The organism is Amycolatopsis sp. FBCC-B4732 (genome assembly GCF_023008405.1).
GTDB classification, from domain to species: Bacteria; Actinomycetota; Actinomycetes; order Mycobacteriales; family Pseudonocardiaceae; genus Amycolatopsis; species Amycolatopsis pretoriensis_A.
On the sequence record NZ_CP095376.1, the window covers coordinates 1,494,121 to 1,548,101 of the forward strand.

Sequence of the window (53,981 nt, forward strand, 5' to 3'; positions counted from 1 at the left end):
CGCGAAGGAGTGCGAGCCGATCACCGAGCGCGGGCCGGGGTTCGTGACGGCGTCGGTCGTCGACCCGTTCGGCAACCTCCTCGGCGTCATGACCAACGCGCACTACCTGGCGGTGCTGGCCCGCTGACGAGGTGTGCGGCGGCACCACGGGATCTTCCCGGCTTGTAGCCGCCGCACACATGGTCCGCGACGCGGGTCACGCTTACCGTTCCCGTCCATGACCAGCGATCTGGACGGGCGCACCGCCCTCGTGACCGGCGGGGCCGGGGGCATCGGCCTCGCCTGCGTCCGCGCTCTCGCGGCGGCCGGGGCCAAGGTGCACGTCGTCGACGTGGACGCCGAACGCGCCGAAGCCGCCGCCACCGAAGTCGGGGGCTGGGCGCACGCCGCCGACCTGACCGACCCCGCCGCCATCGGCGCGCTGCCCGCCGAGGTCGACATCCTCGTCAACAACGCCGGCATCCAGCACGTCGCGCCGATCGAGGACTTCCCGCCGGACGTCTTCACCCGCATCCAGGCACTCATGGTCACCGCGCCCTTCCTGCTCATCCGGCACGCGCTGCCGTCGATGTACGCCAGGGGCTGGGGCCGGATCGTCAACATGTCGAGCGTCCACGGGCTGCGTGCCTCCCCGTACAAAGCCGCGTACGTCGCCGCCAAGCACGGGCTCGAAGGGCTCTCCAAGGTCGCCGCCCTCGAAGGGGCCGAGCACGGGGTCACCAGCAACTGCGTCAACCCCGGGTACGTCCGCACCCCGCTGGTCGACGGCCAGATCGACGCGCAGGCCGCCGAACACGACATCCCGCGCGAGGACGTCGTCGCCGAGGTCCTCCTCCGCCGCGCCGCGATCAAGAAGCTCATCGAACCCGGCGACGTCGCTTCCCTGGTGGTGTGGCTGTGCTCCCCGCGCGCCGGCCACATCACCGGGGCGTCCATCCCGCTCGACGGCGGCTGGACCGCCGCCTAGATCCCGCCCGACCACAAGGAAGTGGAGCCCGCAGTGAGCCAACCCCACCGGTCGGCGATCGCCAAGATCGTCGGCGCGAGCCTGATCGGCACCACCATCGAGTGGTACGACTTCTTCCTCTACACGTCGGCCGCCGCGCTGGTGTTCAACAAGCTGTTCTTCCCGACGGCGGATCCGCTCACCGGCACGCTGCTGGCGTTCCTGACCTACGCGGTCGGGTTCCTCGCCCGCCCGATCGGGGGCCTGGTGTTCGGCCACTTCGGCGACCGGCTCGGGCGGAAGAAACTGCTCATCGTCAGCCTGTCGCTGATGGGGGGTTCGACCGCGCTCATGGGCGTGCTGCCGACGTACGCCTCGGCGGGCGTCGCGGCGCCGGTGCTGCTGACGCTGCTGCGCCTCGTCCAGGGCTTCGCGCTCGGCGGGGAATGGGGTGGCGCGGTCCTGATCGTCTCCGAGCACGGCGACGACCGCCGCCGCGGGTTCTGGGCGAGCTGGCCGCAGTGCGGGGCGCCGGGCGGCAACCTGCTGGCCACCGCCGTCCTGGCGATCCTGTCCGCGACGCAGACCGACGCGGCGTTCCTGTCCTGGGGCTGGCGGATCCCGTTCCTGCTCTCGGCGGTGCTGCTGCTGATCGGGCTGTGGATCCGGCTGGCCGTCTCCGAGTCGCCGGTGTTCCTCGCCGCGCAGCAGCGGGCCGAGGAGCGCGGCGAGAAGCACGTCCCCGTCGTCGACGTCTTCCGCCACAACTGGCGCGAGGTGCTGGTGACCATCGGCGCGCGGATGGCCGAGAACGTGTCGTACTACGTGATCACCGCGTTCATCCTGGTGTACGTCACGACCGGGCTGCACCTGCCGAAGGGCATGGGCCTGACCGCGGTCCTGATCGGCTCGGCCGTGCACTTCGTGACCATCCCGCTCTGGGGCGGGCTGTCCGACCGCGTCGGCCGCCGTCCGGTCTACCTGTTCGGCGCCATCGGGATGGCCGTGTGGAGCTTCGCGTTCTTCGCGTTGCTGGACACGAAGTCGTCGGTCGTGATCGTGCTGGCCACGACCGTCGGGCTGGTGCTGCACGGCGCGATGTACGGCCCGCAGGCGGCGTTCTTCGCCGAGCAGTTCCCGACCCGCGTCCGCTACACCGGGCTGTCGGTCGGCGGTCAGCTGTCCTCGATCGCCGCCGGCGCCGTCGCGCCGCTGATCGCCGTTGCGCTCTTCTCGGCCTGGGGCAGCACGGTGCCGGTGTCGCTGTACGTCACGGGGATGTGCCTGCTCACCGTCATCGCGCTGCTGGCCGCCCGCGAGACCCGCGGGCAGTCGCTGCACGACGAGGGTGTCCAGGCGGAACAGGCGGCCGTTTCGCCCTAGCATGACCGCCGTGACCGCACCTTCCGACGCGTTGCGCCGGCTGCTCGACCTCCTCGCCTCCGGGGCGAGCACCGAGCAGCTGGCGCACGTCGTCGTGGCCGCCCGCGCCGAAGGCACCCTCGGCGCGGGCGACCTGGCCGCCTTGGCCAGCGCGGGCGAGCTGGCCTTGCGGATCCGCGAGACGCTCGCCGAGCACCGGCGCCGTGAAGCCCAGCTCACCGCGCTGTTCGAGACCGCCAGCGAGCTCGCCGCCCTGTCCGATCCGGACACCGTGCTGCGCTCGATCGTCCGCCGCGCGCGGGCGCTGCTCGGCGTCGACGTCTCCTACCTTTCGCTGAACCGCGAGGCCGAGAACAAGACCTACGTCCGGGTCAGTGACGGGTCGGTGTCGGCGGAGTTCCAGCAGATCGTGCTGGGCATGGGGGAGGGCCTCGGCGGGCTGGTCGCGCAGACCGCGCGGCCGTACGCGACTTCGGACTACTTCACCGACGAGCGGTTCAAGCACACCCGCCACATCGACTCCGGCGTCAAGGACGAAGGCCTGACCGCGATCCTAGGCGTCCCGCTGGCGATCGGTCCCAAGGTGCTCGGCGTGCTCTTCGCCTCCGACCGCGCCACCCGGGAGTTCACCGCGGACGAAGTGGCCCTGCTGTCCTCGCTGGCCGACCACGCCGCCATCGCGCTCGACAGCGCGAACCTCCTCGACCAGACGCGCCGCGCGGTCGCCGAGCTCAACGAAGCCAACGCGACGATCCGCGCGCAGAACGAGGCGATGGGACGCGCCGAGGACGCCCACGACCGGCTCACCGACCTCGTGCTGCGCGGCGGCGACCTGCCGGACGTCGCCGCCGCCGTCGCCGGGGTGCTGCACGGCGACCTCACGGTGTACGACGCCGACGGCACGCTCCTGGCGAGCTCGGCCGCCCCGGCCGCGCTGGACCCGGACGCGCTCGCCGCGGCCCGGACCGCCGGGCGGGCGGTGTCCACAAAGGACTGCTGGGTGTGCGCGGTGCAGGCCGGTCCCGAGCTGCTCGGCAGCCTCGTGCTGGCCGGCCGCGCCGGGCTCACCGACCCCGACCGGCGGCTGTTCGAACGCGCCGGCGTCGTGACGGCGCTGCTGCTGATGCTCCGGCGGTCGGTGGTGCGGGCCGAGGACGAGGTCCGCGGCGAGCTGCTCACCGACCTGCTGACCGCGCCCGACCGCAACCCCCGCGCGCTGCTGGCCCGCGGGCGCCGGCTGGGCATCGACCTGTCGGCCCCGCACGCGGTGCTGGTCGCGCACGCCGACGGCGGTTCGCGGCGGCGGGTGGCGAGCGCCGCCGCCCGGCACGCGACGCTGGTCGGCGTGCACGCGGAGGAGGTCGTGCTGCTCGGCGAAGGCGACCCGGACGAACTGGCCCGCCGGGTGGCCGCCGACCTCGGCGCGGTGACCGGCCGCCCGGTCACGGTGGGCGCGGCCGGTCCGGCGAGCGGGCCGCCGTCGATCGCGGACGCCCACGCCGAAGCCGCCCGCTGCGTGCGTGCCCTGCTCGCGCTCGGCCGCACCGGTGAAGGCGCGGCGATGGCCGGGCTCGGCTTCCTCGGCCAGCTGCTGGGCGACCGTGCGGACCTCGACGCGTTCGTCCGGCAGACGCTCGGCCCGGTCCTCGACTACGACGAGCGCCGCGGCACCGAGCTGGTCGCGACGCTGCGGGCGTACTTCGCGAACGGGGCCCAGCTCGCGCGCACGAAGGACGTCCTGCACGTCCACGTGAACACCGTCGTGCAGCGGCTGGAGCGGGTGGCTTCGCTGCTGGGCGAAGACTGGCAGGCGCCGGACCGCGCGCTGGAAATCCAGCTGGCCCTGCGCCTGCACCGCCTCGGCTCGCGGTGATTTCTTCCAGCGTGCTGCGGACCAAAGCCCGTTGCGCCGGGCGGCCCTAGCGGGACGCGCCGCCGGCGGGCACCGTGGAAGCCGACGGATACCGAGACGATGGGGGTTCTCGTGAAGGAATTCGAAAGCGCGCTCGCGGCGGGGTTCGACGTGGTCCCGGCCGAGGTGCCCGGGCTGGCGATCGACCGGCTCGACGGCGGCCAGTCCACCGGGTCCCCGGCGCGGCTGTGCTACACCTGGGTGGCGGACCCGGTTCGCCCGTCGGTCAGCCCCTGTAGGTGACCGAACCCGCCCCGCCGGTCGTCGGGTTCAAGCGGCACCTCGGTACCGCGGTGGTGCCCGGCGACGCGGTGTACGTGCTCTCCGAAGAAGGCGCGACAGCCTTGCGCGGGCCGCACGTGGAGTCCCTGGTCCCGTTGCTCGACGGCACCAGGGACTTCGCGGCCCTGCGCCGGGAACTGCCGCCCGACGTCCCGGCCGACGAAGCCGCCGGGGTGCTGACGCGGCTCGCCGAAGCCGGGCTGATCGGCCTGCGATCCGCGGTCTCCGACCCCGAATCGGCCTACTGGGACGCGGTGGACGGCGAACCCGCGTCCGGCCGGGTCGCGGTGCTCGGCGCGGACCCCGCGACGGTGGACGTCCTGCGCGCGGCCGGGCTCACCGTGGCCGAGGACGCCGGCCTTTCCCTCGTGCTGTGCCACGACTACCTCGCCGGCCACCTGTCCGATGTGGACGCCGAGCACCGCCGCACCGGGCGGCCGTGGCTGCTCGCCAAACCACTCGGGGCGCGGGTGTGGCTCGGCCCGTTCTTCACCCCCGGTGACGGTCCGTGCTGGCACTGCCTGGCCGCGCGGCTGTGGGGCAACCGGCCCGCCGAGGCCCACGTCCGTGCCGCGCTCGGCTTGCCCGGCCCGCTGCCGCGCCCGGAAGTCGCCCTCGCGCCGCTGACCGCCGTCGCGCTCAACCTGGTGGCCCTCGAAGCGCGCAAGTGGCTGGCCGGGCAGCGGTACCCGGGCCAGCGGGCGCTGTGGACGTTCGACAGCCGCGACCTGACCGGCGAGCGGCACGAGGTGCGCGCCCGCCCGCAGTGCGCGTCCTGCGGGAACCCGGAGCTGGTCCGCGACCGGACACGGCGGCCCGTGGTCCTCGAATCCCGCCCCAAGACCCAGTTCGGTGGCGGCGGGCACCGCGCGTTGCCGCCGGAGCAGGTGCTCGGCGAACACCGGCACCTGGTCAGCCCGCTGACCGGCGTCGTCAAGGAGCTGCGCCGCGACACGCGCGGCCCGGCGCTGTTCGCGTCGTTCCGCTCCGGGCCGAACACCGCGCTGGGCCGGCGTGGTGCCGAGCGGCTGCGCACGGCGCTGCGCAGCGAGAACGGCGGCAAGGGCGTCACCCCGCTCCAGGCCGAGGTCGGCGCGCTGTGCGAGGCCCTCGAACGGCACAGCGGGCACTACGACGGCGACGAGGAACGGGTGCGCGCCAGTTTCCGTTCGCTGGGCGACAAGGCCGTGCACCCCGACACGTGCCAGTTGTTCCACGAACGGCAGTTCGCCGACCGGGCGCGGATCAACGCGCGGCACGGGCCGTTCCAGTTCGTCGGCGAGCCGTTCGACGACGACGAAGTGCTGGACTGGACGCCGGTGTGGTCGCTGACCCGCGGCGAGCACCGGCTGTTCCCGACCGCTCTGCTGTACTTCGACGCGCCCGGGCCGCCGTCCGTGCTCGCCGACTCCAACGGCAACGCCGCGGGCGGCACGCTGGAAGACGCGGTGCTGCAAGGAATGCTGGAGGTCGTGGAACGCGACGCCGTCGCGCTGTGGTGGTATAACCGCACCCGGCACCCGGCGGTCGACCTGGCCGCGTCCGGCGACCCCTGGATCGCTGAACTGCGCGAGGTGTACGCCGGGCTGGGGCGCGAAGTCTGGGTCCTCGACGTCACTTCCGACCTCGGGATCCCCGTGCTGGCCGCCGTCTCCCGGCAGGTCGGCGGACCCCGCGAGGCGATCATGCTCGGGTTCGGCGCGCACCTCGACCCGGCCGTCGCCCTGCGGCGCGCGCTGACCGAGCTGAACCAGCTGGTGCCCGCGGTCCTCGACGGGTGGGACGGCGGTGACGACCCGGACGCGGTGCGGTGGCTGCGGGACGCGACGGTGGCCACCGAGCCGTACCTGCTGCCCGATCCGGCGTGCCACCCGCTCGCGCCCGACCTCTCCTCACCCGACCTGCTGGCCGACGTGCACCTGGTGCGGGCGCGGCTGGAAGCGGCCGGGCTCGAGGTGTTCGTGCTCGACCAGACGCGGCCCGACATCGGCCTGCCCGTGGTCAAGGTGATCGTGCCGGGCCTGCGGGGCTTCTGGGCGCGGTTCGCGCCCGGCCGGCTCTACGACGTGCCCGTGCGGCTCGGCCGGCTGACCGAGCCGCACGGCTACGACGACCTCAACCCGATGCGGATCTTCCTCTAGCACTGGCCGTCGGCGAGCACCCAGTAACCCGGCGACGTCTCGCGCAGCGCGTGCGTCGTGAAGGTGTTCCACAGCCCCATGGCCTGGTTCGAGCCGTTGGCGTAGGTCTGGCCACCGCTCTGGTGCGCGCGCCCGGCCTGCGTGTGGGCGTAGTTGCTGGCGCTCACGCACGTCCCCGACGGCGGGGCGCTGGTCGTCGTCGTGGTGGTCGGCGGCGCGACCGTCGTGGTGGTGCCGGTTCCCTTGTCCAGGCCCCAGAACACGCCGGTGTAGTAGCTGGAGCAGATCCCGGCGAGGAAGTACGCGCCGGTGCTGCCGCACTGCGTCGTGCCGCTGCCCGGGTCGACGGCGGTGCCGTGGCCCATGCCGGCGATCGAGTACAGCTGCACCTTGTCGCCATAGTTCGTCACCGTCGTGCTGCCGGGCAGGGACTGGGTGTTGGACGGCGTCTGCGAAACGCCGTGCACCGCGGTCCACTGGTCGCGCAGTTCGGTGCCGTTGACCGGGTAGACGGTGTAGTCGCCGGTGCCCTGCCAGATCGCGACACGCGGCCACGGCCCGCCGTAGCCGGGGTTCTGCGCGGTGACCTTCGCGGCCCACTGCGCCGGGCTCAGGTTCTGGTTGTTCTGCTGGCAGCCCGACGCCTGCGTGATGCTCGTGGCGCACTGCGCGGGGAGGCCGGCCATGACACCGCCGCCGGCGAAGACGTCCGGGTACGCGGCGAGCAGGTCCGCGGTCATCCCGCCGCCCGCCGAAAGCCCGGTGACGAACACGCGCTTGGTGTCCGAGCCGTGGTCGGCGACCGCCTTGTCCACCATGGACTTCACCGACGCCGCTTCGCCCTTGCCGCGGGTGTCGTCGGCGGGGTCGAACCAGGTGAAGCACTTCAGCGAGTTGTTCGCGGTCGACGTCTGCGGGAACACCACCTCGAACCGCCACCGGTCGGCCAGCGCGGGCCAGCCGGAGTGGGCGTAGTAGTCCGCGGCGCTCTGCGTGCAGCCGTGCAGGGCGACGACGACCGGGCGGCCGGCTTCGAGCCCGGCGGGGGTGTAGGTGTACATCGCCAGTGCGCCCGGGTTGGCGCCGAAGTCCGGCACCTGGACCAGGGACGACGGCGGCGGGTCGGCGGCGGCCACCCCGACGGTGGTGAGCACGGCGGCGGTGATCGCGGCGAGTCCGGCGAAGGCGAGCTTGCGCAAGGTGAACTCCTTCTCGTCGTTGAGAGGGTTTCCCGCGACGCTAAGTCGGACCGGCGGCGGGGACCATGTGGCCGTCCACCACATCGGCGCCGGAATTCATGGTGCCCGGCGGGGTGGCTCTCCGGCGGTGCGGACGCTTGAGTTCTGTCTCATCGACGAGACCGGAGGTGGACCGTGCGCGGTTGGCTGACCTGGGTACTGGCGGGTGCGCTCGCGGCGGCGCTGCCCGCGACGGCGTCGGCTTCGGCCGGGCGCTGCCGGGCGGAGGTGCCCGGCGCGGAGAAGTCCGTCGCGGTGTGCCTGGACGACCTGACGACGACCGGCACGCTGAAGTCCGGCCACACGGTCGAAGCCGATTGGGCCGGCTTGACGTCGGCGGGACTCCCGTCGCCGAGCGGCGTCCCGGGCGTCCAGGTCGACGGGTACTTCCCGGACTCCTCGACGTCGAACGCGAACAACGGCTGGAACCACGACTCCCAGTTCGTGCTGCGGATGCCCGACCGCTGGAACGGCGGCCTCGTCGTGGCCGGTTCGCCCGGCGTCCGCCGCCAGTACGCGAACGACCGCGCGATCGGCGACCAGGCACTGGCCGAGGGCTACGCCTTCGCCGCCACCGACAAGGGCAACACCGGCGCGGCGTTCTACACCGACGGCGTCCGCCCGGGCGACGCGCTGGCGGAGTGGAACACGCGCGTCACGCAGCTGACGCTCGCCGCCCGCGGCGCGCTGACCCGCCACTACGGCCGCCCGCCGGCGAGGACGCTGGCGGCCGGGCTGTCCAACGGCGGATACCTCGTCCGGTGGCAGCTGGAGAACCGGCCGTGGCTCTACGCCGGGGGCGTCGACTGGGAGGGGACGCTGTGGCGTGCCGATGGACCGAACCTGTTCACGTTCCTGCCCCCGGCCCTGCGGGCGTACCCGGCTTACGCGGCGGGGTCGCCGGCCGCCCACCAGTCCATTTTGGACGCGGGCTTCGCGCCGGGCTCGGAGTTCCTGTGGGACTACCACTACCGCGTCTACTGGGACCTGACCCAGCGGATCTACCGCGAGGAGGCCGACCCGTCGTTCGACGGCGCGGTTCTGGCCGGAACCCCTTTCTGCGCTTCGGGAACGCCGGCGTGTGACGCGGATTATGCGTACTCGTCCCGGCCTGCTTCGGTGGTGCGGGCGGTGGAGCGGATTTCGCTGACGGGGCGGATCGGGAAGCCGTTGCTGACGCTGCACGGGACGTGGGACACGCTGCTGCCGATCACGCGCGATTCCGACGTCTACGACCGGATGATCAGTGCGTCCGGGCGCGGGCCGCTGCACCGGTACTACCGCATCGAGGGCGGCAACCACGTCGACGGCCTGGTCGACCAGTACCCGGACCGGTTGCGGCCGTTGGGCCCGTGCTTCCGGACGGCGTTCGACGCGCTCGCGGGCTGGCTGCGCGGGGTGCGCCCGCCGGCGTCGGCGACGATCGCCCGCCCCGCCGGAGCGACCCCGGCCGAGCTGGCGACCTCGTGCGACCTGGGTCGGGGGCGGGTCACTCCGGGGTGACGCCGCCGCCTTTCGCGATCGAGCCGGCGGGCCAGACCGCTCCGCGAACCGGACGTTGACGAAGTACCCGGTCCGGCCGAATTCGCTGTCGCCGAACTCCGCCGCCGCGCTCTTCCAGCCGGTGTCGAACGCGTCGCGGTGGTCGGCTCGCGTGCCGCCCCGCAGGATCGCGGCCCCCACGAGAACGGGCGTGGGCGAGCGCCGTCGGTGCCGGGAACCGTGCGTCATCCCACCACGCCAGGAGCGCCCGGGTCAGTCGCCCTTGAGCAGGTGGTTCGCCAATGCCGGGCTGAACGTCCCGGCCGGCACGCCCGTCCCGTAGCCGCAGCTGCCGTCCGAGTCGCCCGGGACCTTGATCCACAGCTGCAGCTCCGGGCCGCCGCCTGGCTGGGACGTCGCGCCCAGCTTGCGCTTGGGCGGGTTGCCCCACTCCGGATCCGTGCCGTGGCCGGCGCCGTTGCGGCTCGTGTCGACCACGAACGGGGCCGCGTACCCGAGGGCCGAGCCGACCGCTTTGCCGTAGGTGGTCGATTCGGCCGTGGTGGAGAAGTTCGACACGTTGAGCACGAAGCCGTGGATCGACTGGACGCCCACCTGCTTCAACCGGGACGCCGCGGTAGGCCTGAGGGCCGCCCGCGCCGCCGGTCGACTCGCCGCCGCAGTCGCGGCCCGGGATGTTGTAGGCGACCAGGACCGGGAGCTTGTCGGCGTAGGTGTACTTGTCGACAGCGGTGCGGATGTCGCCGCTCCAGGTGCCGAACCAGCGGGCGCCGGGCTTCGTCGCGATCGACGTCCGGATCGGGCCCGCGAGGGTGTCGGACGGGTGGTCGCGGACCCAGACCGCCGGGTTCGAGTCGGGGTCGACGTGGAAGCCGTTCGTCTTCTCGAGCGGGTTGCCGTCCGCGGCGAGGGCCGGGGGCGCGGGGGCGAGGCCGGTCAGCGCGAGCGCGGCGGCCACGAGCCAGGTCGAAATGCGCATTCCGCGAGTTTGCCGACCGGGTGTACACGGGCCGTACGAAACAAAAGTGAACCGGCTGCGCCGCGCGTCCGTACTACCTGGTGAGGGGCCTGTTTCCGGCTACCCCGAAACCGGTCCTGAGCTGCGGGGGTCTGGGGTCCGCGAAATTCGTTCACGTCGAATAGCCAGGTGTCGGCCATGCTTCGGAAGAACCGTCCGTCCGGAAGTGAACGCCATGCTGCTACCCGTCGCCGAGGCCGCCTGATGGCCGCGGACCTGCCCGGCCTCGCCATCGTCGCCGGCCTGCTGCTCCCGGCGCTGGCCGCCGCGGCCTGGGCGATCGCCCTCGAGCGGCGCACGCGCCGCGGCCCCGACGAGCCGGACGAGGAGCCGGACTGGACGGTGGCCGGCATCCAGGCGCGCCTGCGCTTCGAGCAGTCGGCGCGCCGGGTCGCGGAGGCGGGCACGATCGCGCTGCCGACCCTGCCGATCCCGCGGCAGACGGGCCCCGAGTCCTCGCTGGACGGGCTGCCGTGGCGGACGCCCCGCACCCTCCCGCCCCCGCGCCCGATGGGCCGCGTGCCGGCGCCGCAGCTGGCGTTCGCGGCCCCCGACACCGACCTGATGCGCCGCATCCTGGACGGCCTCCGCAAGATGGACTGACTTCAGGGGCCGGCCGTCAACGCCGCCGGCGACTCCGCCTCCGGGATGAGCAGCCGGGGCGCACCCGTGCCGTCCGCCGGCACCGACCAGACGTCCGCGTGGCCCGGCGCCCGGGGTACGCCGTAGCCGATCGTGTGGTCGTCGAGCCAGGCCGGCTGGTCGTCGACGCTGCGGGTCTCCGCCAGCGGTGTCACCGTCGACGCCGCCAGGTCCAGCACCGACAGCCGCCAGCCGCGGGCCGGGTCGCCGTCCACCGCGGACTTGAACGCCACCCGCGTGCCGTCCGGGGACAGCGACGGGCACTCGACGTTCTCCCGCAGCGTGCGGATCGTGTGCGCGGCGAAGTCGCCCGCGACGAGGTACCGGTGCCCGGCCGAGGACATGGTCGCGTAGAAGTGGCGGTCGTCGGCGGTGAACGTGACGCCCCAGAAGTTGAGGTCGGCCGCCTGGTAGGGCTTGCCGTCGACGGTCACCGCGTAGTCCTCGAGCGTGCCGGCCAGGTCGCCGGTCGCGGTGTCCAGGATGCCGGCGCGGGTGGAGAACATGCCGCCGTTGTAGGAGTCGCCGGTGACGAACACCGTCCACGCGAGCATCCGGCCGCTGCCCGACACCCGCGCCCGGTTCGGCAGCCCGACCAGCGGGATCTCCCGCTTCGACGCCAGCCCCGCGTCGAGCACCACCAGCTGGTAGGTGGTCAGGTCGCCGTCCGGGCGCAGGCAGAGCCCGGTGCCGCCGGCGGCGTACACCCGGCTGCACGACAGCGGCGACACGGTCCGCGGCCCGCCCGGGTCGGTGGTCGGCACGGTGGCGACGTGGCCGCGGTCGGCGTCGGCCGTGCTGCGGAACAGCAGTCGCGGGCCGGGGGAGAGGCTGACCGCGCCGGTCGCGGTGCCGGCGTGGCCGCGCGCGCTCGCGAACCCGACGTACGCGATCGCCGCCCCGGCCAGCACGAGCACGCCGGCGACGGCGATCAGGATCCGGACCTTCATGCGGTGGCCTTCCGTGGCGAGAGGACGGCGAACGTCACGCCGATCGCGACCACGGCCCCGCCCGCGGCGACGCCGATCGCGCGCTCGGGACCCCAGAACTGCCAGGCCAGTCCGAAGAGGACGGACGAGGTGAAGTACGCGAGCGCCTGGACGGTCTGCACGAGGGAGATCCCCGTGGTGCGCAACGATTCCGGCAGCAGCGGACCGGCCAGCGCCATCAGCACGCCGTCGGTCGCCGCGTAGAAGGCGCCGTACAACGCCAGCGCCGCGGCGATGAGCGGCCACCCGGACACCGGCCCGGCCAGCAGCAGGTAGACGACGGCCAGCGCGCCGTAGCCGCCGAGCACCACGGGCAGCCGCCCGATCCGGTCGGCCAGCGCGCCCAGCGGCGCGGCGAGCAGCAGGTAGCTGAGGTTCGTGCCGACCGCGAGCAGCGGGAACCAGCCGGTGGCGATGTCCTCCTCGTGCTGCAGCAGCAGGTAGACGAACCCGTCGCCGACCGTGGCCAGCCCGAGCACGCACGCCGCCACCAGCAGCCGTCGCACGCCGCTGCCGCGCAGCAACGCCGCCGCCGCGCGCGGGGTGACCGGGTTCGCGGCCGCTTTCGGCGTCCGGTGGTCGCGGACGAACAGCACCAGCAGCAGCACGCCGATCGCGGCGACGCAGAAGCTGACGACGAACACGGCGTCGAAGGCTTCGGGTTCGGCGGCGCCGACCGCGGCGAGCACGGCGAGCGCGACGAGCGGGCCGGCGAACGCGCCCACGCTGTCCATCGCGCGGTGCACGCCGAAGGCCCGGCCGAGCAGGGGTTCGGGCGCGGACAACGTGATCAGCGCGTCGCGCGGGGCCGTCCGCAGCCCCTTGCCGGTGCGGTCGAGCGTGATGACCGCGCCGATCGCGGCCGCCGACGCCCCGGCCGCGAGCAGCCCGAGCTTCGCCACCGCGGACAGCGCGTACCCCGCGCCGGCCACCACCTTTCGCCGCCGGACCCGGTCGGCGACGTAGCCGCCGGCGATCCGCAGCACCGCCGTCGCGCCGGTGTAGAGGCCGTCGAACAGCCCGTACGCGGCGGGGCTCAGGTGCAGGCCGAGCACCAGGTAGACCGGCAGGACCGCGGTGACCATCTCCGAGGAGACGTCGGTGACCAGGCTGACCGCGCCGAGCGCGAAGACGTTCGCGCCGACCGCCGAGAGCTTGCCCTTCGCGGCGTGCTCTCGGCGGCCGATGGTGGAGAGGTACACGCGGGTTACTGCCAGACGTCGAGGATCGGCGACTTGCTCGCGGCGCCGCCGATGCCCGGCAGGCCGTAGGACGCCTCGATCGTGCGCAGCACGGTGTAGTGGTTGATCGATTCGCTGTAGCTGCCGACCTTGACGTGGGCGCCGGTGAAGCTGGTGAAGATCTGGTTGACCGACGTGCCGCTGTCCTCGTCGAAGGTGGTGATCAGCAGGCTGTTGTGGGTCTTGGCCCACTGCGCGTAGGCGTCGAGGTGGTTCTTCAGCCAGGTGTCGCCGGTACCGACGCTGCAATCGTGCATGTCGTTGCACATGTCGGGCGTGACGAACGAAACGGTCGGCAGCTGGGTGAAGTCGGCGGGGAAGCTCGAGTACCGGACGTTGCTCGCGGCGGGGACGTTGGAGAAGTCCACCCAGCTGTTGTGCTTGCGCCGGTAGGTGCCGCTCGAACAACCGGTGTAGCCGTCGGACGGCATGGCTTCGGAGTAGCCCTTGAACGACTTGCCCGCACCGATCAGCTGCTGGCCGAGGTTGGCCTTGGCGCCGAGGTTCGCGGGGCAGCTGTCGTCGGTGACGCCCTGCGTCGCGCCGGAGAAGAGGGCGACGTAGTTGGGCTGGCTCGGGTGGGTGATCGCGAACGAGTTGGTGAACTTCGCGCTCTGCGAGGCGAGGGAATTGAAGTAGGGCGCGCTGGAGCTGCCGTTGATCGAGGAGTACTTCTTGTTCTCGAACATCACCAGGACGATGTGGTCGAACGCGGGCACGGCCGCCGCGGTCGGCTGCACGGCGGGCTCCGCCGTCCGGGTGACGACCGCGGTCGTGACCGCGCCCGCGGTGACCAGAGCGGCGGCGGCGAACACGGCGGCGATCCGCTTGCGGATCATGGGTCCTCCAGCGTGTGGTGGGAGAGGGCGCCTCATGATGCCCACCGCGGAGGGCCGCTGCGTGCCGTGTCGTGGTCCGGTTCGTGAACACCTGGAAACCCTCCGGCGGACAACGGAAAGAGTGGGTTAATGCCTTTCCGGTGTCAACCTCCTTTGGTAGGTGTCCACAATGGCCGGTCAGGGAGTTGACAGGTCGTTCCCAGCTCGCTCAAAGGAACGCGGCCGAGACTCGTTCCCATGGACCCCTCGACCACCGCCAGGACCGCTCACCGGGAACGGGGCCGCCGCAAGGCCGCCCTGGTCACGGCGACGGCCGCCCTGCTGGGCGCGGCCGCCGCCGGCGCGATCGGCTTCGGCCTGTCGACGGCGAACGCGGACACCTCGCAGACGACCACCACGACCGATTCCGGAGACCAGGACCAGCTGCAGGCCCCGGACAACGGCCTGAGCTCCGGTTCGGGCTCCGCGCACACGGGATCGGGGGCGTCGTGACGACCGCGGCGACGGCGTTCCGCGCCCTCGGCACGACGGCGGAGCTGCTGGTCACCGACCCGGCCCGGCTGGGTGCGGCGACCGAGCTCCTGCACGGGGAACTGGCGGCGATCGACCTCGCGTGCAGCCGGTTCCGGCCGGACTCGGAGATCTCGCGGTTGCACGAGGCCGCGGGCCGGCAGGTGCGGGTGAGCCCGCTGCTGGCGGAGGCTCTGGGTGTCGCGCTGCGGGCGGCCCGGGTGAGTGACGGGCTGGTCGACCTCACGGTGGGGGACGCGGTGCGCGAGCTGGGCTACGACCGCGACTTCGCCAAGGTGGCGGGGCGCGTCGATGCCGCCGAGGCCGGGCGGGCACCGGGCGCAGCTGACTTGACCGCTTCCGAGCGTGCCGTCGGCGGCTCCGACCTCGCGGCGGCACCCGCCGCGGCCGCCGATTCCGCTTCGCCCAAGCCCGCTCCCGGCTGGCACCGCGTGCTCTTCGATCCCGTCCGACGACTCGTCGTCCTGCCCCGCGGTGTCCGCCTCGACCTCGGCGCCACCGCGAAAGCCCTCGCCGCCGACCGGGCCGCGCGGCGGATCCACTCCGTCGTCGGCTGCGGGACCCTCGTCAACCTCGGTGGCGACCTGCGCGCCGCCGGGCGGCCGCCGGCCGGGGGGTGGCAGGTCGCGCTGGCCGACGACCACGCCGGTGCCGTCGCCTCCCCGGACGCCACCGTCGCGCTGCACCGGGACTTCGCCTTGGCCAGCTCGGGGATCACCCGGCGGCGCTGGCGGCGTGGTGGCCGGACGGTGCACCACATCGTCGACCCGCGCACCGGCGACGTCCCGGAACCCCGCTGGCGCACCGCGAGCGTCGCTGCGAAGTCCACTGTGGACGCCAACACGGCGGCCACCGCGGCGATCGTGCTCGGCGCCGCCGCACCGGAGTGGCTGGCCCGGCGGCGGCTGCCTGCGCGGCTCGTCGGCGTCGGCGGCGACGTCGTCACCACGCCCGGGTGGCCGTCGTGAGCACCGCCGTCTGGTACTTCAGCCGCGCGACCGGGCTCGTGTCGCTGGTGCTCTTCACCGGCGTCGTCGTGCTCGGCGCGCTCGGCGCCGGCCGGTTCGCGACGCCCGCGTGGCCGCGGTTCACCGTCGCCGCCGTGCACCGGAACCTCGCGCTGACCAGTCTCACCTTCCTCGCCGTGCACATCGCGTCGGCGATCCTCGACGGCTACGTCCCGCTGAGCTGGCTCGACGTCGTGCTCCCGTTCGGCGCGGGCTACCAGCCGTTCTGGGTGGGCCTCGGCGCCGTCGCGATCGACCTGCTGCTCGCGATCGTCGTCACCAGCCTGGTCCGGACCCGCCTGCCCGCGCGGGTGTGGCGCGCCGTGCACTGGTCGGCCTACCTGTGCTGGCCGGTCGCGCTGGTGCACGGCATCGGCATGGCCGAGGACGACGCCGTGCGCGGCTGGATCGTCGCGCTCGACGTGCTGTGCGCGCTGGCCGTGCTCGGCGCCGTCGCCTACCGCGCCGGCGTGAAGCACGCCGACACCGAAACCCGCAAGCTCTCGCCGCTGGGAGGCACCCGATGAGCATCCTGCCCCCGCACCGGCTCGACCTGGCCGGTCACCGGCGCCGCAACGGCGTCGTCCCCTGGGTCGCCTACCACGGCGACGACGGCCGCGACCGGCTGGTGGAAGCCGTCGAAGCGGCCGGCCTGCGCGGCCGGGGCGGCGGCGGCTTCCCGACGGCGGTGAAGCTGCGCGCGGCCCGGTCGCGACGCTCGATCGTCGTCGCGAACGGCTGCGAAGGCGACCCGCTCAGCCGGAAGGACGCCGCGCTGCTGGCCTTGTCACCGCACCTGGTGGTGGACGGCCTGCAGCTTGCCGCGCACGCGATCGGCGCCACCGAGACCGTGCTGTGCGTGGACACGGGCAGCCCGGTGCTGCCGAGCGTGACCGCGGCGCTGGCCGAGCGCGACGACCGCGTGCCGGTGCGGATCGCGGAGATCCCACGGCGGTACGTCGCTAGCGAGGAGAGCGCGCTGGTCCACTTCCTGACGTCCGGCGACGCGCGGCCGCTGGGCAAGGAGCCGCGGCCCGCCGAACGCGGGGTGCGGGGCCGCCCGACGCTGGTGGACAACGTCGAAACGCTGGCGCAGCTCGCTTCGGCGGTGCTGCTCGGCCCGCACCACTACCGCGCCGCGCGCACGGACCTGGTGACGGTGACCGGCGCGGTCCGCACCCCCGGCGTCGTCGAGCTCCCGGCGGGCCCGTCCCTGACGGCGGTGCTGGCCGCGGCGGGCGGCGAAACCGAGCCGCTGCAGGCGGTCCTCGTCGGCGGTTACGGCGGCACCTGGACGACCGACCTGCGCCTCGGGCTGTCGGGAATCCCCGCGGTGTACGCACTTCCGGCGAGCGCGTGCGGGCTGGAGTACACGGCGAAGGTGCTGGCGTTCCTCGCGGCGGAGTCGGCCCGGCAGTGCGGCCCGTGCATGTTCGGCCTGCCGTCGATCGCGGCGGACTTCGCGGAACTGGTGCGCGGCGGCCCTGCGGTGCACCGGCTGGCCCACCGCCTCCCGCTGCTGACCGGCCGCGGCGCGTGCGCCCACCCGGACGGCGCGGCCCGGCTGGCGGCGAGCGCGCTGCGCACGTTCGGCGCGGACGTCACCACCCACCAGGCCGGTGGCCGGTGCCGGGTGCTGGAGGGAGTGGCGTGAAGCTCTCGGTGGACCCGATCGCCTGCCGCGGCCACGGGCTGTGCGCGGACCTGCTGCCGGAGCTCGTCCGGCTGGACGAGTGGGGTTACCCGGTAGTGGCGGCGGGGCCGGTGCCGCCGGAGCTGGCGGCGGAGACCCGCCGCGCGGCAAACGCTTGCCCGGCACTGGCGTTGCGGTTGCGGAAGGCGTGATCCGCCGGTTCCGCGCCGGGCGTCGAGGACTTCGACGCTCGATCAGCCGAACGGGAACCGGTGACTCAGGCGGACGTCAGCGGCGCCGTCGCCAGCAGGTGGCTCGCCGCCACGCTCGCCCCATCCGCACGGACCTCGCCCGCGAACCGGCGTGCCCGGGCCGCCACCTCCGGGCGCAGCGCGACCTCCAGCGCCGCCGTCAACGCGGCCCCGGCCGGCACGCCCGGCTCCGTCGCTGCGCCGATGCCCAGCGTGCCGACGCGGGCGGCGAAGTAGTGCTGGTCGTACATCTGCGGCGCCACCACCTGGGGCGCGCCCGCGCTGGCCGCCGCCGTCGTCGTGCCCGCGCCGCCGTGGTGGACGACCGCCGCCACCCGGCGGAACAGCGCCTGCTGGTTCACCTCGCCGACGCCGAAGCAGTCCGGGGCGCCGGGCGCGGCGAGGTCCGCCCAGCCGCGGGCGATGACCGCCCGGCGGCCGTGGGCGCGGGCCGACGCCAGCATCGACTCGGCGAGCTCGCCCGGAGCGCGCATGCTGCCAAACCCGAAGTACACCGGTGGCTCGCCCGCGTCGAGGAACTCCTCGAGCCCGGGTGGCAGCGGGCGCTCGTCCGGCCAGATCCATGCGCCCGTTCGGACGATCCTGGTGTCACCCGGTTCGGGCCACGGCGCCAGCGCCGCGTCGGCCGCCAGCCACGGCCGGTCGGAGAACACGTGCGTCGGCAGGTCGGCGACGGGCGGCTGGCCGGCCGCCGCGCGGTGCTCGTCGACCCGGGCACCGAAGAATGTGTTCCAGCGGTCCGCGTCTTCGGCCCAAAGGGCGCGGTTTTCCGCCTTTCCGGGCGACCGCCACGGCATCGGCGGCGGCGCGTGCAGATCCGACGGCAGGGTGATCGGGCAGAAACTCGCGTAGACGTAGGCGGCGCCGCGGCGCTCGGCGATCGAGCGGGCGGCGAACTGCAGGGCCCCGGCCGCGACCAGGACGTCACAGCCCTCGGCCGCGGCCCCGATCGTCTCGAACTGGGTCGTCACGGTGTCCTCGGCCGCCTTGCGGATCTGCTCCGGTGTCGGCGGAACCCGGTGCGCCGAAGCGGTTCCGCGCAGCGGCGGGCCGATCGGCACGACGTCGAACCCGAGCTCGTCGAGCCCGTCCCGGAAGTCGGGCGGCACGCACAGCCGGACGTCCTGCCCGAGCGCGCTCAGTTCCGAGGCCAGCGCCACCACCGGCTGCACTTCGCCCCGCGAGCCGATCGTGGACAGCAGCACGCGCATGGAAAATCCCCTCATCGGAAAATGGTGAGCCCGGATTGTGGACCCGCACCCGGGGCTTGCCGCAAGCCCCGGTGTCCGCTATATATTTGAATGGGGAGAGGGAATCCCGTGTCCTCTTCGACGTCTGATCGTGCTGCTTCCGGTGTGCTCTCCTGGCCCGCTCAGCCTGCGCCCACCCGGGGTCCTGCCGTAACCTTTGATGACCGAACCCGGACCCGGTGAGGAAAAACCCGGTCGGCAGGAGGTCAGGATGACACTTCGCAGCGTGCTCCTCGAAGACGAGGTCATCCTGTCCGTCGACGGGGTCTTCGACGGCGGCTTGGCCCCCACCTACCACCAGGCGATCGAAGACGCCTTCGCCGAGGCGGTCCGCCGCATCGTCGTGGACCTCACGATGGCCACGGCGGTCGACGGCGGCGGCATCGCGGTGCTGGCCGCGACGGCGGCGGGCTGCACGGCCCGCGAGACGCAGCTGATCATCGCGATGCCGCGGGGCGTCGAGGCCGTCATCACGGATCCGGCCCAGGTCAGGCTGCTCCTGCGCAGCTTCGAACCCTGGCAGGACGCCGGCTAGCGGACCCGCACGGTGAACCGGAAGCGGTGCAGCTCGCTCTCCGGCGCCCACGGCCGCGCGTGCCGCGCCACCAGCGTCGTCTCACCCGGCTCGTCCGCGTGCAGGACGAACCGGTGTTCGCCGGTGCCGCCGGCCCGGTCCGCCACCGGGTGGAGGGTCTCTTCGACCACTCGCAGCGGCGGTTCCGGGCCGTCGAGCACCCACTGGTAGCCGGTGCCCGCGTTCTCGGGCAGGCGCAGCTCCAGCCGTTCGCCGGGCGCGACGTCCGCCGCCGCGCCGTCGGCTTCGAGCGTGATCACCCGCACGGGCTCACCACAGGTAGATCTCGTGGATGAAGCCGTCGGCGGCCTCGGGATAGGTGACCGAGCCGCTCAGTTTCGCCGACGTGGCGAGCATCAACAGCGCTTCGTGCACGCCGTCGCTGTTCGTCGCGAGGCGCTTCCAGCCGACGCCGTCGACGAACGCGTAGCCGTTGCGGGCGGCGTTGTTCGTCCAGAGGGCGAGCACCTTCTTGTTCGACTGCCACGCCGCGGCCGTGGTGACCGGGGCGGCGGCCCGCGCGGCGCCCGGCGGGCTCAGCACCGGTTCGGCGCTCGGCTCGGCGGCGACGGTGGCCGTCGTCGCCGCGGTCAGCTGGTCGGGGGTGAGCGGCTGGGGCGCGTTGTCCGGGCTGGCGGCCGGGGCCACCGCCACGGGAGCGCTGGACGGACTGGTCGATGTGGCCATCGCGGGCTCCTAGAAGACGTAGGTCTCGATGATCGTGCCGTTGTTGCTGAACGCGTTGACCGGACGGCCACCCTGCTTCGCGGCGATCAGCTCGATCAGCATCGCCTTGTTGACCACTTCGCTGTCCGCGGCCAGGTGCAGCCAGCCCATGTTCTGCAGGTACGCCCAGGTGTTGCGCTCCTGGTCGTTGCTCCAGAGGCCGAGCACCGACGTCGAGCCGGTCCACGAGCGCAGGTTCACCGCGCCGACCTGGTGGACCTGCCAGGTCTCGATGCCGCACTCGCCGTAGGCGATTCGGAAGAAGCCGCCGTCGCCCCAGCTGGTGCTCCAGCTGTTCTTCGCGATCCAGCAGCCCTGGCTGTCGTCGTAGCCGACGAGCGTCACGCAGTGACCGCCGGCGAGCGAGCCGGTGACGTGCCGGTAGACGCCGGTCTTGTAGGAGAAGAAGTCCTGGTACACCAGGAAACACGCGACGAGCGCGCCGCGCGCGGCCAGCTGTTCTTTCATCGCCGCGGGGTTGCCGGTCAACGCCGCGTACGACGGCGTGGTCGCGAGCCGGTTCGGCCAGTCGGCGTTCAGCTTGGCGGCGGAGCGGTTGCGCGGGCTGTACGGGAAGTAGTCCTCGTACGTGATGCCGACGTCGTGGCAGAACTTCAGCGCCCGGTCGGGCATCCAGCCGGTGTCGCAGGTCGCGCCGTCGTTCGCGCCGTGGGTGTAGAACAGGTGCGCTTCGGACAGGTCGAGCTGCAGGCCGGGCTGCCCGCGCGTGAACGCGGCGACGGTTTCGATCGTGGCGGCCGTGCCGAAGGAAACGCAGGAACCGCAGTCGCCCTGGTCCTTCACCGGCGTGACGTAGTTGGCGCCACCGGTGTTGCGGCTGTCGAACTGCGCGGCGGCGCCGGCTCCGGAAACGGCGGTGGCGCGGGCGGCTTCACCCTGGGCGAGGGATTTCGCCGTCGATTCGAGGTCGTGCCGCTCGGCTTCCGGGGGCAGCGGGACACCCAGCCGGTGGCGGCGCTGGTCCTCTTCGAGGATGGTCATGGAGTTCTCGCCCATGACCCACGGATGGCCCTGCGCGGCGAGTTCCGTGCGGACCCGGTCGAGTTCGACCGGTGACGCGGGGGTTGCGGGATCGGCCATGATGACTCCCCAATCTTCGACGCCTCACGCGGCGGTGGCCGTGCCCGATCGGTTCTACTCCCGCCGCGGTCGTGGTCACCAGAGCGGTCATCCTTTTGCCGAGGAGCAGTTTTGTGGCGACCGGAAAATTGTGGCTGTCAAGAAATCTCGACGCGGTCGGCGATTTCGGAAACGTCTTCCCGGCCGGACAGTTCTTCGGCGAAGATGGTGTCGATCTTCCGGCTCGCGGTCCGCAGTTTCGCGAAGCCCGCCCCGAGCAGCACGAGCACGACGAGCACCGCCGGCGGCCAGATCGCCCCGGCGGTGATCAGTGCCGAAGCGGCGAAAACCGCCCGGCCGGTGACCCGGTGCCACGCGGGACGGGGCTTGGCGTGCCGTCCGCGCGGGCTGTGGGCAACGGGCCGCGCGAGGGCAGCGTGGACACTCATCCAGACCTCCGGAATTTCATCGAACCGGCCGGGACGGGGATTCCCGGCGGAGGCGCCCGCTCGTTCGGCGCCACCGGATGTGTCGAGGTGGGAGGCGTTCCGGTTACCGGTCGTTATTGTTTCGAGTCCGAATTCGGGAAAGGGGGTTCGCGATTGTTTCGGCGGCTATTCCACACCAGGGCCGTTAGGCCCGGATCGGCGCGCCGGAGGTCCCGCGCTCAGGTGTCGTCGTGCCCGCCGGCGCCCTTCCCCTTGCCGCGGGTTTCCCCCTTGCCGATCTTGCCCGGCTTGGTGGTGGGCGGCGCGGAGCGGGTGGGAGTCGGGTGGGTGACGGCGGCGGGTTCGAGCGAGGGAGGGGTGGCCGACGGCCGCGGTTGCTGCTGCGGATCGGGAGTACCCCGGTCGGCGAGCGGCCCGGACGTGGCGGAGGAGGCGGAGGGGGCGGTGGCCACCGGCGCGGGCGGTTGCGCGGGGGTGGTGGTCCCGGTGTTCCGCTGGGTGAGGAGGCCACCGAGGACGGCGGCGACGGCCACGGTGGCGAGGGCCCCGGCGACGGCCATCCGACGGCGTCGCGCGGGCCGCGGGTCGGCGGTGGGGGAGGTGAGGAGAGCGGTGTCGGGGTGCGCGACGGCAGGGGAGCCGCGCTCGGCGGCGGACGCGGCAGCAGCGGAGCCGGGCTTGGCGGCGGCAGGTGCGTTGCTCGGGTGGCGGTTGCCGATGTGGTGGTCGGGCTCGGCGGCGGCAGGTGCGTCGTTTGGGTGGCGGTTGCCGATGTGGTGGTCGGGCTCGGCGGCGGCAGGTGCGTCGTTCGGGTGGCGGCCGCCGATGCGGTGGCCGGGCTCGGCGGCAGGTGTTGCACCGCTCCGGTGGTGGCCGGCTTGGGCGGCGGTGCCGGCGGCGTCTTGGCCGGGCTCGGCGGCTGGGGCCGCGCCGGCGCCTGGGGCACGGTGGTGCGGCTCGGCAGCGGGGACCGCGTCACTCGGGTGCTGACCGCTCCGGGCCGCCTCGGCGGCTGGGGCTGCGCCGGCGGCCGGGGCCCAGTGGTGCGGCTCGGCGGCGGGGAGCTCGCCGCTCGGGTGGTGGCTGGATCGGGGGGCTTCGGCGGTGGTGCCCTCGGTGCGGTGGCGAGGCTCGGCCGAGGCCGTTCCCTGGTCGCCTCGGGCGGTGCCGGGAATCGATGCCGCCGCGAGGTCGGTGGCCGCCCCTGCCGCGAGCTTCGCCGGCGTCACCACCTTCAGCCGGCGGCGCCACAACGGCCGCCGGATGAACTGGGTCACCGGCGCCGGTGAGCGCAGCAGCTCGCGCACCTCCTCCGCCGTCGGCCGGTCGCGTGGCTCGCGGCGGGTCATCCGGCGCAACGTGTGTGCCAGCGACGCCGGTACGTCCGCCGGGATCCGCGGTGGCCGGCTGAGGCGGGCCATCGCCGCCTCCACCATCGTGCCCGCGTACTCGCGTTCGCCCGTCAGGCACTCCAGCAGGATCAGGCCCAGCGCGTACACGTCCGCCGGTGGCCCGGCCGGCTCGCCGCTGACCTGCTCTGGAGCCAGGTATGCCGCCGTGCCCGGGACCACGCCCGTGCCCGTGATGTGCGTCGTGTCCAGGGCGTGCGCGATGCCGAAGTCGCCGATCAGCGGGCCGGCCGCGGAGAGGAACACGTTGGCCGGCTTCAGGTCGCGGTGGACGACGCGGCGGGCGTGGACGTGGGCCAGCGCTTCCACCAGCCCGTCCGCCAGCTCCACGACTTCGGCCGCCGGCATCGGGCCGCTGAGCAGGCGTTCCGCCAGGTTTTCGCCCTCGACCAGCTGCATCACCAGGAACGTGCGGCCGTTGTCGTTGCCGCTGTCGAGCAGCGCCACCACGCCCGGGTGGCTGATGCTGGCCTGGATGGTCGTCTCGCGCAGCCGGCGCCGCTGGTCCACCGGCATCGCGTCGCGGTCGTAGATCTTGACGGCGACCTCGCGCTCCAGCCGGAGGTCGTAAGCGCGGTAGACGCGGGCCGTGCCGCCGCTGCCGATCAGCCTGCCGACCTCGTAGCGGCCGGCCAGCAGGGTGGGCGGCCGCTCGTCGTCCGGCTCCCGGCGCGGCCCGGTCGTGAACTCACTCAGTACGTAGCGAGCACACGTGACGTCGTCCGAGGCGCCCGCCGTAGGGCTCCCCGCTCTCCCGGCTTCGTCGGCCACGGGCGCCAGATACCCGGAACGCGTGCGCGGCAAACGTCGGAAGATCACCGGAAACGGGCGTTCACCGGCCCGCGAACGCGTCCACCCCGGTGAGCTGCGCGGACAGCGTCCACAAGCGAGCGGCCTGTTCGCGGTCCACAGCGTACGTACGGACGCCCGCGGCGCCGGCCTCCCCGGTGTCCTCCGGGAGCAGCTCGGCGACGTCGCAGTCCTCGAGGTACAGCCCGCCGAGCCCGGCCAGCTGCGGTGACGTCGCGGCCCACACCGTCGTCGCGGCGCCCTGCTCCGGCGTCTTGAACGCCATCAGGGTGTTCCCGGCCTCGTCGATCCAGCCCCGCTCGACCATCTCCGCCCGCGGCAGGTGCCGCTGCAGCGGCGTCATGATGCCGCCCGGGTGCAGCGCGAACGCGTGGACGCCCTTCGCGGCGCCCAGCTCGTCGAGCCGGACGGCGAACAGCACGTTGGCCGTCTTGGCCTGCCCGTAGGCCGCCCACTTGTCGTAGCCGCGCTCGAACTGGACGTCGTCCCAGCGGATCGGCGAGTTGTGGTGGCCGCGCGAGGAAAGCGAGATCACGCGCGCGCCGTCGGCGATCGCCGGCCACAGCCGGTTGACCAGCGCGAAGTGGCCGAGGTGGTTGGTCGCGAACTGGGCCTCCCAGCCCGGGCCGACGCGGGTTTCGGGGCAGGCCATGACGCCCGCGTTGCCGATGAAGAGGTCGATCCGCCGCCCGGTGCCGAGGAACCGCTCGGCGAAGCCACGGACGCTGTCGAGGTCGCCCAGGTCCAGTTCGTCGACCTCCGCCAGGCCGTCCAGCGCCGCTTCGGCGGTCGCGCTGCGGCGGGCCGGGACGACGACGTGCGCGCCGGCGCCGGTCAGCGCGCGGGTGGTTTCGAGGCCGATCCCGGAGTAACCGCCGGTGACGACGGCGAGCTTCCCGGTGAGGTCGATGCCCGCGACGGCTTCGGCCGCGGTGGTGCCGGCGCCGAAGCCCGAGCCGATCTTGTGCTGTGCGGTGCTCATGCACCCGACGGTAAAACCTGGAGTGCGCTCCAGCGCAAATCGCGGCCGGGGCCGAAACAGGGGACAATCGGGGACGAGAGGCGCAGCCGACCTAGGAAGGCTCTGATGGCCGACTACTACGGGAACCAGCCCCAGGACGTCCGTCCGGGGATCGACGCGCGCCGGCTGTGGGCGGGCGGCGTGGCGACGGCGGTGGTCGCGGCCCTGCTCGCCGTCGTCGGGCTGCTGATCGCGCGTGGCATCTTCGAGGTCGAAGTGCTCGCCCCAAAAGGCGAGGGCGTCTGGGGCAACGCGAGCACCACGACGTACGCGCTGGTCGCCGCCGCGGTGGCCCTGCTCGCCACCGGGCTGATGCACCTGCTGAGCGTGGCGACGCCGGCGCCGTCCCAGTTCTTCGGCTGGATCATGGTGCTGGTCACACTCATCGCCGTGGTGCTGCCGCTGACCCTCACGGTGGCGCCGAGCGCGAAGATCGCGACGGCCGTGATCAACCTGGTGCTCGGCCTGGCCATCGCGATGGTGGTCAACAGCATGGCGGCCAGCGCCCGGACCCTGCACCGGCGCCGCCGCGAGCAGAAGACGGCCCCGCCGCCGCCGACGCAGCAGCAGTGGACCCAGCAGGACCCGCCGACCCGGTACTACGACCGGTGATGGACATCCAGGAGACGAACCGCCGCGTGATCCGGCAGTTCCGCGCGGGCGGCGAGGTCGAGGGCATGCACCGCGAGCGCCTGGTGCTCCTGACGACGACGGGCCGCCGCACGGGCGAGCCCCGCACGGTCCCGATGATGGTCCACCACGACGGCGCGCGGTTGCTGGTGGTGGCGTCCAACATCGGCGCGCCGAAGCACCCGGACTGGTACCTGAACCTGGCGGACGACCCGCGGGTGAAGGTGGAGGTGGACGGCCGGGAGTTCGACGGAGAGGCCCTGCCGCTGCTGGGCGCGGACTACGTACGGGCGTGGACGGAGCTGGAGCAGCACTACCCGTTCCTGGCCGAGCACCGGGAAAAGGCCCGGCAGGCGCGCCGGGTCATCCCCATCGTGGAGCTGTCCGAAGAGGACTGAACCTGGTCGATCCGGTGGTCCGCGTTCGGTTCCCGGGCGTATCACCTTCGAGCGAAGGAGCGACTAGGCCGGTGTGACCGAGGATGTCTCGCGTGGGCTGGCTGACCTGAACGACCTCGAACGCGCGCTCGTGGACGCGGCGCGTACCGGTACGACGTTGACGTGCGGCGCTGCCGATTCCGGTGAGCCGGGCGAGACCGGTGATCCGAGCCGCTCGATTCGCGCGCAGTTGCTGCGAGAGTTGGTGCTCGGCCGGCACGGCCCAGTGGATCCTCGGGGCATCCGCCTCACGGGCGCCCGGATCACCGGGGTGGTCGACCTCGACAACGTGGCTGCCTGCGCGGGGATGAAGCTGGCCGGGTGCTTGTTCGAGGAACGAGTCACCGCCTGGAACGCGCGGCTGCCGTGGCTGGACTTGACGTCCTCGTGGCTTCCGGGGTTCCGCGGGAATTTGATCGATGTCGAAGCCGGGCTTTGGCTGACCGGCACCGTCATCGTCGGTTCCGGGAGCGGCGGCGCTGTCGGCCTTCACCGTGCTCGTATCAGGGGATCGCTCGATCTCAGCGACGCCCAGATCGTCAACGACAGCGGGGCTGCTGTCCGGGCCATCGGACTCGAAGTGACCGGTAGCGTGTTCATGTCCGCCGCCGAGTTGACCGGGACCGGAAGCCGAGGCGCCGTACAGCTGTTCGGAGCTCACATCGGTGGCATCCTCACAATGAGCTCGGCGAAGATCACCAACCGCAGCGGTAAGGCTCTGGTGGCCAGTCAACTCAGGGTCGAGGGGAACCTGAACTGTGAAGGGGTCAAGGCCTCCGGCGAAGACTTCGGTGGTGCGATTTCCCTGCTCGGTGCCCACGTGGGTGGCGACGCGTTCTTCCGGAACACCGAAATCACCAATCGATCAGGGCTGGCTCTGGATTTCGAGCACGCGCACGTGGTGGGGAAGGTCTTCCTCCTCCGCTCCACCTTGTGCTCGGAACCCGACGGTGCTGGGCGCTGTGAAGATCCGACGTTGGTCGATCTGAACGGATTCGAGTACGGCGCACTGGAGTCATCGCCTGGACAACCCGTCTCGTGGCAGGACTGGCTGCACATCATCCGCCACCACACGAAGTACTACCGGCCTGCGCCGTACCAGGCGCTGGCGAGCGTCGAACGCGGCGCGGGGCACGACGGCAACGTCCGACGGATCCTCATCGCCCAGCAGAAAGACCTCCACCAGCGTGCGCCGGATTCTTTGGGGAACCGGTCGACCCGGTGGTTCCACTGGCTTTGGGGAGCTCTGGCGGGCTACGGCTACCTCGCGCGGCGAACCGCGGTGGCGCTGTTCCTCGCGCTGATCACGGCAGGCGGCCTCGGTGCTTGGGCCGGACAGGTCGCCGAGGGCGGACATCACGTCGGAGAACGCGTGAGTTCTTTCAGCTCACCGGTCGGACTGCCGTGCACCACGGTGGAGCTCATCGGGCTCGGTCTAGATCGTGGGCTCCCGCTTGCTCCGACAGGTGTTCGCGCCCGTTGCGACCTCAACCCCGACACGAACGGGGCGGCCGCCTTCACTGTCGCGATCTGGCTTCTGCAAGCCGCGATCTGGGGGCTGGCGACCCTAGCTCTCGCCGGGTACACGGGATTGATCAGGAAACCCACGTGAGCTCCGTAATCAATCCCGTGGAGTGCGTGCCCTACTTGCTCGCCACCCGGCGGTACCGGGCCGTGGCCAGCGGGGCGAAGACCGCGATGATCGCCACGCAGCACACGATCGAATACAACGCCGCGTGCTCGGCCGGCCAGCCCGTCGGTGCCGGGCCGAAGCGGTTGCCGAACAGGTCCCTCGTCGCGTTGATCACCGCCGTGAACGGGTTCCAGTCCGCGATCGCCTTCAGGAAGCCGGGGAGCGTTTGCGTCGGGACGAACGCCGAAGAGATGAAGCTCAGCGGGAACATCCAGATCAGGCCGGCGCTCTGCGCGACCTCGACGCTGCGGGCGGCGAGGCCGATCAGCGCGCCGACCCACGACAGGGCCCAGGCGAACATCAGCATCACCAGGTAGCCGAGCAGCGCGTCCCAGAAGCTGCCGCGGATGCGCCAGCCGACGATCAGCCCGCACAGCGACATCACGACCAGCGCCACCACGCTGACCACGAGGTCCGACGTCGTGCGGCCGAGGATCACCGCGATCCGGGACATCGGCAGCGAGCGGAACCGGTCGATGATGCCCTTCTGCAGGTCGTTGGCGAAGCCGATGACGGTGAACGCCGAGTTGAACGCCACCGTCTGGGCGAAGATCCCCGCGATGAGGAACTCGCGGTACGCCGCGCCGCCCGCCTCGCCGCCGATCGCGTTGCCGAAGACGTAGGCGAACAGCAGGACGAACATGATCGGCTGCAGGGTCGCGGCCATCAGCCAGTCCGGGTTGCGGCGGACGTTCACCAGGTTGCGCCAGGTGATGATGCCGCCGTCGGAGATGCCCTTCGCGAGCGCGTTCACTTCGCGGCCTCCTCGGTGGGCTCGGCGCCGTGGCCGGTCAGGGACAGGAAGACGTCGTCGAGCGTCGGCCGGTGCAGGGCGACGTCCTGGACGGCGATGCCCTGCGCGTCGAGCCGCCGCAGGGCCTCGATGAGGGCCTTGGGCCCGGTGTCGACGAAGATCTCCGCGCGCCGCGTGTGGTCGTCGCCCGTCGGGTCGCCGGTGCCCACCTCGCGCAGCACCTCGAGGGTGGCGGGCAGGTCGGCCGGGGAGGCGACGACCAGTTCGAGCCGTTCGCCGCCGATCTGGGCCTTGAGCTCGTCGGCCGTGCCGCGCGCGATCACCCGGCCGTGGTCGATCACCACGATCGAGTCGGCCAGCTGGTCGGCTTCTTCGAGGTACTGGGTGGTCAGCAGCACGGTCGTGCCGTCGGCGACCAGTTCCTTGATGACGCCCCAGGTGTCGAGGCGCCCGCCCGGGTCGAGGCCGGTGGTCGGCTCGTCGAGGACGACGACGGTCGGCTCCGCGACCAGCGCGCCGGCCAGGTCGAGCCGCCGCCGCATGCCGCCGGAGTAGCCCTTCGCCGGCCGGTCGGCGGCCTCTTCCAGCGCGAACCGCGCGAGCAGCTCACGGGCGCGCGACCGGGCTGCCGCCTTCCGCCTGCCGTAGAGCCGCCCGACCATATAGAGGTTCTCGAAACCGGTGAGGTTCTCGTCGACGGCCGCGTACTGCCCGGACAGCCCGATCCGCCGCCGGACTTCGTCGGGCTGGGCCAGGACGTCGTACCCGGCCACGTGCGCCTCGCCGGAGTCCGGTCGCAGCAACGTGGTCAGGATGCGGACGGTGGTGGTCTTCCCGGCCCCGTTCGGGCCGAGCAGGCCGAGCACGCGCCCGGCCGGGATGTCGAGGTCGACGCCGTCGAGCGCGCGCGTCGAACCGTAGGTCTTCACTAGCCCGCGTACCTGGACGGCGATGTCCGGTTCCGGCTGTGGCATGTCGGCTCCCCTTCCGGTGACACCGACAAGCTAAGCCACGCTGTCCGCTTTGTCCTCCGGGTTTCTCCCGGAGAAGAATCAATTCGCGGAAAGCGCCACGGCGAACTCCGGCGGCGTCCGCAACGATTGGAACACCACGCAGTAGCGCTCGGTCAGTTTCTTCAGCGTGGCGAGCTCGTCTTCCGATGCGTCGGTGTCCAGGTCGAAGGACAGCCGGATCGCGCGGAAGCCCACCGGCGCGTCCTTCGCGACCGCCAGCGTGCCGCGGAAGTCGAGGTCGCCCTCGGCGCGCACGCGCCCGCCGCGGACCTCGAGGCCTAGCGACGTCGCCACCGCGCGCAGCGTCACCCCCGCGCACGCGACGAGCGCTTCGAGCAGCATGTCGCCCGAACAGGCGAGGGTGCCGTCGCCGCCGGTTGCCGGGTGCAGGCCCGCCTCGACGACCGCGCGGCCGGTTTCGACCTTGCAGGAGATGCCGAGGCCGTCCAGTTCGGCGTCGGCGTGCAGGGTGACGACCGCGCTCTCCGGGCTTTCGCGGTACTTGTCCTTCAGCGGGGCCTGGGTCGCACGCAGTTCTTCGGTGTCCATGGGGCGATTCTGCCGGAAAACGGAGAAGCGGGGAGACCGGTCGCCCGGTCTCCCCGCTTCAGCGGTTCTCAGTGCTTCAGCTCAGGGTCACGGCCACGTCGTCGATGACGAACGAGGTCTGCAGCGAGCTGTCTTCGGTGCCGGTGAACTTCAGCGCGAGGGTGCCGCCGGCGGCCGACGAAACGTCGACCGTCTTGAGCACGTACCCGGACGCCTTGTTCAGGTTGGAGTAGCTGCCCAGCGTCGTGCTGCCGTTGGCGACGGTCAGCTTGTCGTAGGCGGTGGTGGTGGTCGTCTCCGCGGAGTCGATGTGCAGGTAGAACGTCAGGCTGGCGTGGCAGCCGGCCGGGATGCTCACCGACTGCGCGAGCGTGTCGGTGTGCGTCGTGCCGTACCCGTTGAGCCACGCGTTGTAGGTGCCGCCGTGCGTGGGCTCGCTGGAGCCGTTCTGCCCGATCACGCCGCTGGTCTGCGTCCAGTTCGCCGCGCCCGACTCGAACCCGCCGTTGGCCAGCTTCTGGCCGGAGCAGCCGCCGGTGGTGCCGACGGTCCACGTGAACGACGCCGTGCCGGTCTTGTTGGCCGCGTCCTTCGCCGTCACGGTGACGTTCGAGGTGCCCGCGGTGGTCGCGGTGCCCGAGATCGTGCCGGTGGAGGCGTTGATCGACAGGCCGGCCGGGAGACCGGTGGCCGACCAGGTGTACGGCGCGGTGCCACCGCTGGCCGACAGCGGCAGGTTCACCGAACCGCCGGTCGTGGTGGACTGGTTGCCCGGGTTGGAAACCGTGACGGTGCCGGTCGCCGAGCAGGTCGGGTCGGCCGACTGCGCCGGGACGGAGATGGCGTCCCACGCCGCCTTGACGGTGTTGAACTCGGTGCAGCTGCCCGGGAAGAGGTTCTTCGCCGCGGTCAGCGTCCAGGTGCGGTACTTCAGGTACGAGCTGCTGGTGGTCTTGAGCAGCATCGCGTTGTAGAAGATCTTCACCGCGGTCTGCACGCCGAGGCCGGTGATCGTGGAGCTGTTGCACGTCGAGCTGGTCGGCTGCCCGTTGGTCGGGTTGGTGCCTTCGGCCAGCAGGTAGAACCAGTGGTTGCCGGGGCCGGCGGCCGCGTGCACCTCACCGTTGGGGACGGAGCTGTCGTAGCAGTTCTTGTCGCCCAGCGCCGACGGGTTGTACATGTTGCGGATCGGGCCGGAGCCGACCAGGTTGACCTGCTCGCCGACGAGGAAGTCCGGCTGGTCGTAGGGGGCCGGCTCGTTCGCGAACCACTCGGTCGAAGCGCCGAAGACGTCCGCGACGAACTCCTGGGTGCCCGCACCCGAGATGCCGCCGGGGGTGTGGTCGTCGATGCCGTGGCCGTGCTCGTGCGCGACGACGTCGATCGAGCCGATCCAGCCGCCGGCGGTGTTCTTGCCGATCTGGACCTGGCTGCCGTCGTAGTAGGCGTTCTGGTCGTTCAGGCCGACGCGGATCGGCCAGCCGCCGCCGCTGCCGTCGAAGCTGTTGCGGCCCAGCCACTGCGAGAGCATCTTGTTCTCGGTCTGCGCGGCGAACAGCGCGTCGACGCAGCCGGTTTCGCGGTTGCTGGCGGTGCCGTTGCCCCAGAGGTCGTCCGGTCCGCTGAACGTGGTGTTGTTGGCCGCGTCCTGGCAGGACGTGTTGGTGATCGTCGGGTCCTTCAGCGAGTACGTGCTGCCCGAGTGGGTGGTGTCGAGGTGCACCGGGTTCGGGCCGTTCCAGGCGCTGGTGCCGTCACCGTTGAGGACGTGCTCCTGGGTCTTGAGCACCTTGCCCGTGGCGGCGTCGACGATGACGTCGAGGCGGCTCGGGCCGTCGGCGTCGCGGCCGACGACGGTGCTCTTCCACGCCAGCGTCGGCGTGCCGAGCGCGTAGACGACCTGCTGGGCCGGGCTCACGCTGTCCACGGCGGACAGCTGCTGCCGGGCGGTCACCTCGGCCGCGGCCTTGGAGACCTTGGCGGTGGTGGTGGCGAGGTTGATGGTCTGGTCCTGCGCGACGGAGGTGCCCAGCACCTGGCCCGTCGAGTCGGTCGCGACGACGAAGTCGCCGCCGACGACCGGGAGGCCCTTGTAGCTGCGCTCGTAGGGGACGTACTTGAGCCCGTTGGTCGAGGAAATCGCTTTCTGGGCGAGGAAAACGTCGTCCGCGCTGGCGTGCAGCGCGGCCGGCTTGCTGGCGACCAGGCCGGCCGCCGCGTTGACGGCCAGGGTCTGGGCGTCCGCGGTGGCGTTCGGGGTGGCGGGCTGGGCCTGGGCTGCGGTGGTCGTGCACATAGCGGCTATCAGCGCGCCGCTCGCGGCCAAGACGATGGGACGTCTCAGGTGCATCGAAGGATCTCCTCCGGGCAGGGCGAACCGGCCCGGTGCAGGCCGGGCCGAGAACGGGGGACGGGAAAACGGTGCTACTTGGCGGAAATCAGGATCCGGCGCCGAAGGCTCGTGAACAAGCGACTAACGTACGGTCTTATCTACCGGACGCAATACTTCCCAAAAAGGACATTTCACGCCTTTGTGGGCGAAATTGTTGACCGTCCACACAGGACTGATCGAGGATCACCGCCGTTCGGGTGATCTTTTCCGCGTCCGAACGGCGAAAGGCCCCCACGCCGTGATCGGCGTGGGGGCCTTTCGGTGCTGCTGACGGTCAGGCGGTCTTCTCGCGCTTCGGGAGCTTCCAGCCCGGGCGCACGAAGTGGCAGGTGTACCCGTTCGGAATGCGCTGCAGGTAGTCCTGGTGCTCGGGCTCGGCCTCCCAGAAGTCGCCGGCCGGGCTGACTTCGGTGACGACCTTGCCGGGCCACAGCCCCGATGCCTCGACGTCGGCGATGGTGTCCTCGGCGACCCGCTTCTGCTCGTCGTTCTCGAAGAAGATCGCCGAGCGGTAGCTCACGCCGATGTCGTTGCCCTGGCGGTTCTTCGTCGTCGGGTCGTGCACCTGGAAGAAGAACTCGAGCAGGTCGCGGAACGTGGTCCGCGCGGGGTCGTAGACCACCTCGATGGCCTCGGCGTGCGTGCCGTGGTTGCGGTAGGTGGCGTTCGGGACGTCGCCGCCGCTGTAACCGACCCGGGTCGAGATCACCCCGGGCTGACGGCGGAACAGCTCCTGCATGCCCCAGAAGCAGCCGCCGGCCAGGACGGCCCTTTCGGTTGACGTGGTCACGGCGTCACTCCTTTTCCTCGTGTGGTGCTGCCACCTGTACAACTTCGGTGGTCAGCCGATGATTCCACGCGGGGGTTACGGAAGCCTGACGTCAGCCGGCCTGCAGCTTCGCGAGGGTGAGCACGTCGCCGCCGATGCCCCAGCCGCCGTCGGCGACCTCCTCGACCAGCACCATCGTGTTCGCGCGGGCACGGTCGCCGTAGATCTCGGCGTACAGGTCGGTGGTGCGCGTGACGAGCTGCTCCTTCTGCTCGGCGGTCAGGGTGCCGGCGGGGACCTTGAAGTTGGCGAACGGCATGGTGATGCCTCCGGTATCGTCGGTTACGTGCTTTCGTAAGCAACGCTAACACCGAATGCGGATCGGCGCTACCAAAATCTTGATGACAGTGATAATGCCTGGTAGCGTCGGGTTTCGTGGACCAGAGAACGCGCATCCTGACGGCGGCGGCCGACCTGCTCTCGCGATCGGCGGACGTCTCGACGCGGGCCGTCTGCGAAGCCGCCGGGGTCGGCGCGCCGGCGTTGTACCGGCAGTTCGGCGACAAGGACGGGCTGCTCGCCGCCGTCGTCGACCACGGGTTCGAGCAGTACCTCGCCGGCAAGCGGGCGGCGGCACCGTCGCCGGACCCGGTGCGCGACCTGCGGGACGGGTGGGACAACCACGTCGCCTTCGCCGTGGGGCACCCGCACCACTACCGCCTGATGTACGCGGGCCTCTCGACGCCGCCCGGCGCGGCCGCAGAGGCCCATGAACTGCTGCTCGCGGTGCTGGAGCGCTGCGCGGCCGCCGGACGCCTGAAGGTGCCGCCGCCGCTCGCCGCGCAGATGGTGATGGCGGCCAACGCGGGGGTGGCGCTGTCGATGATCACCCGGCCGTCGCTCTACCCGGACCTGGCGTTCTCCGTCCGCGTCCGGGAAAGCGTCCTGGCCGGCATCCTCGCCGAAGAGCAGCTGGAGCCGTCCGCGGACGTCGCCGCCGCGGCGACGACGCTCGGCGCCCTGCTGGGCGACGCGGCCCCGCCGGGACTGAGCGCGAGCGAGGCGTCGCTGCTGCGCGAGTGGCTGGTGCGGCTGACTATCCACAGTGGACATTAGCCCGGACGGTCGTGCCGGGGTTCGGCCGTCCGCCAAGGAAAAACCGATGCGGGAACAGTATTCCGCTTCGGCGCGCTGCGGTCCGGCCGCGGTGGGACCATGGTCCGGGGCCGTCCTCCGACGCGGCCCCGAGGAGGCGCGCGATGCGCGACCAAGACGGGATCGCCACCGAACGGACCAGCGGCGTACTGGTCGTCGAAGTGCGAGGCCGGCTCGACATCGACACGGTCACCCAGTGGACGGCGGTGATCGAGGCCACCCTCTGCGAACTGCCGGGACCGCACCGGCTGGTGATCGACCTCGGGCAGCTGGAATTCCTTTCGGCACGCGGGATCCGCGGTCTGCAGCGGGCGTTCGAGCTGTGCCACGAGCGGGGGATTTCCGGCTGCCTGATCGCGAACCCGGGCAGCGCGGTGGAGAAGGTGATCCGGCTGACGGGCCTGGCGGGACGGGTACCGGTGTTTTCCCACCGGCTGGCGGCGATCGCGGCCTACCAGCCGACGGAGATGCGCTGGCTGCTCGCCTGACGGGATCGGGGTGGCGGCTTCCGCGCCGGCTCGCGCACCCACGGGGCGCGTCGGTGATCGGCACGTAAGCGACGTCCGGCCGCGGGTGGTACCGCCGGATGTGCGCCCCCACCGGCAGCGCGCCCTCCCCGGCGCCGGCCGTCAGCAGCTCCCGCAGGCCCGCCCAGGGCTCGACTGAGGCTTCCGGTGCGCGTTCGTCGAGCCACGGGTCCGGCAACGCGCGCGAGGTCCGCGGTCACCACCGGCTCGCGTCGCGGGAACGGGTGGCCCGCCGCGACCGCCGACAAGCGCGGCTCCCGCACCAGCACCGGGCCGGTGACCAGGTCCGGTGCCTCGAGCGGGAGCCCGGCCGGCACCACGTCCACCTCGCCCTCGCGCAGCCAGGGCAGGACCTCGGCGGGCCGCACCTCGCAAAACTCGGCCCGGCAGCCCGGCTCCCGCTGCCGGAAGCGCTCGGCCACACGGCCAGGAGCTGCCCGCCCGCCGCGTCGCGGAACGCGACCCGCAGCGTGCCGGTGACCCCGCGGCCGGCCTCCATCGCGCGCTCCAGCGCGGTGCCGACCTCGCCGGAGGTCGCCGACGAGGCCACCGCGGTCAGCTCCACGCGGCGGCTGGTCCGGTGAACAGCGGCACGCCGATCCGCCGTTCGAGCTTCCGGATCGGCTGGCTGACCTGCGCGGTCGAGACGCGCAGCCGCTCCGCCGAGCGGCCGAAGTGCAGCTCCTCGGCGCTCCACCGCTTCGGCCTCGGCCAGGGCCAAACCGCTGCGACACCGAGCTGGTCGGCTGAGCGCTACTCGCCGCGCATCGACCGGCGGATCGCGGCCAGTCTGTCCTTCGCCGCCTGGTCGCGGTCGGCGATCTGCTTGTCGAGGGTTTCGGCCGTGGTGTCGGTGCCGAGGCCGGCGACCTCGGCGGCCCCGACCGACGTCGTGTACCGGTTCTCGATCTTGTCGCGCACGAAGTCGAAGCTGGGCACGCCGCCCAGGCTGTAGTCCGGCTCCGGCAGCGGCGACGAGGGCACCGCGATCGCCGCGGTGGGGGTCTCGTCGACGATCTCGCCGTCCAGGACGTTCGGGTCGTCGTCGGGTTTGGTCATCTGCCCAATCTAGCGTCCGAGTGGGCACTCCCGCCGGTACCGCAGTGGGTAATTCGGCCGTTGGGCGGTGCCACGCGGTGCGGAATTCTCGAACCCGCACAGCCGTGTCCGGAAGGAGCAGACCATGAGTGCCGGGGCCTACCGCGCCGAAACCACGGAAATGGGGACGGTCGCCAAGGCGGTCGAAGAAGTCGGGTCGTCCTTCCATTCGGTGACCCGTGACCTGGAGAGCCTGGTGCTCGACGCGTTGTCGTTCGCCGGGATCGGGAGCGGGGTGGCCGCCGCGAACTCGGCGCTGCACTCCTCGCTGGGGAGCGCGCTGCAGAAGTTCCTGAGCCTGATCACGAACGTCAACCAGAACGTCCAGACGGCCGCGAACGGCTACAACGCGGCCGACTCCGACGTCGCGCAGGCCTACGGCGGCGGCCAGGCCCAGGCCGGCGGCGGGGGAGCGGCGGCCGCGGCGGCGCCGCAGCAGCTGGACCCGCGCGTGGTCGATTCGATCATGCGCTCGGAGGGCGCGACCGGCGAGCAGGGCGGCGTGCCGGAGGCGTACGGCTTCCGGCAGAACATGCACAACGGCTACGACCGGATCATCGCCGCGCGCGAGCAGTACGGCATCGGCAGCGCCGAGGAACGCGCCGTCGTCTCGGACCTGATGACGGCGAACGCGCGCACCGCGGGCGCGCTCAACTTCACCGATCCGGGCACGCAGGCCGCGATCATGTCCGGGGCGCACATGCGCGGCGCCGGCGGGGTGCGCGCGATCCTCAACCACATGGGCGGCGACGACATCGTGCGCAGCTCGCGGACCCTGAGCGACACGACGATCCAGCACGTCCAGGGCCTCACGCCGGAACAGTTCCAGCAGGAGTTCCGCGACGCCCGCGTCGAGTACGACCGCCAGATCTACGGCGACACCACCACCCGCCAGGGCGGGCACACGCAGAACTGGTGGGACCGCTACGGAAACGGCCTGACCCAGCGGTACGACCGCGAGCAGGCCGAATTCCTCGGGCTTTCCCAGCCGCGGAACTGAGTGGTTCGAAGATCGAAAAACGGGGCACCTTACCTCCTGTAGCCGAACGACAACGGGAGGCACGCGATGAACCGGAGGATGATCGCACTACTGGGCGGGGTCGCCGTGATGGCGGGGACCGTGGCGTTCGCGGGAACGGCCGAAGCGGCGTCGACGCCGTGCAGTGCCGAAGCGAAGGCCTGCGTCCAGCGCAGTTCGAACACGGCGTGGCTGACGGACGGCGCCGGGAACGTCACCTACGGTGGCGTCCCGATCACCGTCGGGTTGCCGAAGTACCCGACCCCGCTCGGGAAGTTCCACGTGCAGTACAAGGACATCGACCACTACAGCAAGCAGTACAACGGGCCGATGCCCTATTCGGTGTTCTTCACCACCACCGGGGTCGCTTTCCACCAGGGCAGCCTGAAGGCGAAGTCCCACGGGTGCGTGCACCTTTCGCACGCGGCCGCGGTGACGTTCTACAACTCCTTGCACCCGGGTGACGTCGTCGAGGTCGTGCCCTGATCCGTCCTTTTCGGACGGTCGAGCAGGGCGCCCGCGACGGCGCCGAACACCAGGTGGTCGGCCAGCTGCGGCGCGCGGGGAAGCATTCGCACGGCGGGGTAGGCCCGAGCGGCGAGGCCGAGGTCCAGTGCGGCGATCGCCAGCCCGGCCACCGCACCGCGGGTGACGCCGCGGCAGCGGGCGACGGCGAGGACGCCGGTCCACCCGGCGGCGATGAACAGGTGCGCGACCAGCCCGGCGGCGGCGCCGGGCCGGTCGCGCCTGCCGGGGATCAGGGTGCCCGCGGCACGGGTGGCGGCGAGGAGGTCGCCACCGGTGGCGAGGGTGTGCACGGTCGACGGTATACCGCTGACCACGGCGGCGACGGCCCCCGCTCGCACGACCTGGCGGAGCCGGCGGCGTCGCACTGCCGTGAACGACTCTTTCACCGCGTCCGACGTCATGAACGACTCTTTCATGTCATCGGGGCGGCGTCAGTGGATCGCCAGGTAGGCGGCCACCCGGATCCGCAGCCCGCGCACGTGGGGGAGCGCGATGGCGAACGCCCGCGCCGGCCGGTACCCCGGCCACGGATCACCGTGCGTGCACGGTCCGAGGAAGTACACGAAGCCGTCTTCGTCGTCGTAGCGGCCGGCGGACCAGCACTGGAGACTGCCCGGCACCCGCGCTTCCCAGTACGTCCAGTGCTTCATCGCGCGGGCCAGCTGGCGGGCGAACCGGGGCAGCTCGGCTTCCGCCAGCCCGAGGCCGCGGCCGCTCCAGACCCGCGGGGTGCGTTCCGGCGTGCGCGCGGGACAGCCGAACGTGACTTCGCCGCCCGCGTAGTGGCGCGTCCAGCGAGCGCTTTCCGTTGCCAGTGCGTCGAATTCGGGGCCGCCGGTGAGCTCCAGCGTCATGGGAAAACGATAGGCGATCAAGCGCGCGGGAGTACCGCCGCGCGGGTGTCGATCAGTGGTCCGATAGTGTATACAGTATCCAGTAGACGCGTCGGATACGGAGGCCGCCATGTACTCAGTCACCGACCCCGCGACGGGTGAGCGGGTCGAGGAGATCCTGAACGCGACCGACGAGGAGGTCCGCGCCGCCATCGGCCGGGTGCACCGCGGGTACGCGGGCTGGCGGGCGCGGCCCGTCGCCGAGCGGGCCGCGATCGTGCGCCGGGCCGCCGGGCTGTTCGCCGAACGCGCCGACGAGCTCGCCGCGATCATGACCCTCGAAATGGGGAAGCGGATCAACGAAGGCCGCGGCGAGGTCGGCGTCGTCGTCGACATCTTCCGCTACTACGGCGAGTGCGGCCCGGAGCTGCTGGCCGACGAGCCGCTGCCGATCCGCGGCGGCGAGGCCGTGCTGACGAAGGAGCCGATCGGGCCGCTGCTCGGCATCATGCCGTGGAACTTCCCGTGCTACCAGGTCGCCCGGTTCGTCGCGCCGAACCTGGTGCTGGGCAACACGATCCTGCTCAAGCACGCGTCGATCTGCCCGCGCTCGGCGGTCGCCATCGAGCGCGTGCTGCGCGACGCCGGCGTGCCAGAAGACGTGTACGTGAACGTCTTCGCGTCGAGCCGGCAGGTCCCGTGGATGCTCGCCGACCCGCGCATCCAAGGCGTGTCGCTGACCGGCAGCGAGCAGGCCGGCATCTCGGTCGCGGCGGAGGCCGGGCGGAACCTCAAGAAGAGCGTCCTCGAGCTCGGCGGCTCGGACCCGTTGATCGTGCTGGACACCGACGACCTGGACGAGACGGTCAAGGTCACCGCGACCGCCCGGATGCGCAACTGCGGCCAGTCGTGCAACGCCCCGAAGCGCATCATCGTGCTGGGCGAGCTCTACGAGGAGTTCGCCGACCGGTTCGCCAAGCGCGTCGCGGCGTACTACGTCCCGGGCGACCCGGCGGACCCGGCGACGACACTCCCGCCCCTGGCCTCACCGGCCGCCGCGGACGAGGTGGCCGCCCAGGTCGAACGCGCCATCACCGAGGGCGCAACCCTGCGCGCGGGCGGCCACCGCATCCCGGGCCCGGGCGCGTACCTGGAGGCGACGGTACTGACCGACGTAACCCCGCAAATGGCGGCGTACCACGAGGAAATCTTCGGCCCGGTAGCCCTGCTGTTCCGCGCGGAGACGGAGGAGGAAGCGATCGCACTGGCCAACGACACCCCGTTCGGACTGGGCGCGAGCGTCTTCAGCACGGACCGCAACCGCGCGGCCCGCATCGCCCGCGCGATCGACGCGGGAATGGTCTACATCAACAAGTCCGGCGGCTCGGAGGCAGACCTCCCGTTCGGCGGCATCAAACGCTCGGGCATCGGCCGGGAGCTGGGGCCGCTGGGGATCGAGGAGTTCATGAACAAGAAACCGATACGCCTCTGACCTGCTGTTTTGTTACTTCTGGTCCCGCCAGGCCGTCGTCAGGCCGTCTCGGAATCCTGGGCCGTCTGCTGCGGCCGGCGGGGCTTGAACACCCGGTTGGTCGCGGCGCGAGCCCGCTTGTGGCTCGACGGGACGAGGTGGGTGTAGATCCGGAGCGTGTAGCCGGGGTCGTGGTGACCCAGGTACTCGGCGACCTCCTTGATCGACACACCGTTGGCGAGCATCGTGGACGCGAAGAAGTGCCGCATCGCGTGCATCCCGTCTCGGCGTTCGACGTAGTCGAGCCCCGCGCTCGCGAAGGCCGGCCGCCAGACGTGGTACGCGAAGTTGGCGCCCTTGATCACGTTCCTGATCGGTTGCCTCGCGTAGACGCTGCGCTTCGTCGTCCGGCCGATCAACACGCGCACGGTCTCCGGCCGTCCACCCGGTTCGAGCCAGGGGAGTGTCAGCGTGACCGGCTCGAAGGTGGCCATGTAGTCGTCGATGTCATCGAGCACGCCCTGTCCGAGCGGCACCACACGGGTCTTGCCGCCCTTCGGAGGCGAGAACACCGGCTGAGTGCCGATCCACCGGATCTGACGCTGAACGTTGACGATCATCTCGTCGCGGTCGACGTCGTCCGGACTGAACCCAAAGATCTCCATCTGCCGCAGCCCGAGTCCGGCCCCGAGCGGCACTGTGACGGTGTACTCGGCGGGCAGAGCGAGCCGGACGGCGCGGACTCGGCTGTCCGGCCACGGGATGACCTTCCGCTGGACGGGCTTGGGTCGCTTGACGCTCTTCGCTCGGCACGGGTTCGCCCGGATCTTCTTGTCGTCGTAGGCCGCCTGGAGGATGGCGGACACGGTGTCGAAGAGCACCGCCCGCGTGGACGCCATCAGGCCGCGACCGCCTTCACTCTTCGGCCGTTCCAACCAGTCGAGCCAGTCACGAATGGTGTCGGTCTTCGCTGCCACCTTGAGCGGCTTGTCCCCGAGGAACGGGAAGATCCCGGTCTTGAGGTGGTTGCTCACCGTCTGCCGGGTCCCCGCGTCGGCGGACTGGCCCTTGCGCCACTGGGCCGTGTAGTCGCGGAACTTCTCTTCACCGGACTCAGTCGAGATGTACTCACCGGCGAGCACATCGTGTTGCATCTTGGTCAGGAAGGTCTTGGCCTTTGTAAGTTGCTTGTCCGGAAAGGACTTGCTCCGTTCGTTGCCTTCGGGGTCGTAGTAGCGGACCTTGTACCGGTCGCCCTTGCCGAACAGTTCGGTCTTCTCTCGGACAGGGTGCCCCTTGGCGTTGAAGACCGGCTTACCCGTCTCGTCTTTCTTCTGCCGCCACCATCGATCTTGCACGTGTCCTTTCATCGCTTTCTCCTATCCTGGTTGGGTTTTGATGCGGCTTAACCCCATGCCCGAGGTTGATCGGGCATGGGGTGTCGTAGCTGGGACCTCCTATGCGGCGCCGTCATGGCTGAGCTGGTCGATCCAAGCTCGTACCGTTTCGGGGGCGTACCGGACGTGTTTGCCCATCCGAATCCACGCCGGGCCGTAGCTCTTGAAACGCCAGTCCCGCAGGGTCTTCTCGGGTATCCCGAGGAAGGTGGCCAAGTCCTCAGGCGTCCACAGGCCCTCGATGCTCACCACCTTGATCCGTGCACTCATGTCTGCCCCCTCAGGCCGCCAGAGATGGAGTTGCCGAAGTAACTTCGCCCGGTGGTCCGGCCGCGAGTAGCGCTAGGTCGTACTCGGCCTTCCACGTGATCCGCTCCGAGATGGCACGCATGACCAGTTGGTCCCGTGGCGGGCAGTGGGTGTCGCCGGGCTCGACTTTGCGCCATACGAACCGATCCGGGGCCGGTTCCGGCTTGCTGATCCCGACCGCCGCCAACGCCGAGAGCACGAACCCCCGGCGGTCGGCCTTGTGGTCGGCCACCGTCTTGCCGGACCACTTGCGCGACACGAGGACTCGCCGCCCCGGTAGCCCGAGGGTTGTCCGGCGATGCGCCCGGCCTCTGCAGTGCCCTGGCACCGTCTTCCCGTTCGCCCCCTTCGGGTTGATGCCATACAGCAGCCACACCGCGCAGCGCGGCGAGCACGGCGTCACGGCCAGGTGGGCATGAAGCATGTCGTGGTGATCCCGCTGGCCGGCCGTGTCCGCATCGACGACCTCACCGGTCGACTTCGTCAGGTACTTGGTCAGGTAGCCGATGTGCCGCCCGGCCTCCTCCGTCCCGCCGAGGATGCCCTTCGAGTGCACCTGCGTGCCGAACCGCACGACATGAGCCGGTTCCTCCACGGCAGCCACCGCGTCATCCCACGCCGTCAACGGCTCCCGGGTCTCCGGATCCACAAAGGAACGGGAATCGGGATCCCACAACGGGTTCCGGTCCGTGTAGACCAGTTCTTCATGAGCTGGCCACCACACCTGGTGGTAGGTGGCTTCGGTGACGAGCCGGATGGTTTCGTGCGAGATCGCGCCCCGCAACGCCGTGTGCAGATGCGGTGCCGCCCGTCGCTGCGGCTCGACCGTGGCGAAGTACTGCACGTCCCAGCCGACGACCCGGCGCAGGTTCTGCCACCACCGATCCACCAGCGCCGCGAAGTGCACCGCATCCCGAGCTGCCCGCCGGTAGTCATACGACGCCGGGTCGACCGGCGAGCCGTCAGACCGGACGCGGCCGTAGGTGTCGCAGGTCAGCGTGACGAACATCGACGGCCGGAACTTCCCTGCGAACTCCCGCCCCACCGTCGTCTTCGCGACCTTGCGCCGAGGCAGGTTCGGAGCATCCTGCCGCCGCTTGGTCGACCGCTTGACCGCCTTCCGGTCCGGCACGTCCAGGGCGGGCAGGCGACCGGTCATGCCTGAGGCCCTCAGCTCCGCGTCCACGCTGGCGACTTCTGCCCGCAGCTCTTCCGCCTCTGTATCGTCTCCGGCGGCGACCACGTCGCGGTAGTGCGCCGCCAGGTCGGCCCGATAGGTCAGCAGCTCGGTTTGGGTCTCCGAGGGCTTCTCGCGGGTGATCACCGGCTCTTCGGTCAGGTGCCAGCCCTCGCGGCACTGGGCTTGCCGAAGTGCCTTTGCCTTCCGAGCGCAGGGCAGGCACACCGACTCAACGGTGGACCCGCAGGGGACTGGGACGTAGCGGACTTCGCCGGTTTCGGTGTCGCCGACTTCCATCGTGAACGGCCGGGTACACACGCCGTGCTTCTCCGCCGTGGCCTTGACGACGTCGGCGGAGAGGGCACCGCGGATTCGCTCGATCGGGGTGGCTGGCACCGCCGGGGCCTGCGGGTTTTCGCTGGTGGTGGTCATGCCGACCTCCCTTCGCCCGTGCGTCGATCGGCGAGGCTGATCACCTGGGCGCCGCCGTTGGTGACGTAGTGCTCCAGTTGCTTGATCGTGTGATCGGGCACCCACCCGGCCCGCACCCGCAGCGGTTCGCGGATGCCTTCGCCCCACACGTAGCCGACACCGGCCGCCGATTCCAGGATGCGGTTCGCCCACGCGCCACGCTCGTACGCGCCGTCCCCGAGGACCATCGGGACCTGCGTCTTCGAGGTCAGCCGCATCGCGATCCGCCGGGGCAGCAGCTCCCGCACCGGCACCGTGTCCTTCGTCGGTTCCTGCACGTAGCCCCGGACGGTGAAGCCGAGGGCCCGGCCTTGGGTGGTCAGGATCGCCACCTTCTCCACGATGGCGTCGCGGGTCTTGCGGTCGGTGTACTTGGTCAGCGCGCCGATCTCGTCGAACTCCAGCAGCTCCACCGGGTAGTCCGTCGAGATCGGGACCTGCCGGGTGTGCCCGGCGAACTCACGCTTGCGCGTCTCCAACTCATCCAGGAGCGCGTCAAGGACCTGCACTGCTTCCTGCCCGCTCTGGCCGTAGCGGGCGAAGATCCCGCGCCCGTAGGACAGCTCCATCGCCTTCGGATCGATCCCGGAGACCCGCACCAGACCGGCCCGGATCGCCGTAGCCGCCGCGACCAGCGGGCACCACATCACCGAGTTCTTGCCCGACCCGGTGGCCCCGGCGACCAGGGTGTGAGCGCCGGTACCGACGAGCGGGAGCCGCCAAGGCTTGCCGTACTCGGTCGACCCGGCGAACACCGCCCGCAAGTCCACCCCGGTGCCGTCCACCGCGACGAGGTCCGGCACCGGCAGGCACGTCACCGGTGAGGCGAGGAGGTCCCGGCGCATGAAGTCGATCGACACCACGTCGGGCTCGAGTTCCCGGATCTGGCAGCGGGTGACCTTCCGAGCGACCGCCAGCGCGCGGGCCCCGTCGTCGAAGTCCTCCGGCTTCTGCCCCGGCACCAGCCGCACCCGGACCTCATCCCACGAGGGCCCGGACCGGACCGACAGTAGCGCAGGCACCGCGGCGACCGAGCGGTCCTGACTGCGGGAGACCGTGTTCCGGCCCCGTCGACGACCGACCAGGGACACCGTGACCTCGACCGGCACCGACGCGTCCCGGACCACCAGGCCACACGCGGTCAACCAGCCGGCCAGCTTCCGGCCGTAGAGCGCCCAGCGCAGCCACCACGACCGCAGCCACCGCCCGCACCACTGGTCATAGCTCACCGCGTCCAGCCGCCACCACACGAGCTGCACCAGGCCGAGCACGACGAGGGTGACAAGGAGCGAGAGCCCGCCGAGCCACCGGCACCAGGCCCACGCCGCGACGAGGGTGAGGCAGGTTCGCCAGTGCGTCACGAGTTGCCGAACAACCCAGCCGACCGCGCGCGCCAGGCCCCAGAGCACCATCCCGACGACGGCGAGCGCGGCCAGCATCTCCGCGAGGCCGGCCAGCGCACGCCCGATCTTCGCTAACACCCACAGCAGCACGGCCAGGCCGCCGCCGACCGTCATCAGCGTCATCACGCCGTGCGCGTCCATCAGCGACCACCCCGCACATCAGCAGTGCGGAGCACCAGCGGCAGCATCCCCAGGCACGGGGCGCACTTGGTCTCTCCGGGCAGCAGGCGCGCGAACTTCTTGCATTCCGCGCAGCGCATCCGGGTGACCCCGGTTGACTGGTGTTGGTTGTCATCATTTATCGTTCGCATTGTTCACTTCTCCAGTGGACAGACGCAGAACCGGCGAAAAGGTTGGTAGCCAGGGAACCGGTTCTGCGTTCTTAAGGGTCGTTTGAAGCACGTGAGGACGCGTTTATCCGTCGCACGTCCCCACGTGCGAAATTCTCGATATTCAGTTCTTTGGAAGTTTGCTACTGTCCAGCTGCGTCCGTGTGTCCGCGCAAGGCCAGCAGTGCCAGTACGACACGATCCTCACCCAGCGCGTCAGCGAGCGCGGCGATCACCTGTAGTGACCCTGGGCGACGCGATCCCGTCTCGATCGCTTGTAAGGTCGACTTTCCGACCTTCGCGCGCGCCGCAACGGCCGTGAGGCTCAACGACTCCCGTTCCCGTGCTGCTCGGAGGTACGCACCGAATTCGACGTCCGGCAGGGGCGGAAGCTGTTCCTCGCTCAGGCGTGCCGCAGGAGCAATGGGGGCGTCTGTGGGAGCTACTCCCTCTCGTCCGTAGTCCGATTTCCACTCTGGCTTCTTGGTCAGGGTCTCCACTTCGCGCCGCTCCCGGTCGGACCAGTAGAGCGCTTCGTGGTGGTGTCCACGGTCGAGATCGGCCACGGCTCGGTACATCCGAGCGTTCGCCCGCCGAAACGCCACCCACGCCGACACGGGCGCGTCGCGTCCCGGCATCCGCGCATACGAATCTTCGTGCGCCTCCTGCAATGTCCGAGGCGCACTAGCCTTCACGGTCGCCGTCCCCATCACGACCGCCCGGCACCGCCACGCGAGCCGTCAGCAGCGCCGCCAGGTCGTCCACCCCGTCGCGTAGCCGGAGAAGGAACGCCACGCATGTCGGCCACTGGTCCGGGTCCTCCGGCACCGCGAGGGAAACCACGGTTTCTCCCGTCACGACGAGCATCGGGGGACTAGCCGGATGCGGGCCGGTCTCCTCCACCGTCACCGAGTCCCGTGGCTCCACTGTCCACGTCACGCCGAACCCGTCGACTCGAAGCCTCATCACCGTCTGCCTTACTCGCCCAATCCCGTGCCAGCTCGGCGAACCCTTCGGCGCCGACTCCAGAGCCGCGACGCACCACCACGGCAGGCCACGCAACCGTGCCAACTCATGCCACGCCCGCGATACCCGCCCCGCTGCATTCGACGCGTTGAGCGAGGCGCCCGGCGAGAAGACCCGTGTGCCGTGCTCCCACGCCGCCATGTAGTCGTGGTACGCCGATTCCCACGCCCGGACCAGCTCGTTGAACGCCGCAGCATCGCGAACCGGCCCGGACGCGTTCATCCCGCTCACGCCGCCTTGGTCGCAGCTTCGCCAGCCGTGGCGGAGCGCGCCGACTTCGAACCACTTCCGGCCGCCTTGAAGCCGGTCGCCCGGAAGGCGTAGGACTGGTACTTGAACTCACCCTGGCCAGCCACCTTCGGCTCGGCCGTCAGCCCCTCCAGCTCGATCGGACGCATCCCGGGCAGCGCTTCCGAGGTGGCCGGGACTGGCTGGACGTCGGCCAGCAACGTGATCTCGAACGAAGCGCGCTTCGCCTTCGTCTCGTCCGGGTCGGTGACCGTCGCCTTCCACTGACGCTTACCTGTCACCTCGTCCACCCGCTGACGCGCCGGGCGACCTGCCGTCCGGTCCTCCCGAGACTGGTACTCGGTGTCCGCCGTGACCTCTCCGATCATGACGAGCCCTTGAGGGAAGGCCTGGTCAAACGCAATTTCGAACCTGAAACCCTTGGCGATAGCCATCTTGTTAGCTCCCTGGATCTTGCTTCTCAGTCAGTTACTTCCGGCGCCTGGTCGTCGACTCGTGTCGTCGAGTTGAGTGCGGCTCGCACCTCTTCGAGTTCCTTGCTCAGCACCGCAATGGCGTCCGAATCCACGAGGAGGACCACCGGGAACGCCTTGCCGAACCGGATCTCCGCTCGGTTCGCATAGGCGAGGGCGCGGACCCGGATGGGGAGGTCTGCCGTGACGTGGATCTGGACCGTGTCACGCATGCCGGTCGCGCCTACGCCGCAAGCCGGTCGAGTGCCCGTGTTCCCCCACCACGCGACACGCTTCGAGTCGTCATGCCTGCCTTCCTCTCTTCGCCGCCGGGCGGACCCCGGCAATCTGACCTCCAATCTCCGGCAAAAGGTGGGACATGATCACCACGTGGCGGGACATCTCGGGACGTCCCTGGTACGGTCGAAGACGTCCCTAAAAGTCCCAAGGGGTGCTGATGCCGAACGAACGCCTGCGTGACGCGCTACTACGCAACGGCCTGACCTTGGAACAGGTCGCCAAGGCTGTCGGCGTCGATCAGAAGACCGTTGAACGTTGGATCACGAAGGGGCGCCTGCCGTACCCGAAGCACCGGCACAAGATCGCGGCGATGGCGCGCGAGTCAGAGACGTACCTGTGGCCAGACTCGGTCGCGCCGGAGCGCAAGGCCGAGACGGCGGCCGCCGAGGTTGTGCGGGTATTCCCGCACCGCAACGCCATCCCGGTCGAGCTTTGGGACCGGCTGATCAAGGAGGCGTCGGAGACCGTTGAGGTACTGGTGCACGCTGCGCTGTTCCTGGTCGAGCGCCCGCGCTTCATCAAGGACCTGACGGCCAAGGCCGCCGCCGGCGCGAAGATCCGGCTGGCCTTCGGTGACCCGGAGGGCGACAGCGTCGCGCTACGCGGCGAGGAGGAGCAGCTCGGCGACGGGACGCTTCCGGCGCGTATCCGCAACGCCTTGGCGTTCTACCGGCCGCTGATCGGCGTCGATGGCGTCGAGATGCGGTTCCATAACACGACGCTGTACAACTCGATCTTCCGATTCGACGACGAAATGATCATCAATACGCACGTGTACGGGTTCCAGGGGGCCCACGCCCCATCCCTCCACCTGCGGCGGCTCTCCGCCGGGGACCTCTTCGAGACGTACTCGGAGAGCTTTGAGTCAGTCTGGAACCTTGCCAAGCCAGCCACCTTCTAGGAGGCAGCATGACCCGCGTTGACTACTACAAAGACCCTAATGCCCCAAAGGCGAACAGCATCGCAGTGGCGGTCTCGGCCTTCATTCAAGATGATCACGGCCGGATCCTGATGATCAGGCGCACAGACAACAACCTGTACTCGATCCCAGGCGGACAGTTGGAGCTCGGCGAAACTCTAGCTCAGGCAGTAGTTCGAGAGGTCCGCGAGGAGACAGGTATTGAGTGCGAGGTGTCGGAGGTGATCGGTGTGTATTCGGATCCTGAACATGTCATCGCCTATGACGATGGTGAAGTTCGCCAGGAGTTCTCCATCTGTTTCCGCGCTTCCTGGGTCTCCGGAACTCTAAGGACAAGCAGTGAAAGCTCCGAGGTTCTTTGGGTTACTCCGGGAAGTATGGACAAGCTTTCCATCCATCCTTCAATTCGACTACGAATCGAACATTCTATGACCAAAAAGGGTCAAGCCCAATTCTCTTAGTTGTTGGTTTTCACTGTATTTAATCGTTGCGTTGAGTTCCGACGGTAACAACTCGTGGGCTGCTGACGACTGTCATGCATGGGTACGGAGTCGTGGACGCACAGGGTTCGCCAGGTGCTTAACCTCAACTTGTCGGATCACCTGCTGACTGGACATGATGCGTCGGCAGCGTCCAACGCTGGGCAGCACGGCTTGGATGGCTTCTTTTCTGGGGGAGAACCGCCGGGCTTGGGTAACGAAGGCATGTTGACCACCCTCTCTGAGGACAACATATACTTTCGAGGAACGGCGGTTCAGGTCTTGGGGTCGCGATGGCGACTCGTTCAAAGCGGACTCATAATCCCCGAATATATGGCGCAGCTCCCAGCGCCCCTTGATCAAGTGTTGACGTACTTGGATCCGGATGAAATATTCGGCTATACGCCACCCGTTGCATTTTTGCACGAACAAGTGAGGCGGCTGACCGTCGAAATGATTATTGTCAACGTGGCAGCAATCTTGGCGGTTTTCAGGAAGCCTGGAGCGAAGCGAAACCAGGTCGACAAGCGATTTGCAAGTATGTGGTTTTCCGAGCCTACTAAGACCAGGGTTCTAAACCTTCTGCGAGATCCTTCTAGGGGTTTGGTGGTCCCTCAGGCGCTCTATGCACTTATACAGTGTTCAATGCGATTCAGTGGTGACTCACTTCTTCCTGGGGTCACGCCGGGGAACTTCATTGCAGCTTCGCTAGTTATCAATGCCTACCTTGATAACGATTCGGTGGATCTGGAAGAAGGTCAGATCATAGACGACGTCCCGGGTGGATTAGGTCGCGAGATGATCTCGAATCAACTGTTCAACTCTGGTATTGATGAAGTCAACATACTTGCGCGGTTCTACAGGATGTGGTTGCAAATGTCTACTGAGAGTGACACCCATCCTGAAGTCCTAAATCTGGAAGAGGGATATCGCGAAATCGTTGGAATTGAATTACGTGATGTCCTTGCGATCGGCCTGGTTCTCTTTAGTTCCTGCGTGAACGAGAAACCGGTTCTCGATGTTGCCTATCTAAAGGGGATACCCTGGGAAGATGCTCGTCTTCAAAAAGTACTTGACTTTATGGCAATCGATATACCTGGGCTGCGCGGCGAGATTCTGGGGGAAATTGCCCGTGCCTCAACTACTTGGTCTTTCGGATCGCTTAGTCGCTACCCTGTGGTGAAGCTGTGGAATGGAAGTATTGTTGTCATTGACAGCACTTTGTTGTTGCCGCGATTCTTTGGATGGCTGCCTGTATTCGATATCAAGTTCAACGCAAGGTCCAAGCAGCACAAGGCTTTGGCTGATAAGCTGGTGCAGTCGTTGCGGCGGTTGTCAGAGAGATATGTAGCCGAAGTCCTGGATAGTCTTGCTTCGAGTCTGGAGGGGCTACAGCGCGTCTATCATGATGAGCATCTGAAGCAAGCGTACTCCGCTAAGGGTGTCAAAGTTGCCGATGCCGCTATTGACTATGGCACCTCGTGGGTCGTGGTCGAGGTGACCACCTCCCAGCTTAAGAGAGAATCGGTCTACGGTGTTTCTGATCAAGCCGTAGTAGAAGACCTCATGAAGCTGGTGGGTGAGGTTGAGCAGATTGACTCGACCATCAGGAGTCTTCGGCATGATGAGCAAAAACTCACGGGATTCAAGGTTGACACGAAGCGGACTTTCTATCCGTTGCTTGTTACGACTGAAGGTTTCCCGGTAAACCCAATATCTCTTACCCTGGTTCGCAAGTATGTAGAAGATGCCGGACTTCTTGCGGGCGACGATGTAGCTCCGCTAGAGATTGTCGATGTTATCGAGCTTGAGATTGTCGAAGGTGTTCAAGAGGCCGGAGGACCTGGGCTTGCGGAGCTTCTTGAGCAGAAGCGAAATGCTAGTTTGTGGCGATCAAGCCTTCGGGATTACATCCTTGTTGAGAAGAAATTGAGGCCGCCGCGCCCGGAGCGAATTGAAGACCTTTGGAGGAAGGCCTCGAATGAGCTAATAAAGAGATCCTTTGGTGGTCAAGAGCCGGAAGTCCTCTGAACTCGTTGCCGAATTCAGCTCTATGGGATCAAGACGCGCCGCCGACGGCGGCGCGCACGTCACCACCCGTGCGGCGGGCCCGCCCTCATGCGACACGGACGGCCTGCCGCTCCGCTCCGGCCGCCGGTCGCGGGGCGGCCCGCCGGAGGGCCGGCCGCGTAGGCGCGCCGCCGCGAACTGGTTGATCCACTCGTCCCCATACGCCCAGGGACGTCGCCGAGTCGATCAGCGTTACGCCAGAGCAAGCCAAGATCTGGTGACCGCTCCCTCGTCAGCGATCGTTTAACACCGGCCGACCGCCATCAAGGGCGCCTACGGCGTCGCTGCGCGATGGACGCAAGCGCCCACCCTTGACACCGGCCCTCCGGCGCTAACCGCAGCGGGGACGAGGAAGACGGGGGAGGGCTGCCACCAGGCCAGATGGGCACAGGGGCAGCGAGGAGCCAGGCCGTCTACAGGCCGTCAGACGTCCAAACAGGCCCGGACGCGACCGGACCCAACAGACGCAAAAGAGCAGGTCAGAGGCAGTGTGCCCAAGAACGCCCCCAGGTCCACTGACCGCCTGGATAGTTCATGAACAAGAAACCGATCCGCCTCTGAAACCTCAGCTCGGCTGGAAGAACTCCAGCAACCGGCGGCTCGCGTCCGGGGACATCAGCAGTTCCTGCATCCGCGCCGACATCTCGGCCGCCTTGCCCGTGCGTTCGTACATCTCCCGCTCGTACTTCCCGATCGCCGAAGGGATGTCCGGCTGTTCGGCCAGTGCGAGGCCCAGCGCCGCGCCGTCCAGCAGTGCCATGTTCGCTCCCTCGCCCACCGGGGGCATCAGGTGGGCCGCGTCGCCGATCAACGTCACGTCCGGGCGCGGCGGCCAGGTCAGGCCCGGGGGGAGGGTCGTGATCGTGCGGGGGAGCACAGTGTCGTCGCAGGCCTCGATCAGCGCTGTGATGCCCGGGGCCCAGCCGGGGAGGAGTTCGATCAGGCGGGCGCGGGCGGCGGCCGGGTCGTCGAGCGGGATTCCGCTCGTCGCCAGCCAGTCTTCGCCCGTGTTGTAGAAGCTGAGGCCGATGCGGACGCGGCTGTCGCCGTTGCGCTGGGCCGCCAGGGAAATGCCCTTGCCGAACACCCAGTAGTTGCCGCGGCCCACCATGGCCGCCAGGTCCGGGTGGGTGCGGTCGATGTCGGGGATGCCGAGCTCGACGGTGTTCTGGCCGATGTGCACCGGGCGGGCGTCGGTAAGCAGGGCGCGGACGCGGGACTGGGCACCGTCCGCGCCGACCAGCAGGTCGTACTCCGCGCTGCTCCCGTCGGTGAAGTGCACGACGCCGTCGCCGGCGGACGCGTACGCGTGCCCCCAGCGGACCGTGCCGGCGGGGAGGGAGTCCAGCAGCAGGTCGCGCAGGTCGGCGCGGTCGACCTCGGGACGCAGGAGCGGTGCGTCGTCCGGTGTGTCCTCCTGGAGCAGCAGCGTGCCGTCCGGCTCGAGCAGGCGCATGTCCTGGCCTTCGCCGCGGGCGATGGCGAAGAACTCGTCGATCAGGCCGGCCTCGCGCAGCGCCCGCTGCCCGGAGTGGATGTCCAGCATCCCGCCCTGGCCGCGGGCTTCGCGCGACGACTCCCGCTCGTACACGACGGCCTCGACGCCGTTCACGTGCAGCACCCGGGCCAGGGCCAGGCCGCCCAGGCCCGCTCCGACGATGGCGATGGTCATGGCTTCCTCCGATGCACCGTATCGATCGATACACTGTATCGCAGAAGGCGTTGTATTGTCCGCGGCATGGTGGTGTGGGAGCGGCCGGAGCCGCCGGATCGGCCGGTGCCGGCCCCGCTGAGCAGGGAATTGATCGTCCGGGCGGCGGTCCGGCTGGCCGACGCGGACGGCCTCGTGGCGGTTTCGCTGCGCAAGGTCGCCGCGGAGCTGGACGTCGGGCCGATGCGGCTGTACGGCTACATCGCCACCAAGGAAGAGCTGCTCGACCTGATGGCCGACGCGGTCCACGGCGGGATCCGGCCGGCCGGGGACGGGTGGCGCGAAGTGCTGCTCTCGCTGGCCGAAGCCACCCGGCAGGCCGTCCGCCGCCACGAATGGTTCGCCGACCTGATCGGCGGACGGCCCGCGCTCGGGCCGAACGCGCTGGCCAAGGGCGAGGCGGTGGTGGCCGCGCTGGACGGCGTCAGCGTGGACGACGTCATGCCGGTCGTCTCCGCGGTCGACGCGTACGTGATCGGTGCGGTGCGCCGCGAGACCGCCGAACGCCGCGCCGAGCGCAGTTCCGGGATGGACCGGGAACAGTGGCAGCGGTCCTACGGCCCGTACCTGCAGCGGACCCTGGCCACCGGTCGCTACCCCGCGCTGTCCACGGTCATCCACGACGCCGTCCACCTCGACGCCGACGAGACCTTCCGGCTGGGCCTCGACTTCCTCCTCGACGGCATCGAAGCGCGGCTCGCTAGGGGATGATGCCCCGCGAATCCAGGGCGTCGGCCAAGCGCTCGCGCAGTTCCTTCGCCGTCGCCTGGACGTCGATCTCCGCCGGCGGGGAAAGGACCTTCGACATCACCGTCGACAGGTTTTGGTACGCCGGGGTCAGCGGGCGGACCGCCGCGTCCGTCAGCGCGGCCCGGATGTCGTCCTTCATCGGGTACTGGTCGGCCATCGTCGGGTTTTCCTTGGCGTCGGCCGGTTTCGCCGCGTCGAGCGGGCTGGTGTCGCGGTAGATCGTCGCGATGCTCGGCGGGATACCGTCGACCAGCGCCTGGTACTTCTGGCTCGCCGCGTTCCGCAGGCACAGCGCCGCTTCGAACGCTTCGGGCTTGTGCTGGGAGTACGTGCTGACCGCGAGGTTGAAGCCGCCGATGGTCACCCGGCTCGGCTGGCCCGCGGTCACCGACGGGTAGCGCGTCCACTTGAAGTGGCTGAGGTCCTGCCGCTTTTCCTTGGCGTAGGAGGCGTAGACGAACGGCCAGTTCAGCTCGGTCGCCGCCTGCCCGCGCTGGAACGCCTGGCGGATCTCGTCCTCCTTCTGGTTCGTCAGCGACGGGTCGGTGATCCCCGCGGTGGTGAGCCGCTTGAGGAGCTCCAGCGCGCGCACCGCGCCGTCGTCCATCACGACCGAACGGCCGTCGTCGGACAGGATGTGCCCGCCCGCCGAGGCGACCAGCGTGTTGTAGAAGACGACCAGGCCCTCGTACTGCGCGCCGGTGAACAGCACCTGGTACGGCTTCCCGGCCGCCTTCAGCTGTTCCGCCTGCGTCATCAGCTCGTCGAACGTCTTCGGCGGCGACGGCGTGATCCGGTCGTCGTACCAGAGCAGCTGGACGTTGGTGTTCTTGGTGGCGCCGTAGAGCTTCCCGTTCCACTTGGCCGTGGCGAGCGGACCGGGCAGCACGTCCCGGGTGGCCGCGGCCGCGTTCGCGCCGGTCCATTCCTCGGCCCAGCCCGCTTCGGCGAACTCCGGCACCCACGTGACGTCGAGGCCGAGCACGTCCAGGGACGCGTCGCCCGCGGCGAGCCGGCGGACCATCTGCTCGCGCTGGCCGTCCGCGCCGCGCGGCAGTTTGTTGTAGACGATCTTGTACTTGCCCGCGGCGGCCGCGGTGCAGCGGTCGACCACCGTCTGCAGGTGGTCCTCCGGCGAGATGTACAGGTTGATCGTCAGCCCGGCGGCCGAGG

The 53,981-nt window shown here is 70.3% G+C and carries 59 protein-coding genes and 1 pseudogene (2 of these 60 only partly in view); 26 read left to right on the forward strand and 34 right to left on the reverse strand.

The genetic code is table 11. The annotated features are described in order from the left end of the window. From MUY14_RS06085 to MUY14_RS06110, 6 genes are all read left to right on the forward strand, one after another. A protein-coding gene (locus MUY14_RS06085; RefSeq protein WP_247021664.1) for a VOC family protein crosses the window boundary here: on the forward strand, positions 1–127 show its end. The gene continues 260 nt to the left of window position 1, outside the view; the window shows 127 of its 387 coding nt (coding positions 261–387); its start codon lies off the left edge, out of view; its stop codon occupies positions 125–127. A 90-nt stretch (positions 128–217) separates the two neighbouring features. Further along, a complete protein-coding gene (locus MUY14_RS06090; protein WP_247021666.1) occupies positions 218–967 on the forward strand; it encodes a 3-hydroxybutyrate dehydrogenase in 750 nt (249 codons plus the stop codon). Between the two features lie 33 nt (positions 968–1,000). Then, on the forward strand, positions 1,001–2,329 hold the full coding sequence (locus MUY14_RS06095; protein WP_247021668.1) for an MFS transporter: 1,329 nt from the start codon (positions 1,001–1,003) through the stop codon (positions 2,327–2,329). Position 2,330: 1 nt separating this feature from the next. Continuing rightward, positions 2,331–4,202, forward strand: a complete 1,872-nt coding sequence (locus MUY14_RS06100; protein ID WP_247021670.1) for a GAF domain-containing protein — start codon at positions 2,331–2,333, stop codon at positions 4,200–4,202. A 111-nt stretch (positions 4,203–4,313) separates the two neighbouring features. Further along, positions 4,314–4,484, forward strand: coding sequence for a hypothetical protein (locus MUY14_RS06105; RefSeq protein ID WP_247021672.1), 171 nt, complete (start codon positions 4,314–4,316; stop codon positions 4,482–4,484). Then, entirely contained in the window at positions 4,481–6,664 is a 2,184-nt protein-coding gene (locus MUY14_RS06110; protein WP_247021674.1) for a TOMM precursor leader peptide-binding protein, read from the forward strand. Before MUY14_RS06105 ends, MUY14_RS06110 begins: the two co-directional genes overlap by 4 nt. On the opposite strand, the gene MUY14_RS06115 is transcribed toward MUY14_RS06110, so the two are convergent. Next, positions 6,661–7,863 (reverse strand): PHB depolymerase family esterase, encoded by a 1,203-nt coding sequence (locus MUY14_RS06115; RefSeq protein ID WP_247021676.1) that lies wholly within the window; start codon positions 7,861–7,863, stop codon positions 6,661–6,663. The two genes, MUY14_RS06110 and MUY14_RS06115, sit on opposite strands and share 4 nt — an antisense overlap. A gap of 174 nt (positions 7,864–8,037) precedes the next feature. Here MUY14_RS06115 and MUY14_RS06120 point away from each other — a divergent pair, with 174 nt between their 5' ends. Continuing rightward, positions 8,038–9,405, forward strand: a complete 1,368-nt coding sequence (locus tag MUY14_RS06120) for a tannase/feruloyl esterase family alpha/beta hydrolase (protein ID WP_247021678.1) — start codon at positions 8,038–8,040, stop codon at positions 9,403–9,405. A 252-nt stretch (positions 9,406–9,657) separates the two neighbouring features. Here MUY14_RS06120 and MUY14_RS06125 read toward each other — a convergent pair whose 3' ends face one another. Together MUY14_RS06125 and MUY14_RS06130 are read right to left on the reverse strand one after the other, a co-directional pair. Continuing rightward, positions 9,658–9,999 carry a glycoside hydrolase family 6 protein gene (locus tag MUY14_RS06125; protein ID WP_247025070.1) on the reverse strand — a complete coding sequence of 114 codons (342 nt, stop codon included), beginning with the start codon at positions 9,997–9,999 and terminating at the stop codon, positions 9,658–9,660. An 88-nt stretch (positions 10,000–10,087) separates the two neighbouring features. Continuing rightward, positions 10,088–10,384: pseudogene (locus tag MUY14_RS06130) on the reverse strand (endoglucanase); the annotation flags it as partial. Between the two features lie 243 nt (positions 10,385–10,627). Between MUY14_RS06130 and MUY14_RS06135 the strand changes: the two are divergent. Beyond that, positions 10,628–11,026 (forward strand): hypothetical protein, encoded by a 399-nt coding sequence (locus MUY14_RS06135; RefSeq protein ID WP_247021680.1) that lies wholly within the window; start codon positions 10,628–10,630, stop codon positions 11,024–11,026. Between the two features lie 2 nt (positions 11,027–11,028). Here MUY14_RS06135 and MUY14_RS06140 read toward each other — a convergent pair whose 3' ends face one another. From MUY14_RS06140 to MUY14_RS06150, 3 genes are read right to left on the reverse strand one after another with little or no spacing between them, the layout of a single operon-like run. Continuing rightward, complete coding sequence (locus MUY14_RS06140) at positions 11,029–12,015, reverse strand: hypothetical protein (RefSeq protein ID WP_247021682.1); 987 nt, start codon at positions 12,013–12,015, stop codon at positions 11,029–11,031. Next, on the reverse strand, positions 12,012–13,256 hold the full coding sequence (locus tag MUY14_RS06145; RefSeq protein WP_247021685.1) for an MFS transporter: 1,245 nt from the start codon (positions 13,254–13,256) through the stop codon (positions 12,012–12,014). Before MUY14_RS06145 ends, MUY14_RS06140 begins: the two co-directional genes overlap by 4 nt. 5 nt (positions 13,257–13,261) lie before the next feature. Then, positions 13,262–14,134 (reverse strand): alkaline phosphatase family protein, encoded by an 873-nt coding sequence (locus tag MUY14_RS06150; protein ID WP_247021687.1) that lies wholly within the window; start codon positions 14,132–14,134, stop codon positions 13,262–13,264. Positions 14,135–14,371: 237 nt separating this feature from the next. Between MUY14_RS06150 and MUY14_RS06155 the strand changes: the two genes are divergently transcribed. The 5 genes from MUY14_RS06155 to MUY14_RS06175 are packed head-to-tail and all read left to right on the forward strand — an operon-like array spanning position 14,372 to position 17,517. After that, positions 14,372–14,626 (forward strand): hypothetical protein, encoded by a 255-nt coding sequence (locus MUY14_RS06155; protein ID WP_247021689.1) that lies wholly within the window; start codon positions 14,372–14,374, stop codon positions 14,624–14,626. Next, entirely contained in the window at positions 14,623–15,633 is a 1,011-nt protein-coding gene (locus MUY14_RS06160; RefSeq protein ID WP_247021690.1) for an FAD:protein FMN transferase, read from the forward strand. Before MUY14_RS06155 ends, MUY14_RS06160 begins: the two co-directional genes overlap by 4 nt. Beyond that, on the forward strand, positions 15,630–16,199 hold the full coding sequence (locus tag MUY14_RS06165) for a ferric reductase-like transmembrane domain-containing protein (RefSeq protein WP_247021692.1): 570 nt from the start codon (positions 15,630–15,632) through the stop codon (positions 16,197–16,199). Before MUY14_RS06160 ends, MUY14_RS06165 begins: the two co-directional genes overlap by 4 nt. Beyond that, positions 16,196–17,326: an NADH-ubiquinone oxidoreductase-F iron-sulfur binding region domain-containing protein gene (locus MUY14_RS06170; protein ID WP_247021694.1), complete on the forward strand. Its 1,131-nt coding sequence runs from the start codon at positions 16,196–16,198 to the stop codon at positions 17,324–17,326. The genes MUY14_RS06165 and MUY14_RS06170 overlap by 4 nt, the downstream gene beginning before the upstream one ends. Further along, entirely contained in the window at positions 17,323–17,517 is a 195-nt protein-coding gene (locus MUY14_RS06175; protein ID WP_247021696.1) for a ferredoxin, read from the forward strand. Before MUY14_RS06170 ends, MUY14_RS06175 begins: the two co-directional genes overlap by 4 nt. Before the next feature lie 65 nt (positions 17,518–17,582). Here MUY14_RS06175 and MUY14_RS06180 read toward each other — a convergent pair whose 3' ends face one another. Next, complete coding sequence (locus MUY14_RS06180) at positions 17,583–18,788, reverse strand: glycosyltransferase (RefSeq protein WP_247025071.1); 1,206 nt, start codon at positions 18,786–18,788, stop codon at positions 17,583–17,585. Between the two features lie 250 nt (positions 18,789–19,038). Between MUY14_RS06180 and MUY14_RS06185 the strand changes: the two genes are divergently transcribed. Continuing rightward, positions 19,039–19,362 (forward strand): STAS domain-containing protein, encoded by a 324-nt coding sequence (locus tag MUY14_RS06185; protein ID WP_247021698.1) that lies wholly within the window; start codon positions 19,039–19,041, stop codon positions 19,360–19,362. Here MUY14_RS06185 and MUY14_RS06190 read toward each other — a convergent pair. The 6 genes from MUY14_RS06190 to MUY14_RS06215 all read right to left on the reverse strand — a co-directional run bounded on the left by MUY14_RS06190 (position 19,359) and on the right by MUY14_RS06215 (position 24,857). Continuing rightward, positions 19,359–19,667: a protease inhibitor I42 family protein gene (locus tag MUY14_RS06190; RefSeq protein ID WP_247021700.1), complete on the reverse strand. Its 309-nt coding sequence runs from the start codon at positions 19,665–19,667 to the stop codon at positions 19,359–19,361. The two genes, MUY14_RS06185 and MUY14_RS06190, sit on opposite strands and share 4 nt — an antisense overlap. A 4-nt stretch (positions 19,668–19,671) precedes the next feature. Continuing rightward, the gene (locus tag MUY14_RS06195) at positions 19,672–20,088 is read right to left on the reverse strand and encodes a hypothetical protein (protein ID WP_247021702.1); all 417 of its coding nucleotides are present in this window, start codon (positions 20,086–20,088) and stop codon (positions 19,672–19,674) included. A 9-nt stretch (positions 20,089–20,097) separates the two neighbouring features. Then, positions 20,098–21,228, reverse strand: coding sequence for a C1 family peptidase (locus MUY14_RS06200; RefSeq protein WP_247021704.1), 1,131 nt, complete (start codon positions 21,226–21,228; stop codon positions 20,098–20,100). Between the two features lie 137 nt (positions 21,229–21,365). After that, entirely contained in the window at positions 21,366–21,656 is a 291-nt protein-coding gene (locus MUY14_RS06205; protein WP_247021706.1) for a hypothetical protein, read from the reverse strand. Between the two features lie 218 nt (positions 21,657–21,874). Beyond that, entirely contained in the window at positions 21,875–23,836 is a 1,962-nt protein-coding gene (locus MUY14_RS06210) for a serine/threonine-protein kinase (RefSeq protein WP_247021708.1), read from the reverse strand. A gap of 61 nt (positions 23,837–23,897) precedes the next feature. Beyond that, positions 23,898–24,857: an SDR family NAD(P)-dependent oxidoreductase gene (locus MUY14_RS06215; RefSeq protein ID WP_247021710.1), complete on the reverse strand. Its 960-nt coding sequence runs from the start codon at positions 24,855–24,857 to the stop codon at positions 23,898–23,900. A 105-nt stretch (positions 24,858–24,962) separates the two neighbouring features. Here MUY14_RS06215 and MUY14_RS06220 point away from each other — a divergent pair, with 105 nt between their 5' ends. The 3 genes from MUY14_RS06220 to MUY14_RS06230 all read left to right on the forward strand — a co-directional run bounded on the left by MUY14_RS06220 (position 24,963) and on the right by MUY14_RS06230 (position 27,575). After that, positions 24,963–25,508, forward strand: coding sequence for a DUF6069 family protein (locus MUY14_RS06220; protein WP_247021712.1), 546 nt, complete (start codon positions 24,963–24,965; stop codon positions 25,506–25,508). Next, positions 25,508–25,924 carry a nitroreductase/quinone reductase family protein gene (locus MUY14_RS06225; protein WP_247021714.1) on the forward strand — a complete coding sequence of 139 codons (417 nt, stop codon included), beginning with the start codon at positions 25,508–25,510 and terminating at the stop codon, positions 25,922–25,924. Before MUY14_RS06220 ends, MUY14_RS06225 begins: the two co-directional genes overlap by 1 nt. 73 nt (positions 25,925–25,997) lie before the next feature. Further along, positions 25,998–27,575 (forward strand): hypothetical protein, encoded by a 1,578-nt coding sequence (locus MUY14_RS06230; protein WP_247021716.1) that lies wholly within the window; start codon positions 25,998–26,000, stop codon positions 27,573–27,575. Between the two features lie 31 nt (positions 27,576–27,606). Here MUY14_RS06230 and MUY14_RS06235 read toward each other — a convergent pair whose 3' ends face one another. The 6 genes from MUY14_RS06235 to MUY14_RS06260 form a co-directional block, all read right to left on the reverse strand. After that, positions 27,607–28,410: an ABC transporter permease gene (locus MUY14_RS06235; protein WP_247021718.1), complete on the reverse strand. Its 804-nt coding sequence runs from the start codon at positions 28,408–28,410 to the stop codon at positions 27,607–27,609. After that, a complete protein-coding gene (locus MUY14_RS06240) occupies positions 28,407–29,384 on the reverse strand; it encodes an ATP-binding cassette domain-containing protein (protein WP_247021720.1) in 978 nt (325 codons plus the stop codon). Before MUY14_RS06240 ends, MUY14_RS06235 begins: the two co-directional genes overlap by 4 nt. Positions 29,385–29,462: 78 nt before the next feature. Beyond that, on the reverse strand, positions 29,463–29,972 hold the full coding sequence (locus MUY14_RS06245; protein ID WP_247021722.1) for an OsmC family protein: 510 nt from the start codon (positions 29,970–29,972) through the stop codon (positions 29,463–29,465). A gap of 76 nt (positions 29,973–30,048) precedes the next feature. Continuing rightward, complete coding sequence (locus MUY14_RS06250) at positions 30,049–32,322, reverse strand: M4 family metallopeptidase (RefSeq protein ID WP_247021724.1); 2,274 nt, start codon at positions 32,320–32,322, stop codon at positions 30,049–30,051. A gap of 316 nt (positions 32,323–32,638) precedes the next feature. Further along, on the reverse strand, positions 32,639–33,154 hold the full coding sequence (gene msrA, locus MUY14_RS06255; RefSeq protein ID WP_247021727.1) for a peptide-methionine (S)-S-oxide reductase MsrA: 516 nt from the start codon (positions 33,152–33,154) through the stop codon (positions 32,639–32,641). A gap of 91 nt (positions 33,155–33,245) precedes the next feature. Further along, the gene (locus tag MUY14_RS06260) at positions 33,246–33,452 is read right to left on the reverse strand and encodes a 4-oxalocrotonate tautomerase family protein (protein WP_247021729.1); all 207 of its coding nucleotides are present in this window, start codon (positions 33,450–33,452) and stop codon (positions 33,246–33,248) included. Positions 33,453–33,568: 116 nt separating this feature from the next. Here MUY14_RS06260 and MUY14_RS06265 point away from each other — a divergent pair, with 116 nt between their 5' ends. Both MUY14_RS06265 and MUY14_RS06270 read left to right on the forward strand, forming a co-directional pair. Beyond that, entirely contained in the window at positions 33,569–34,249 is a 681-nt protein-coding gene (locus MUY14_RS06265; protein WP_247021731.1) for a TetR/AcrR family transcriptional regulator, read from the forward strand. A gap of 143 nt (positions 34,250–34,392) precedes the next feature. Continuing rightward, on the forward strand, positions 34,393–34,776 hold the full coding sequence (locus MUY14_RS06270) for an STAS domain-containing protein (protein ID WP_247021733.1): 384 nt from the start codon (positions 34,393–34,395) through the stop codon (positions 34,774–34,776). On the opposite strand, the gene MUY14_RS47220 is transcribed toward MUY14_RS06270, so the two are convergent. From MUY14_RS47220 to MUY14_RS06280, 3 genes are all read right to left on the reverse strand, one after another. Continuing rightward, positions 34,740–35,237: a LysR family transcriptional regulator substrate-binding protein gene (locus MUY14_RS47220; protein WP_396126755.1), complete on the reverse strand. Its 498-nt coding sequence runs from the start codon at positions 35,235–35,237 to the stop codon at positions 34,740–34,742. The two genes, MUY14_RS06270 and MUY14_RS47220, sit on opposite strands and share 37 nt — an antisense overlap. 133 nt (positions 35,238–35,370) lie before the next feature. Beyond that, positions 35,371–35,496, reverse strand: coding sequence for a LysR family transcriptional regulator (locus tag MUY14_RS47225; protein ID WP_396126839.1), 126 nt, complete (start codon positions 35,494–35,496; stop codon positions 35,371–35,373). Between the two features lie 72 nt (positions 35,497–35,568). After that, positions 35,569–35,874 (reverse strand): hypothetical protein, encoded by a 306-nt coding sequence (locus MUY14_RS06280; protein ID WP_247021737.1) that lies wholly within the window; start codon positions 35,872–35,874, stop codon positions 35,569–35,571. 124 nt (positions 35,875–35,998) lie between these two features. On the opposite strand from MUY14_RS06280, the gene MUY14_RS06285 reads away from it, so the two are divergent. Next, a complete protein-coding gene (locus tag MUY14_RS06285) occupies positions 35,999–36,913 on the forward strand; it encodes a hypothetical protein (protein WP_247021739.1) in 915 nt (304 codons plus the stop codon). Positions 36,914–36,979: 66 nt separating this feature from the next. Next, on the forward strand, positions 36,980–37,417 hold the full coding sequence (locus MUY14_RS06290) for a L,D-transpeptidase (RefSeq protein ID WP_247021741.1): 438 nt from the start codon (positions 36,980–36,982) through the stop codon (positions 37,415–37,417). On the opposite strand, the gene MUY14_RS06295 is transcribed toward MUY14_RS06290, so the two are convergent. Together MUY14_RS06295 and MUY14_RS06300 are read right to left on the reverse strand one after the other, a co-directional pair. Then, positions 37,372–37,860 carry a hypothetical protein gene (locus MUY14_RS06295; protein ID WP_247021743.1) on the reverse strand — a complete coding sequence of 163 codons (489 nt, stop codon included), beginning with the start codon at positions 37,858–37,860 and terminating at the stop codon, positions 37,372–37,374. The two genes, MUY14_RS06290 and MUY14_RS06295, sit on opposite strands and share 46 nt — an antisense overlap. A gap of 30 nt (positions 37,861–37,890) precedes the next feature. After that, entirely contained in the window at positions 37,891–38,313 is a 423-nt protein-coding gene (locus MUY14_RS06300) for a hypothetical protein (RefSeq protein ID WP_247021745.1), read from the reverse strand. Between the two features lie 109 nt (positions 38,314–38,422). Between MUY14_RS06300 and MUY14_RS06305 the strand changes: the two genes are divergently transcribed. Continuing rightward, entirely contained in the window at positions 38,423–39,784 is a 1,362-nt protein-coding gene (locus MUY14_RS06305; RefSeq protein ID WP_247021747.1) for an NAD-dependent succinate-semialdehyde dehydrogenase, read from the forward strand. A 38-nt stretch (positions 39,785–39,822) separates the two neighbouring features. Here MUY14_RS06305 and MUY14_RS06310 read toward each other — a convergent pair whose 3' ends face one another. From MUY14_RS06310 to MUY14_RS06345, 8 genes are all read right to left on the reverse strand, one after another. Further along, positions 39,823–41,133: a tyrosine-type recombinase/integrase gene (locus MUY14_RS06310; RefSeq protein WP_247021749.1), complete on the reverse strand. Its 1,311-nt coding sequence runs from the start codon at positions 41,131–41,133 to the stop codon at positions 39,823–39,825. Between the two features lie 87 nt (positions 41,134–41,220). Next, entirely contained in the window at positions 41,221–41,430 is a 210-nt protein-coding gene (locus MUY14_RS06315) for a helix-turn-helix domain-containing protein (protein WP_247021751.1), read from the reverse strand. A gap of 10 nt (positions 41,431–41,440) precedes the next feature. Then, complete coding sequence (locus tag MUY14_RS06320; RefSeq protein ID WP_247021753.1) at positions 41,441–43,081, reverse strand: replication initiator; 1,641 nt, start codon at positions 43,079–43,081, stop codon at positions 41,441–41,443. Continuing rightward, on the reverse strand, positions 43,078–44,664 hold the full coding sequence (locus MUY14_RS06325) for an FtsK/SpoIIIE domain-containing protein (RefSeq protein ID WP_247021755.1): 1,587 nt from the start codon (positions 44,662–44,664) through the stop codon (positions 43,078–43,080). The genes MUY14_RS06320 and MUY14_RS06325 overlap by 4 nt, the downstream gene beginning before the upstream one ends. Positions 44,665–44,995: 331 nt before the next feature. After that, positions 44,996–45,562: a helix-turn-helix transcriptional regulator gene (locus MUY14_RS47090; protein WP_315863262.1), complete on the reverse strand. Its 567-nt coding sequence runs from the start codon at positions 45,560–45,562 to the stop codon at positions 44,996–44,998. Then, complete coding sequence (locus tag MUY14_RS06335) at positions 45,537–46,109, reverse strand: hypothetical protein (RefSeq protein ID WP_247021757.1); 573 nt, start codon at positions 46,107–46,109, stop codon at positions 45,537–45,539. Before MUY14_RS06335 ends, MUY14_RS47090 begins: the two co-directional genes overlap by 26 nt. After that, positions 46,106–46,561 (reverse strand): hypothetical protein, encoded by a 456-nt coding sequence (locus tag MUY14_RS06340; RefSeq protein WP_247021759.1) that lies wholly within the window; start codon positions 46,559–46,561, stop codon positions 46,106–46,108. The genes MUY14_RS06335 and MUY14_RS06340 overlap by 4 nt, the downstream gene beginning before the upstream one ends. Positions 46,562–46,587: 26 nt before the next feature. After that, positions 46,588–46,812 (reverse strand): hypothetical protein, encoded by a 225-nt coding sequence (locus MUY14_RS06345; protein ID WP_247021761.1) that lies wholly within the window; start codon positions 46,810–46,812, stop codon positions 46,588–46,590. A 224-nt stretch (positions 46,813–47,036) separates the two neighbouring features. Here MUY14_RS06345 and MUY14_RS06350 point away from each other — a divergent pair, with 224 nt between their 5' ends. From MUY14_RS06350 to MUY14_RS06360, 3 genes are all read left to right on the forward strand, one after another. After that, positions 47,037–47,780 (forward strand): helix-turn-helix domain-containing protein, encoded by a 744-nt coding sequence (locus MUY14_RS06350; protein ID WP_247021763.1) that lies wholly within the window; start codon positions 47,037–47,039, stop codon positions 47,778–47,780. A gap of 8 nt (positions 47,781–47,788) precedes the next feature. Next, on the forward strand, positions 47,789–48,259 hold the full coding sequence (locus MUY14_RS06355; RefSeq protein ID WP_247021765.1) for an NUDIX hydrolase: 471 nt from the start codon (positions 47,789–47,791) through the stop codon (positions 48,257–48,259). Positions 48,260–48,373: 114 nt separating this feature from the next. Beyond that, positions 48,374–50,308 carry a hypothetical protein gene (locus tag MUY14_RS06360; protein WP_247021767.1) on the forward strand — a complete coding sequence of 645 codons (1,935 nt, stop codon included), beginning with the start codon at positions 48,374–48,376 and terminating at the stop codon, positions 50,306–50,308. A 604-nt stretch (positions 50,309–50,912) separates the two neighbouring features. Here MUY14_RS06360 and MUY14_RS06365 read toward each other — a convergent pair. Continuing rightward, the gene (locus MUY14_RS06365) at positions 50,913–52,019 is read right to left on the reverse strand and encodes an NAD(P)/FAD-dependent oxidoreductase (protein ID WP_247021769.1); all 1,107 of its coding nucleotides are present in this window, start codon (positions 52,017–52,019) and stop codon (positions 50,913–50,915) included. Between the two features lie 66 nt (positions 52,020–52,085). Here MUY14_RS06365 and MUY14_RS06370 point away from each other — a divergent pair, with 66 nt between their 5' ends. Then, positions 52,086–52,769 (forward strand): TetR/AcrR family transcriptional regulator, encoded by a 684-nt coding sequence (locus MUY14_RS06370; RefSeq protein ID WP_247021771.1) that lies wholly within the window; start codon positions 52,086–52,088, stop codon positions 52,767–52,769. On the opposite strand, the gene MUY14_RS06375 is transcribed toward MUY14_RS06370, so the two are convergent. Next, positions 52,759–53,981 carry the 3' portion of an ABC transporter substrate-binding protein gene (locus MUY14_RS06375; RefSeq protein WP_247021773.1) on the reverse strand. 64 nt of this gene lie beyond the right edge of the window, so only the last 1,223 of its 1,287 coding nucleotides appear in the window; the start codon falls outside the window, past its right edge — the gene reads right to left on this strand; it ends in the stop codon at positions 52,759–52,761. The genes MUY14_RS06370 and MUY14_RS06375 overlap by 11 nt on opposite strands.

What these genes read in the sequence shown, in the direction of transcription:
- MUY14_RS06340 (WP_247021759.1), bottom strand. Translation starts at nt 46,561, where the DNA reads ATGGCTATCGCCAAGGGTTTCAGGTTCGAAATTGCGTTTGACCAGGCC.
- MUY14_RS06140 (WP_247021682.1), bottom strand. Translation starts at nt 12,015, where the DNA reads ATGAAGGTCCGGATCCTGATCGCCGTCGCCGGCGTGCTCGTGCTGGCC.
- MUY14_RS06315 (WP_247021751.1), bottom strand. Translation starts at nt 41,430, where the DNA reads ATGAGTGCACGGATCAAGGTGGTGAGCATCGAGGGCCTGTGGACGCCT.
- MUY14_RS06240 (WP_247021720.1), bottom strand. Translation starts at nt 29,384, where the DNA reads ATGCCACAGCCGGAACCGGACATCGCCGTCCAGGTACGCGGGCTAGTG.
- MUY14_RS06150 (WP_247021687.1), bottom strand. Translation starts at nt 14,134, where the DNA reads ATGATCCGCAAGCGGATCGCCGCCGTGTTCGCCGCCGCCGCTCTGGTC.
- MUY14_RS06285 (WP_247021739.1), top strand. Translation starts at nt 35,999, where the DNA reads ATGAGTGCCGGGGCCTACCGCGCCGAAACCACGGAAATGGGGACGGTC.
- MUY14_RS06180 (WP_247025071.1), bottom strand. Translation starts at nt 18,788, where the DNA reads ATGCGCGTGCTGCTGTCCACGATCGGCTCGCGGGGCGAAGTGCAGCCG.
- MUY14_RS06225 (WP_247021714.1), top strand. Translation starts at nt 25,508, where the DNA reads ATGGACATCCAGGAGACGAACCGCCGCGTGATCCGGCAGTTCCGCGCG.
- MUY14_RS06200 (WP_247021704.1), bottom strand. Translation starts at nt 21,228, where the DNA reads ATGGCCGATCCCGCAACCCCCGCGTCACCGGTCGAACTCGACCGGGTC.
- MUY14_RS06295 (WP_247021743.1), bottom strand. Translation starts at nt 37,860, where the DNA reads ATGACGTCGGACGCGGTGAAAGAGTCGTTCACGGCAGTGCGACGCCGC.
- MUY14_RS06100 (WP_247021670.1), top strand. Translation starts at nt 2,331, where the DNA reads ATGACCGCCGTGACCGCACCTTCCGACGCGTTGCGCCGGCTGCTCGAC.
- MUY14_RS06365 (WP_247021769.1), bottom strand. Translation starts at nt 52,019, where the DNA reads ATGACCATCGCCATCGTCGGAGCGGGCCTGGGCGGCCTGGCCCTGGCC.
- MUY14_RS06195 (WP_247021702.1), bottom strand. Translation starts at nt 20,088, where the DNA reads ATGGCCACATCGACCAGTCCGTCCAGCGCTCCCGTGGCGGTGGCCCCG.
- MUY14_RS06170 (WP_247021694.1), top strand. Translation starts at nt 16,196, where the DNA reads ATGAGCATCCTGCCCCCGCACCGGCTCGACCTGGCCGGTCACCGGCGC.
- MUY14_RS06135 (WP_247021680.1), top strand. Translation starts at nt 10,628, where the DNA reads ATGGCCGCGGACCTGCCCGGCCTCGCCATCGTCGCCGGCCTGCTGCTC.
- MUY14_RS06310 (WP_247021749.1), bottom strand. Translation starts at nt 41,133, where the DNA reads ATGAAAGGACACGTGCAAGATCGATGGTGGCGGCAGAAGAAAGACGAG.
- MUY14_RS47090 (WP_315863262.1), bottom strand. Translation starts at nt 45,562, where the DNA reads ATGGGGACGGCGACCGTGAAGGCTAGTGCGCCTCGGACATTGCAGGAG.
- MUY14_RS06270 (WP_247021733.1), top strand. Translation starts at nt 34,393, where the DNA reads ATGCGCGACCAAGACGGGATCGCCACCGAACGGACCAGCGGCGTACTG.
- MUY14_RS06370 (WP_247021771.1), top strand. Translation starts at nt 52,086, where the DNA reads ATGGTGGTGTGGGAGCGGCCGGAGCCGCCGGATCGGCCGGTGCCGGCC.
- MUY14_RS06205 (WP_247021706.1), bottom strand. Translation starts at nt 21,656, where the DNA reads ATGAGTGTCCACGCTGCCCTCGCGCGGCCCGTTGCCCACAGCCCGCGC.
- MUY14_RS06345 (WP_247021761.1), bottom strand. Translation starts at nt 46,812, where the DNA reads ATGCGTGACACGGTCCAGATCCACGTCACGGCAGACCTCCCCATCCGG.
- MUY14_RS06350 (WP_247021763.1), top strand. Translation starts at nt 47,037, where the DNA reads ATGCCGAACGAACGCCTGCGTGACGCGCTACTACGCAACGGCCTGACC.
- MUY14_RS06215 (WP_247021710.1), bottom strand. Translation starts at nt 24,857, where the DNA reads ATGAGCACCGCACAGCACAAGATCGGCTCGGGCTTCGGCGCCGGCACC.
- MUY14_RS06355 (WP_247021765.1), top strand. Translation starts at nt 47,789, where the DNA reads ATGACCCGCGTTGACTACTACAAAGACCCTAATGCCCCAAAGGCGAAC.
- MUY14_RS06245 (WP_247021722.1), bottom strand. Translation starts at nt 29,972, where the DNA reads ATGGACACCGAAGAACTGCGTGCGACCCAGGCCCCGCTGAAGGACAAG.
- MUY14_RS06320 (WP_247021753.1), bottom strand. Translation starts at nt 43,081, where the DNA reads ATGACCACCACCAGCGAAAACCCGCAGGCCCCGGCGGTGCCAGCCACC.
- MUY14_RS06250 (WP_247021724.1), bottom strand. Translation starts at nt 32,322, where the DNA reads ATGCACCTGAGACGTCCCATCGTCTTGGCCGCGAGCGGCGCGCTGATA.
- MUY14_RS06260 (WP_247021729.1), bottom strand. Translation starts at nt 33,452, where the DNA reads ATGCCGTTCGCCAACTTCAAGGTCCCCGCCGGCACCCTGACCGCCGAG.
- MUY14_RS06280 (WP_247021737.1), bottom strand. Translation starts at nt 35,874, where the DNA reads ATGACCAAACCCGACGACGACCCGAACGTCCTGGACGGCGAGATCGTC.
- MUY14_RS06220 (WP_247021712.1), top strand. Translation starts at nt 24,963, where the DNA reads ATGGCCGACTACTACGGGAACCAGCCCCAGGACGTCCGTCCGGGGATC.
- MUY14_RS06090 (WP_247021666.1), top strand. Translation starts at nt 218, where the DNA reads ATGACCAGCGATCTGGACGGGCGCACCGCCCTCGTGACCGGCGGGGCC.
- MUY14_RS06155 (WP_247021689.1), top strand. Translation starts at nt 14,372, where the DNA reads ATGGACCCCTCGACCACCGCCAGGACCGCTCACCGGGAACGGGGCCGC.
- MUY14_RS06325 (WP_247021755.1), bottom strand. Translation starts at nt 44,664, where the DNA reads ATGGACGCGCACGGCGTGATGACGCTGATGACGGTCGGCGGCGGCCTG.
- MUY14_RS06290 (WP_247021741.1), top strand. Translation starts at nt 36,980, where the DNA reads ATGAACCGGAGGATGATCGCACTACTGGGCGGGGTCGCCGTGATGGCG.
- MUY14_RS06300 (WP_247021745.1), bottom strand. Translation starts at nt 38,313, where the DNA reads ATGACGCTGGAGCTCACCGGCGGCCCCGAATTCGACGCACTGGCAACG.
- MUY14_RS06185 (WP_247021698.1), top strand. Translation starts at nt 19,039, where the DNA reads ATGACACTTCGCAGCGTGCTCCTCGAAGACGAGGTCATCCTGTCCGTC.
- MUY14_RS06305 (WP_247021747.1), top strand. Translation starts at nt 38,423, where the DNA reads ATGTACTCAGTCACCGACCCCGCGACGGGTGAGCGGGTCGAGGAGATC.